The sequence below is a fragment of the Microbulbifer mixtoriginis (SeqCode) genome (assembly GCF_052466695.1).
The window spans coordinates 2,015,436-2,072,601 of the sequence record NZ_CP174285.1; the positions used below are offsets into that span (position 1 = coordinate 2,015,436).

Consider the following 57,166-nt stretch of genomic DNA (forward strand, 5'->3'; position numbering starts at 1 on the left):
TCCCCCTGGAACAGCTTTATCGAGATAATCGCCTGAACGCCATTCACGAGGGCACTGAAGGTATCCACGCCCTCGATCTACTCGCGCGCAAAGTGCCCAGCAAAAATTTCCAGGCCTACCAGCTGCTGCAAACGGAAATCCGCAAAACGGTATTGGAAGCACGGCAGAAAGAGAGTTTGGTTAGCATGGCCGATACCCTGGAGGAATCCCTGCAAAAGCTCGACGAAACGGGCATGGCCCTGTTTACGCAATTACAGGAGGATGTGGATCGCGGGCTCAGTAATGCCACTCTCTACCTAGATGTTTTCGGCTGCATTATGGTGGCCTGGATCTGGCTGCGACAGGCGGTTATCGCCGCGAATGCCCTGGAAGGAACTACCAGCGAGGAAGATGGCAATTTTTACCGTGGCAAGTTGCACACCGCCCTCTTTTATTTTGAATGGGAACTACCCAATATCCAGCCGCAAATAAGCCTGCTGCAAAGTGGCAATAACCTGCCGTTCGATATGCGAGCCGATTGGTTTTAGCGAGTGACGATCAGGAGGGGCCATGTAGTAACTACAACAGTACAGTAATTTCCGTGCCCCCTTCGGGAAGAGATTCAGCGCTGATTTGCCCCTGGTAACTCTCAACAATATCCACCACAACAGCCAGGCCAATACCCTGGCCAGGCTGTTGCTGGTCGGCACGTACTCCGCGCTGGGTTACTTCGCGCCATTTATCGCTATCTAGGCCGGGCCCATTATCAGCGACCCGGATAGAGAGCTTGCGCCCCTCCTCGGGGTTCTCAATAACAACTCGAACCTGGCCGGCACCGTACTTGTAAGCATTATCGAGCAGGTTGCCAAGCAGCTCCATCAAATCGCCCTCATCCCCATAGAATAGGGCGTTCTCAGCACACTCCCTTCGCACTTCACAGGGCCTGCTGCGATAGACTTTTTCCAGGGCATCCAGGATCTTTTCCAGAAGTGGCGCCACGGCAATACCGCGCAGGATAGACTTAGGGGAGCTGGCTACCGCACGCTGAAGTTGGTAGCTAATAATGCTGTCCATACGCTGTACTTGATCCGCAAGGGTTTTTCCGGCGGCATCGGGGTCCTTTTCCAGGCTCAACCCTTTGAGTACCGCCAGTGGCGTTTTCAGACTGTGGGCCAGGTCCGCCAAGGTATGGCGGGTCTTCTCACGCTGACGCCGCTCATTTTCAATCAACAGATTCAGGTTGTCGGTAAGCGGGCGCAACTCCAGCGGGAAGTTTCCCTCCAGGCGATCGCTGCCACCCTGCTGCATATCGCGCAGGGCCTGCGCCAGTGCGCTTAACGGCGCAAATCCCCAGCGCAATACCAGCCATTGAGCCAAGACCAGCAACAGCGCCGCCACCCCCAGCCACTGCCAGATGGTCGAACGGAACTGCCCGACCTGTGCCTGTAGCGGCGCCGCATCCTCCAGCACTACAAAGGTGAAAGGGTGCTCATTTTCCAGACCCCAAGCCACTCCCTGGCGGAAGCTGCTGTAATTGGCATCGCCACCTGGCAGGGAAATACGCATAAAAGACTGCTGCCCTTGCGGCAGCGGGGAAAATTCCACCTCTGGCATTGCCAGGGCCGATTCAGAACGCCAAATTACCCGCCCTTGCCCATCCAAAACTGCGCCAATCAGGCCGGAATCTGGCTGGTTGAAGCGCTGTTCGGGCAGTTCGGGCGGCAGCACCAGACTCTCGCCCTCAGGTTCCGCCAGTGCCAACAGGGTGTAGATATAAAGCTGCAGCTCGCGCTGTTTAGCCTCATTCAAAGAGGTGCGATAAGCGTGCTCCAGCACCCCGGAAATCAACAGCACAAATGCCACCAGCACCAGGCTGGTAACTAGTGCCAGGCGGCCTTTTAGAGAATTCAGCCAAAAGGAAAACAGTTGCATTACAAATCAGGGTCAACTGGGAGCCATAAAGCGGTATCCGCGGCCACGCAAGGTTTCGATGGGCTTAAGCTGTGCCGCCGCATCAAATTTCTTGCGCAGGCGCCCGATAAACACTTCGATCACATTGCTATCCCGGTCGCAGTCCTGTTCATAGATATGTTCGGTGAGGGTGGTCTTGGAGACTACTTCATCCGGGTGCAGCATCAGGTATTCGAGCACCTTGTATTCAAAAGAGGTCAACTCCAGTTCGGTGTCGTTGACTGTGACTCGCTGAGAGCTGGTATCCAGCAGTATCGGGCCCGCTTTGATCGTGGGTGAAGAAAACCCGGCGGAGCGCCGCACCAGCGCATTCAATCTCGCCAGTAACTCCTCGGTGTGGAAGGGCTTTACCAGATAGTCGTCACCACCAGCTTCCAAGCCGGCCACACGCTCCTGCCAGTGGCCGCGAGCAGTGAGAATCAGGATAGGGAAATGCTTGTCTTCGCCACGCAGTGTCTGAATCACCTGAATGCCATCCATTTTTGGCAGCCCCAGATCCATAACCGCGACATCGTAAGGATATTCACGCCCCAGGTAGAGCGCCTCTTCTCCATCCGGCGCCTCATCTACGGTATAGCCAGCGCCGCGCAGTGATTCTGCCAGCTGCTGGCGCAGTAAAACTTCATCTTCGACTAATAGTGCGCGCATATTCTTTCCCTTGTACTGCGAGTCTGTGGTAGCAGGTGATTAACGGGAGATCCTGCCGCTCTTCTTGTCCACAAAAACTACATAGACCTGACTCTTATCGGACAGCCCCTTTACCCGGTAGACCACCTGGCCCTGTTTGCGGGTTTCAGAGACCGATAATATTTTGCCGCCAAAACGCCGTTTCACAATCGAAGCGGCCTTTTCCCGGGAAACACCCCCGTCCTGTACCCAGCGGAACTCATGCCGGAAGTTTTCCCTCTGCGGAGCCGGCCCACCCTGCCAGGAGGCAGCACATAGACCGGGAAACAAAACGATAAGGAAAAGAAAATGCCGAATAAAAGTGCGGCTCGATTTCACTGTGCGGCTCCTGTGGATGTCCTGGTTTTCCACCTTTTACTATTTCGACCGCCTTCCGCCGGCTCAAGGCGCCGGCGAGACTGCGACACGAACCCGGATTCTCTCGCCCGGGTGGTAATCTGTACGAGTCAGATAAACCTGACCATTATACCGATAGCGCACATCGTATCCGACTAATTCCCGCTGTGTACTGAACTCGTCGACAACCTGGCAACGAGATTCCGTGGCGTAATAAGTTGGGGCGTTGGCCCGACTGATCTGGTTACCCACCAGCGCTCCCACCAGTGCGCCCGCAACAGTGGCTCCAGCCCGTTGGCCGTGATGGTGGTGATAGCGACCGTGATGACCGCCACGTCCCAAGCTGTTGCCAACAGCGGCACCGATCAGCCCGCCAACCACAGTACCCGCCGGAGAAGCGGGCTCCCGGTAGGCCACCTGCTCATCCCGGCAGTAAGTGCGCGGGTTACGGACCTGAATATCGGTGTAAACGGGAGTAACCTCGGTGACGCGGGCAAAGTCGTAGCTATCCGCACCGTAGGGGGCTGTGTAGCCATTGGGGCCCGCTTTGGCGGTAGCACTCAAGGCCACCAGCGCGGCGACTGCCGCGCCAGCGATAAACTGCTTGAAGAGTTGCACAATCGATCTCCCGTTATTCATCAACGGGAGCCAGAGTAGTCAAATTCATCTGAATAGACGCTGAATTACACCTGAGGGGGTAAGAAACATCAGGTTCTCTCCGTTTCCTCTCGCCTCTGCTGCCGCCGCTCCTGTCTCTCCCTGCGGCGCCGTTCCCGCTGGTTCCGCCTTTCCCGATTCTCCGCACGGCCGCTTTTATCCTTCTCCCATTGTTCCCGCAACTGTTTGCGCTGCTGGGGAGGCATCTGACGGAAGCGCTTGCGCGCCTCGCGAATACGCTGACGCTCCTCCTCGGGTAGGTCCATAAAGCGGCGATAAGAGTCCCGCAACTGGGCGCGCCGCTCTCTGGGTATATCCTGCCAGCGCTTATACTGTTGACGCGCTTCTTGGCGCTGCTCGGGGTTCATTTCACTCCAGCGCCTGGCCCCGCGTAACAATTGTTCCCGTCGATCTTCACTCAGTTGTGACCAACGCGTCTCAAAATTCTGTAAAAGTCGGCGCTCACTGTCACTGAGACTCTGCCAATCCTGTGCCTGGGAAACATTCACAAAGAGCGATAAATACACGGCAGCCAACCAACCAATCAATATGGTTCTTCGCTCACTCATCGCTCAGCTCCTCGTGGGTCTCCCCTCCCCCGGTATTTGGTCTGCCTGTTATCGCTGGCTTTTCCGGCTTGGGTAACAACATCTCCAGCGCTTCCGGCGTTTGTATATCTCCCTGCTCATCGGCCCACTCCCCGACAAACATCAGGAAGTCCTCATCCAGTGGCTGCAGATCCTGCGCCAGTAGCGGGGCTGTAAAAAAGAGCACCGTATAGAAAAGGCCTTTAGCGATACTTTTCTTAGTAAAAAGCACTTTTTCATCACTAGGAGGATTGCCCATTCAACTCTTCCGCCAACCACTGGTAGAACTCCATATCCTCAACCATTTCGACATCCATTTCCTCATATAAATACCAGTCAGTGGCACTCAGCAATTCGGTAGCGGCCTGCTCGCTGGATACAGGCCAAAACAGCAATAACAACAATGATGCACAAGCGCCAGTGAAAACTAGCCAGCCGGGAGAGTCGCGATAATACGATTTCTTTGCCGCCACTGCGCGTTGTCTGGCTGCAGCAAGCCGCGATAGAGTCTCTGTATCAATATCACGCTCCCGCCGGACAACTGCATGCTGCGCAGCTTTCTTTAATGAATCACTCTGCACGACTGGATTTTCTTGCCGACTATTCATTGCGTTGCCTCTAGTTGGAATGCCTCTAGATGGTTGCGCAAACTGCGCATAGCTCTTGATAAATGGGTCTTAACACTCCCCTGACTGCAGGACATTGCCCGCGCAGTCTCGGCAACATCGAATTCCTCGACACAGCGCAGCAGGAAGGCCTGCTGTTGGCGCAGGGGCAACTTGGCCACAGCACTATCGATGGCTTCCAATAGGCGTTCGCCAGCAAGGACCTTATCCGGGGTGGGATTATGGCTATCGACCCATTCCAGCGGCGCTGGATCTAGCTCATCGCTGTTTGCCGGTAGCTTTTCCCGAAATAGTTGCCAGCGGGATAGCTTATTGTTACGCCGGTGCCAATCGGTAATCCGGTTGTTGAGAATAGTGAAAAACAGCGGCCGCCACTCGGCCCGATCGCGGCCACTATATTTCCTCACCAACGCCAACATGGAATCCTGCACGATATCCAGTGCATCATCCCGATTGCCAACAGCGTAATTCGCCATGGTGAATGCCCGTTTCTCCACCTGGGCGAGGAACTGATTCATAGAAACCGGCTGAAGTCCTTGCGCACAGAATACTCTTCCAGATTCTTTTTATTGATTTTGAAGTCGTCATACAAAGACTTCGCCCGCACTTTTTTATTTAAGCCACCCCAGTTCTCGGGATCATCCCTCTTCACGCTTACGGGCCTTGGCACGTCGATCCATACGGCGATCTGTGCGCTCTCCTTTTTTGTCTAGCCGATTATTGATTTTTGTACCCTTGTTATCCAAGCGTTCGTTAATTCGCTCGCCTTTCTGGTCAAGCCGGTTGTCGATACGATCCCCTTTGCGGTCTAGTCGCTCAGCCAATTTATCATTGCCATTAGCAGCAGCCTGCTCAGCTCTTTGATCCAAGCGTTCATTGATGCGATCACCCTTGTTATCGAGGCGCTCTTCAATATGATCTCCCTTTTGATCCAATCTCGCCTCTATGCGATCGCCTTTTTGATCGAGACGATCTTCAACATGGTCACCGTGGTCATGCGGTTCGCTCTCATCACTCTGTGCATAAAGGGAGTAAGGAAAAGCCAGGCCAATAGTCAACAGCGAGAGTCCAATCAGTTTTTTCATAAATCACTCCATTTCCATTTGAGGAAAACCAATAAGGTTTAAACTGCACTGATTAGAACGCTCTACTGGATCAGAGGTTGACAAGAAGTTTTATTTTTTTCAGGTGCTTATTCCATAGGCCTGCGACTCTTACTTATCCTTCTACGACCTCTGGACCGGGCACCTCATCCCCAAGCCAGCGCTGGGTCAAGGTACCCGCCGTCATAGCGCCATTCACGTTGAGAGCAGTGCGCGCCATATCAATCAGCGGCTCCACAGAAATCAATAGCGCCGCGATGGTAACTGGCAAACCCATTGCCGGCAGCACCACCAGTGCGGCAAAAGTTGCCCCACCACCCACTCCGGCAATACCGAAGGAGCTGATTACCACCACTACCAACAGGGTGCCCAACCACATTGGGTCCCACACGTTAATACCCATCGGCACCGCCACCATGGTGGCAAGCATCGCAGGATAAATTCCCGCGCAACCATTTTGACCAATAGTGGCACCGAAGGATGCAGAGAAGTTGGCAATAGCCGGTGAATTGCGCAGTTCATCTACCTGGGTTTCCACATTCAGAGGAATGGTGGCGGCACTGGAACGGGAGCTAAAGGCAAACACCAGCACCGGCCAGACCTTGGTGAAGTAGTGCAGTGGATTCACTCCATTTACTAACAGCAATAGACCATGCACCAAAAACATTAGGCCTATCGCACAGAAAGAAGCCACGACAAAACCAAACAGATTGGCAATATCCGCCCAGCTGGATTTGGCAATCAGTCCAGCAACCAGCGCCATAACTCCGTAGGGCGTGAATGCCATAACCAAACGCACCAACTTCATAATCCAGACTTGCGCGACATGCACAAAGCGCTCGATAGCGGCACCTTCCTGCGGAAACTCACGGCGTACAGCCAGGGCCGCAAGCCCCAATAGCACAGCAAAAATAACCACTGAAATTACAGAGGTAGAGCGGGCTCCGGTCAAATCCAGGAAAATATTGCGCGGAATAAAAGAGGTGATAATTTCGGGAATCGAGAGATCGCTGACCCGCCCAATTCGCTCATTGAGCACTTCTACTCTTGCCGCCTCACGGGTTCCTTCGACAAGACCCGCAGCAGAGAGCCCAAACAAATCGGCCATGGCCACACCTATCAGGGCGGCAATTGCAGTAGTGCCGAGTAAAACCCCCAGCACCGACACACTAATTTTACCCAGCGCCTGAGTGTGACTCACTTTTACCACTGCAACCAGAATAGAAGTGAGTACGAGTGGCATAACTAACATATACAATAGGTTTACATAGCTATCGCCCAACATCTCAATCCAGGGCAGAACCTCACCCGGAGCAACACCCCAGTTACGCGATAGCTGTAGAAGCGCCCCAAAAGCCACACCCAGTAACAGCCCAGCAAACACACCAGGGGCAAGGGTGTCCCTGCCACGCTGCCAGCGGTACAAGCCAAACATTAAAACCACAAAACCGAGAAGCAGAACAAAAGCGCCGATGTGCATGGTATGAGAATCCCACCCTGGGCAAACTAAAAAAGTGGCGGCATGCTATCAGCGATATGCCAATGCCCTATAGTTACCTTGGTTATAGATACTTTGGTTATAGTTATATTGATTAATTTTTTTTAATTAACTTAGAGAGACAACTTTACTGAAGAGCCACCTTTAAGTCCTCAGCAGTCTGAGGGCCAACCAGTGTTTTTATCCAGCGACCATCTTCACCAATCACTAAAGTTGTAGGCAGTACTTCAGGCCAGGGTTGCCCCCAGCGGCCATCTGGCTCTTGGGCCAACAGCGGAAATTCTATGCCCAGTTTCTGCGCCTGCTCAATTGCTGCAGGTGTGGGCAAACCATCAAAATTAACCCCCACCACTACCACATCACTATTGGTTTGCGCCAACTCATTAAGTACCGGCACTTCTTCCCGACAGGGTTTGCACCACTCCGCCCAATAGTTGACCAGGACTATTTTCCCCTCGGTAACAACCGGCGCACCACTCACGGAGTGCAAACGCCTGTCACTCTCACAAGCGCTGATTACGCTTACCAAGAATAGAGAGGTTACTACCAGAGTTTTCTTCATTTTTTTTATTATCAGCAACATCATCCTGACCCTCCGCTTCCATAATTTCATTTTCTAAGTATTTTGGTATTTCCCTTTCACTGGCTTCGGCCTGCTCCTTTTCCAAGGCTGCGGTAAAAAGAGATCCAATTGTGATTCCCAGCTGTTCCCCGGCAGTTCCGCGCGCCTTGGCAAAACGACTCTCCACTTCGCTGTACCACTCGAACCCTTGTAAATCGCTTGGATTACCACTGGGAATCCACTGAGGATTTAACCAACTGGAAAGCTCCATAAGCGATACGGCATTAAGATCGCGCAGTAGGACATAATCACTCCCATCGGTCTGGGCAATCACCCGATGTGCCTGTAAGACATCCCGCAAGCGACGCCACTGGCCAAATTTAATTCCCAGCAAAGAAATATCACGCTCGCGCAACGGTTTGCCATGCCATCCACCTTTAAACATTTGCCAGAGGACAATCAAAGTGGCGACCAGGTCTGAATGCTGACGGCCTTGGGTTGCAGCGCGATACACAGAAAGGGTTCGCACCAGTACACAGCCTGCCAGCACCAACATCCACATCATATAAATCCACAACAGGAACAAAGGCACAAAGGCAAAGGCCCCATAAATAGCCTGTACAGAACTGCGCGCAACGATGGCACCAAACAGGTATTTCATGATTTCAAAGGCAATTGAAGTGACCACCCCTCCCTCAATACCATGGCGCAGGGACACATAGCAGTTAGGCACAGCGACAAAAAGCAAGGTGAAAACAATCGTGGTGAAAATAAAAGGCAGCACCCGCAGCACCACAGCCATCATGCCGATACCCTCTTCCCCACCTAAAAACAGCTTCTGTGAGAGCAAGAAAGTACTGGCAGCAAGCCCTGCCCCTAATAAGATGGGCCCAAGACTGAGAATGGCCCAGTACAATAGAAAGCTCGAAACCCCACTGCGCCCACGGGATACATCCCAGATAGAATTAAAGGTGCCCTCAATGCTGCGCAGTGTAAGTCCCGAAGTTACCACCAGCATGGCAATACCCAACCCGGTAAGCCGCTGCGCCTGGGCGGAAAAACTGCTGATATATTCCTGAACCTCACGCCCACTTTGCGGCACAAAGTGGGAAAAAAGCTGTTCCTGCAAGCGAGTCTGCAGGCCGGCAAAGTCCGGGAACAGCGACAGCATCGCAAAACTCACTGTCACCAGCGGCACTATGGCGAACAGAGTCATATAAGTGAGAGCCGCCGCACTTTTTTGGCAGTTTTTCTCCACAAATAAAGACCATAGCGAGGTCGCAAAGCGCCGCCATTGAACGAGCCAGTCTTTCACGCTTGATTTCAATTTCATTCCCTGTGTGCGACCTCCGCCAAATGCAGCGGGAACTCGACTTGCGCCTTAGAATTCCGCTACGGTATTCGGTTAGAATACGCCAAACAGTAACAGGATACCGACATAATGTGGACGATCTACCACAACCCGCGCTGCTCAAAATCCCGTCAAACCCTGCAATTGCTGCAGGACAACGGTGTGGAACCGGAAGTGATTCTCTACCTGCAAAACCCTCCTTCTGCTGAAGAGCTAAACCAGGTACTGCAAAAACTCGGCATCCCTGCACGCGACCTGTTGCGCACCGGAGAGGAACCCTATAAGCAACTCAACCTGAAAGACGGGGACCTTGACGAAGCTCAGCTAATCAAGGCCATGGTAGAAAATCCCATCCTGATCCAGCGCCCGATCGTAGTAAGAGACGACAAAGCCACGATCGGCCGCCCGCCAGAAAATGCGCTGGAGCTACTCTAAATGTCGCCCGAAAGCGAAGCCTATGTGCTGATTCTCTATTACAGCCGTAGCGGCGCCACTGCGCGCATGGCTGCTGAGCTAGCGCGGGGGGTGGAAGCCAGCGGTATCGCCGCACGCCTGCGCACCGTACCCGCAGTGTCTCCCGACACCGAGGCCAGTCTGGCCCCTGTGCCAAGTGAGGGCGCGCCCTACTGCACCCTCGACGACCTGCGTCAGTGTGCGGGCCTGTTGATGGGCAGCCCCACCCGCTTTGGCAATATGGCATCACCGCTGCGCTATTTTCTCGACCAGACCAGCGACATTTGGCTGGATGGCAGCCTCACTGGCAAACCGGCTGCGGTATTTACCGCCACCGGCAGCCTACACGGTGGGCAAGAGACCACACTTACCTCAATGATGCTGCCACTTCTGCATCACGGCATGTTGATTGCTGGCATTCCCTACTCTGAAGCGGCCCTCATGCGGACCAGTACCGGCGGTACACCCTACGGCGCTTCTCACTGGAATAAAGGGCATACCAGTGACCTGAGCGAAGATGAAATCACCCTGTGCAGGGCGCTCGGTACTCGTGTCGGCCAACTGGCCCAGACCCTAGCGGTTCCAGCTGCCAAATAAAGGATTCAACGTGAACGACACTATTCAGCGCAAACTACACATTGCGCTCCGTATCAATTGGTTTTGCTATATCGGCCTGTTGGTGCTGTTTGCAGTGCGTAACCTGTTTGTCGAGGGGGGCTCTCTCTCCCTTTGGCTGATTCAGACGGTACCGTTACTACTGGTGCTGCCGGGCCTGGTCAAGCAACGTTATCGCAGTTATCTCTGGCTCTGTTTTATTCTGCTTTTGTACATTACCACCAGCATTGTCGACGTAATGATGCCTACACGAGGCTGGGAGGATGGCGTAATGATGGTTTTGAGCCTTATCCTATTCTTTTCTGCAATGATGAGCAGTCGCTGGCATCGCATGCAGTAACCCCATGACGGAATTTCCGCCAATGGTTCCAGACACAAAGGCGTGGAAACATGCGCTTTCCACGCACTGAGGAGTTTTGAGGTTTGACTGATTCACCCCAGAAAAAAGGGTTTGCCCGAGGCTTTTTAGCTGCGATTGGCGGCTCCATCACTTGGTTACGACGAGTATTCACCAATATCGTCTTCCTGCTGATTTTGCTGTTTCTAGGTATCGCCATTTTCAGCAAGGACGAGCGTTTAGTGGTTCCACAGGGCGCTGCCCTGCGCGTAGCACCCCATGGCTTTCTTGTGGATGAACTGGCCCAGCCCGCCACTTTACCGATTTTCCTGGGCGGCAACCGCGGCCCCGCAGAGGTGCGCGTCAAAGATCTGGTAGACGCTATCGACAATGCCGCCACGGATAAACGTATCTCCTCACTGGTGCTAGAACTGGACCACATGGTGGGTGGCAGTCTCAGCAAGCTCGATGAAATAGGCGCGGCTCTGCAACGCTTTAAAGCTGCGGACAAACCTATTTACGCTGTGGGTGACAACTTCACCCAACCCCAGTACTTCCTCGCCAGCCACGCAGATAAGGTCTACCTCAATCCTATGGGCTCAGTGATGCTCACCGGCTTCGGTGTTTATCGCAACTATTACAAGAGCGCCCTGGAGAAACTCAAAGTCAACTTCCATGTGTTCCGCGTGGGCGATTACAAAGACTTTATCGAGCCCTACACCCGTGACGATATGTCCCCCGCCTCGCGTGAAAACAACCAGCGCTGGCTGAATGAACTCTGGGGAGAATACAGCGAGCAGGTAACCGGCCTGCGCAACCTGCCCGCCGAGAGCATCGACCTGTTTATCAATGAATTGCCGCAAAAACTGCAACAGCATCAGGGCAGTTGGGCCGAAGCCGCACTGGCCAATAAACTCGTGGACCAGCTCGCCAGCCGCATTGAGGCAATGGAGGAGCTGAAAAAGACCATCGGCGAAGATGATAGTAAAAAGCGCGAGTACAAGTTTATTGACGCCCTCGCCTACTTGCGCAGCCATAAACTTGCCGAGGCAGCCAAGCCTATCCGGGAGTCCAAGAAAATTGGTCTGATTACCGCCAGTGGTTCTATTGTCGACGGCCAGGCACCTGCCGGTCGCATCGGCAGTGAAAGTCTCGGCAAATTAATCCAACGCGCCCGAGAAAAAGAAGTGGATGCCCTGGTACTGCGTATCGACAGCGGCGGCGGCTCCGCCTTTGCCTCCGAGGCCATTCGCCAGGAGTTGCTGGCTACCCGTGAAGCAAAAATTCCAGTGGTGATTTCCATGGGCAGTCTCGCCGCTTCCGGTGGCTACTGGATCGCTACTGGCGGCGATCGCATCTGGGCCTCCCCGGCCACACTCACCGGTTCTATCGGTGTATTTGGCGCCTTCCCGACGTTTGAGAACTCCCTCGAGCATATCGGTGTTTACACCGATGGCGTAGGCACCTCGGACCTGGCCGGCAGTATGCGCCTGGATCGCGCCCTGTCGCCAGCAGCAGCCAGCATTCTGCAGCAAGGGGTGGATAACACCTATGCACGCTTCCTGCGTATTGTCGCCGAAGCCCGCGGCAGCACTCCCAAAGAGGTGCACAAGATTGCCCAGGGGCAGGTATGGACCGGCCGCGCCGCCAAGAAATTAGGATTGGTAGACGATCTCGGCAATCTCAGCGACGCCATCGCCGACGCCGCGCAGCTTGCTGAAATCGAAGAATACGACGTAGTAGAGATCCAGCGTGAACTGAGCCCCGGCGAAAAATTCCTGCGCGCTTTGAGCGACAATGTAGACGCGAAAATTGCCGCGAGCCTTGAAGCCAATCTGCCACTCGGCGCCTGGCTAAACAGCGTGCAGCCGGTATTGGCGCCAATCGCCGAGCTGCAGAGTTATCGCGACCCGCGCGCCCTCTATGTGCGCTGCCTGCCCTGCCAAGCGCCCTAAAGTTTTTCATCTCAACACCACATTCCGCCGCCGGCTCAATGCCGGCGCGGACGCCCGTAAAGCCCGCGCAATTCTTCCTTGGCCTGTTCCAGTAGTCGCCGCCTTTTCGCCGGCAGCCTCTGTCCCGCCCGGTTGATATAGAACGCCAGCATAGACATAGCGGAGCGATAGGGGTCAGACTTGCGCCGCTGGCTGGATTCCGCAGCCGCTTTCAATCCCTGTGCAATCGCTTTCGGGTCCTCCAGGCTAAAGAGGCCCTCACTCAAATCCAGGGCATGGCTGTGACGCGTGACCTCTTTCGACCAATTGGCCTTTTTGGCGGGACTCACCAACACCTCCACTCATTGGCTGACCCACCTAACTATATGGTGGCGGCGTCTATGTTGGTCGCACGAAGCAACTCAGACCTCGCTGTCAGTGATTTTGACCCGGCGCAGGGCACCACTTAAAGCCACCAGGGCAAAGGCGAGCAGACTTAAAATCCCCGCCCACAGCAAGGTGGTCAGGGGGGCAGCGTATTCACTCAAGACTCCAGCGGCCAGTGCCCCAAGAGCGGCGGAGCCAAACAGTGCAAACTGATAAATGGAGATGATGCGGCTGCGGTATTCCGCTGGGGCGAGCAACTGTACTATGCCGCGACCGAGGCCAGCGGAAGCCGCCGCCACCGCTCCCCAACACAGACACAGCAGGATTAGGCCAAACTTCGTAGGACCGAGGCTGATGGCAATCAACAGCGCTGCACTATAGAGCAGGCACATAAGAATACCGCGCCCAGGTTCAGCCCCCTGGCCACGGCGCAACATAGTCACCGTAGCAATTACGGTACCAGCTACGAAGGCCAGTTGCAGCGTGGCGTAATAACCGGCGCCGCGACCGTAATCCTCCGCCAACAGCGGCAGTACCACCAGAAAAACACCGATATGCACAAACCCATTAAAGGCCATCAACGCGGTCAACTCACGCAGTACTGGGTGCCGCCAGGCCTGGGATAAGCCATCGAGAATCAGGCTGTGGGTGATTTTTTCCTTAGTCATACGGCTGGCCCCACTCGCGCGCAGACTAATCAAGGCTGTGGCCGCCAACAGCAATACCCCTATCTGTACTAACATCAGGGCTTGCAGCCCCCAGTGTTCGAAGCGGCTCGCCAGCAACATCCCCACAGCCTGACCACCGTATTGGGCCAACATCATCCAGGTCACAGTTTTCTGCACCCGTCGCTCGGAGGTTTGCCCACCGCCTTGGCGTGCACTGCGCTGTACCAGATTGTCCCGCGCTGGTTGCAGGAAAGCGCTACAAATCCCAAGGCAAATACCGTAGAGCATCAATATCGGCAGGGAGATCATGGACAGGAGGTAAACCAGCAGCAGAATTGTGTGGCAGAGGACCAGACCAATGCAAGCCAGTGCGGAGACAGTGGCCGGATCACGGCGGTCGGCCAGGGCACCGCCGAACAGCAGGAACACCAGATTGGGCAAAAGCACCGAAGCCTGCACCCAGCCCAGTTGCAGAGCCGGCAAATCCACCACGGTGAGCGCAATCCAGGGCAGGAGAATCACCTGCAGTCCGGTAGCCAGGGAAGTGCCGCTGTAGCCCAGCAGAAATTTTTGCAGCCTATGAGGCATCTTACGCGATAGACTTTCCAAGAGTTAATGACCCATCAGCCGGTTTTTACGTGCCGACACCCTAAAAGAGAGCCCCAAGCGCCAGCGCAGTAGTCGGCGCAGCTCATTCAATGCTTCTTTATCCCCGCCATATGCGGCGCGCTCAAAGGCATCTGTCGCACGCCCGGAAAACTCTGCCAATGGGGGACTCTCCAGTGCGATACGTTCGGCGAAGTCCCGCGGCGCCTCACCGGGTCGCCGTGTGATACCTGCCCGAGCCATGCGCTTACAGAAAACCTCATAGAGGCGCTCTACCACAGGCTGTTTTCGTCCACGCCCAGTAAAACGGGTCCACAGAAGAATGCCAAATAGTACAACCGCCACCGGTGCGGCAAAAAAAAGGGCCATCCGCAGGGGGGAGAGCTCTCCCACCAGGCGCTGCAAGGTGTCCCGCTGCTTCTCACTATCAAAACTAATCACGGTCTGATACCAGCGGTAATTGATCATGTCCCACTGCAGGCGCAGCTTCACCAGAATATCGAAGCGGTGCACCGGCAGTAGCGAATCCCGCATAAACTCCTCCCCGGCAGCGCTCTCCAGACCATCCCGGACCCGCTCCGGGGCAACCGCAGCAGTGGGGTCCACCCTCTGCCAGCCGCGTCCATCGAGCCAGATCTCGGCCCACGCATGGGCGTCGTACTCCCGCACCAGCAGGTACTCCTCACCACTCACCCACTCGCCACCCTGGTAACCCGCCACCACCCGTGCCGGCACTCCGGCGGCGCGCATGGCAAAAACATAGCTGCCGGCAAAGTGCTCACAGAATCCCTTTTGGCTGTCAAACAGGAATTCATCCACACTGTCTCTGCCGAGTGCCGGTGGGCTCAAGGTATAAGTGAATTCGCGATTGTAGAGGGCCAGTAACTGTGACGAGATCTCCTCACCGCTCAACCCCCGGCGGCGCAGGCGCTCCACCCAGTCTCGGATGCGCAAGTTTCCATCTGCCGGTAGCTGCAAATTGCGACGGCGCTCGGCACCGCTGAGTGTGGACTGAATAACCTGGGAATCCCGGGGCCAAGAACGCACCTCATAGGCAAAGCGACTATATACCGGGGAACGTTTTACCAACCGGTCGTCCGTGGTTTCTCCCACTCCCGCACTGTCCGAGGCGGGTCTTGCCAGGGCGAACAACCAAGGGCTGCGGCTCGCCTCCTGGATCACCTGGTAGCGGTAGCGTGGACCGACTTGTGGCAGTGGACGCTCGCCACTATTCCAGTACACCCGGCCACCATTGCGCGGGTCCACACTAAAACCCTGCCGCCAGGTACGCCCATCGAATTCGGAGTACACCAGCCCTCGCCAATAACGTTGCTCCGGCGGCGGTATGGGCCCATCGAAAGAGATACGCAGTGCCGGCTTGGCGGATTTGGATAAACGGGTGAAATCACCCGGTGCCATAGAGTCACTCACACCAGTGCGGCCGGCAGAAGTATCCTGGGGCACATTCCACAGAGGGCCCAGGCGCGGCATAACCACAAACAGCAGCAGCATCAAGGGTGTAGCCTGCGCCAACAATCTTAAGGAGAGCCCCAAGGCCCGACGCGGCCGCGCGCTGAAGCTTCCCAGCTGTGCTGCCAGCGCAGCGGTAATCACCAGGGTCGCGATCAATCCGTAGAGGGCATAGGGAATGGATTGCTCACGCACAAACAGGGTCGCGGCAACAAAATAGGCCAGCAACAAACTGACAAAGGCATCGCGACGGCTGACTAATTCCAGGTTTTTCAGGGTAAAGGACAGAGCCAGCAGCGCCACCATCGGCTCCAGTGCAAACCAACGCTGGTAGGATTGCGCCAAACCCGCCACTGTAAGCGCAATCACCAATAGTTTGAGGGCGCGCCCTGGCAAATCACGGCGCCCGCGAAAGACCTCCAAGCGCCAATAGACCGCAAAAGCCCAGGCAAAACCAATCCACAGTGGCAACTGGCTCAGCTGTGGCAGTAAGGCGACAAACTGCGCAGCGAAAATCCACAGTAGGCTTTCGCGCGGCAATAGATCCCGGTTGCTCGCCATCAGCCACCCCACTTGGGAAACAGGGCCAGCGCTGACAACACTCGCTGCTGGTGCTCGGTGCCGAGAAAGGGCGGCAAAGTAGTGCCGGGGATGCGCAGGCCATAGGCAATTCCCTGCTTCTCCGCCTGCAAGACCCAATCACACAGGTTGCTCAGGCGGGTCTCTACATCGCGCCCATCCAACAACTCCCAGTCGAGCCAGAGACGGGTATCAGTGCGGCTCTCATACTCCTTGCTATAGAGATCGCGACCGGCGGCATATTGCTTCCAAGCCAAATGGCGCAAGGAATCACCGGGCTGGTAGGGTTTGAGAGAGGCATAATCATCCCCGCCGCGACGTACCTGGCCGGATGTACCCTCTGCCTGGGCCTCTCCCAACGGCAGGGGGCCAGCGGCGAGCGGTCGCGGATACACCAGGAATTCAACATCCAGGTCGATGCGGCTCCAGCAGCGAAACAGCCCCAGTGGAAAGCGGCTCTCGATTCTTAAGCGCGGCGCCTGAATTCGCCCCCGCTGCAGGGCTGGCAGCGCAATACGGAAGTCCGCCGAGGGCTCCTCACAGAGATCCACATATGCGCCCTCTTCCGGTGGCCAACAAATTTGTATCCACTCCCGTTGGCGTTTGTCCGCTCGGCTCAGATTAATATGTGCCTCGGCGAAATCGCCGGCAAAGGCCGCTTCAGTGCCCAGCAATTGCAGGCGCAGTCCACTCAAATTGGCGAAGGTATGCACAGGCAAGATAACGAAGACACTGATCAGCAAAAAGGTCAGGGCAAAAACCAGATTGTTCTCGTAATTGGTGGCCAGCAGCCAAAGCAAAGCGGTTATCAATAAATAACCAAGCCCCGCGCGGGTGGGCAGGATAAATAGGCGGCTGTGATTTAGGGTGATGTCCCGTGAGCGAGGCGCTCGTCGGCTGAGCCAGCGCTCACCCAGCCTGCGAAAAAAATTGCGCGAGCTTGTACTGGAAGCCTGTCGGGGAAGGTCGCGGATCACACTCATCTGTTTAGGCCGCGATAATATCCACCTGGCGCATAAGGCGCTCTACCAGCTGATCGCCATTGCCGCCATCACTCTGCAAACGGTGCCCAGCCACCGAGGGCAGCACCGCCTGGATATCTTCCGGCAGGACATGGCCGCGATTATGAATCAGCGCCCAGGCCTTGGCAGCACGCAGCAGCGCCAGTGCCCCTCGGGGCGATAAACCCACCGCACAATCTGGGCTCTGGCGGGTATGCAGCACCAAACGCTCTAAATAATCGAGCAGACTGTCAGAAGCCTTCACCTGCCCCACCAGACTTTGCATTTTTTTCAGAGTAGCGAGGTCGATACGCGGCTTTAGCTTGGCCAGCTGTTGGCGGGGATCAGCGCCTAAATACAGGGCCCGCTCAGCTTCGCGGTTGGGGTAACCGAGGCTGATGCGCATCAGGAATCGGTCCAGTTGTGACTCCGGCAGGGCAAAAGTACCGGACTGCTGCAGTGGGTTCTGGGTGGCAATCACAAAGAAAGGCTGTGGCAACGCGCGGGTTTCGCCGTCGACACTAACCTGGCGCTCCTCCATTGCCTCAAGCAAAGCACTCTGAGTTTTAGGAGAGGAACGATTGATCTCATCGGCCAGCAGTAGCTGGCTGAAAACCGGCCCCTCATGAAAATGAAACTGCCCGGATTCCCGCTCAAAAATTGATACACCGAGAATATCCGCCGGCAGCATGTCGCTGGTAAATTGCACGCGTTTATAGGAGAGACCGAACACCTGCGCCAGAGCATGGGCCAGGGTGGTCTTGCCCATACCTGGCAGGTCTTCAATCAACAGGTGACCTTTTGACAAAAGGCAGGCCAAGGCCAACTTCACCTGACGCTCTTTTCCCAGTAAAACACTGCCAATATCGGAAACGATGGCGGAAACTATTTTTTGCACGGCAAATCCATTACTGCTCATTTTTTTCTCAGGCCAAGGAGCGGCCCGGTGTAAGCACCCGCCAACGCTGAAGGGCGAGTACTATGGTGCCAAACTCGCAAAAAAGCGAATTTGGCACCCGCTATTAATCATAGGAAGACAGGGAGTGCCCTGGTTTAAGCAAAGGCCCTGCAAAGCGCCTACAACAAAGACAGCCCCCGCATCAGATCGCGCTTCAGGTCTTCTGCATTCTCCAATCCGACGGAAATACGAATCAGGTTTTCGGTGATGCCCGCGCGAGCCTTGTCCTCATCACTGAGACGCCCGTGGGTGGTAGTGGCCGGGTGTACGATAGTGCTCTTGGCATCGCCGAGGTTAGCGGTGCAAGACAGGATTTTACAGTTGTCGATCACCTTCCAGGCTTCCTCGCGACCACCGCGCACGGAAAAGCTCAACACCGCACCAAAGGCATCCTGTTGTTCGCGGGCCAAGCGGTGCTGGGGGTGTTTGGGCAGGCCGGTGTAGTTGACCTTTTCCACCATCTCCTGTTCATCAAGCCACCAGGCCAAGTCCAGGGCGTTGGTGCAGTGGGCCTGCATACGCAGCTTGAGCGTTTCCAAGCCCTTGAGGAAAACCCAGGCGTTAAACGGGCTCATACTGGGGCCGGCAGTGCGCAGGAATACCACCAGCTCATCCATAACCTCTTTGCGTCCCACGGCGACACCGCCCAGGGCGCGCCCCTGGCCATCGAGGAATTTGGTTGCGGAGTGCACCACGATATCGGCGCCAAGCGCCAGTGGGCGCTGCAGGGCCGGAGTACAGAAACAGTTATCCACCACCAATAGAGCGCCGGCGCTGTGGGCCACCTCCGCCAGCGCGCGGATATCCGCCACTTCACACAGGGGGTTGGACGGGGTTTCCATAAACAGCAGCTTGGTGGAGCCATCCACCGCCTGCTTCCAGGCATCCATATCGGTGAGATCCACATAGCTCACACGCACGCCGAATTTTTCCATATAGCGGCCAAACAGCGCGGTGGTGGTACCAAACACACTGCGGGAGCAAATCACCCGGTCGCCACTTTTCAGCAGTGCCATACAAATACTGAGGATCGCGGCCATACCACTGGCCGTGGCTACCGCAGCCTCGCCACCTTCAAGCGCGGCAATGCGCTGCTCGAACATACGAACAGTGGGGTTGGTGTAGCGAGAGTAAACGTTGCCGACACTCTCGCCGGTAAAGCGCGCAGCGGCTTCTGCAGCAGAGGGGAATACGTAACTGGAGGTGAGATAGAGGGCTTCGGAGTGCTCGCCCTCTTCCGAGCGGACCTGCCCGGCGCGAACGGCCAGAGTTTCCAGAGCGTAACCGTCGTCTTCAAACATATACCGCTTCCTAGTCAGTATTTTTTGGAAGCGGTCATATTAACCGAAACAGTCGTGCATGGCGCCCTCTTCTGCCGTGAACAGAGCGCCGCCGGAGATAACTTACAGAGTGCTGGTGTCGGCCTTCTTGTGCTTGGCCTCGTCGTTGCGCGCCGCGTGAAGGCTATCGAGGTAATCTTCGTCCACATCGCCGGTAATATAGTTACCGTCGAAAACGGAGCAGTCGAACTGATCGATTTTCTGCTTACCTCCGCTGGAACTTACGACCAGGTCTTCCAAGTCTTGGTAAATCAACCAGTCTGCACCGATTTCTTCACAGATCTCTTCAGTCGTGCGGTCGTGCGCAACCAGCTCACTGGCAGACGGCATATCAATACCATACACGTTGGGGTACTTCACAGCTGGCGCCGCACTGGCGAAATAGACTTTCGCGGCACCCGCATCGCGAGCCATCTGAATGATCTGCTTACAAGTGGTACCGCGCACAATAGAGTCATCCACTAACAGCACATTCTTACCGCGGAATTCCAGCTCGATGGCATTCAGCTTTTGGCGCACCGATTTCTTACGCTGTTTCTGCCCAGGCATGATAAAGGTACGGCCAATATAGCGGTTCTTCACCATCCCTTCACGGAATTTCACCCCCAGCCGGTGTGCCACAGTCTGGCCGGCGGTGCGGGCGGAATCGGGAATGGGGATCACTACGTCGATATCGTGGTCGGGGCGCAGGCGCAGAATCTTATCTGCCAGGTGCTCACCCTGACGCAAACGCGCCTTGTGTACGGAAACGCCATCCATAATGGAATCCGGGCGGGCGAAGTACACATGTTCAAAAATGCAGGGGGTCAGGGTCGGGTTTTCCGCGCACTGCTCAGAGTGCACAGTACCGTCCAGCTCGATATACAGCGCTTCACCAGGGGCCACATCACGCACCAGGGTGTAACCCAGTACATCCAGGGCAACAGACTCAGAGGCCACCATATACTCGGTGCCTTTCTCGGTCTCACGCTTGCCGTAAACCAGTGGGCGAATACCGTTGGGATCGCGGAAGGCGACGATACCGTAACCCACAATCAGGGCCACACAGGCATAGGCGCCGCGCACACGTTTGTGCACACCGCGCATGGCGGTAAAGATATCTTCAGCCTTAGGCTGCAGCTTATGTAGCTTATGCAGCTCATGAGCGAATACATTGAGCAGCACTTCGGAGTCGGAATCCGTATTAATGTGGCGCAGATCCTGCTGGAAGATCTCTTCAACCACATCCCGCACATTGGTGAGATTGCCATTGTGTGCCATGGCAATGCCATAGGGGGAGTTCACATAGAAAGGCTGCGCCAGGGCGGGACCGGAACTGCCCGCAGTGGGGTAGCGCACATGGCCGATACCAAAGTTACCTTTCAGACGCTCCATATGGCGCGCGCGGAACACATCGCGCACCAGGCCGTTGGCTTTTTGCTGGTTCAGGCGATCATCGTCACAGGTCACGATGCCCGCAGCATCCTGCCCCCTGTGCTGCAACAGAGTGAGCCCATCATAGAGCTGCAGATTGACATCACTCTTACCGACGATACCGACGATACCACACATATATTTGACCCTATTGATCGAAAAAGCGGCGCTAGCGCCCGATTAAAATAACTCTACGAAATAGTCCTTCACAGACTTGGCCAGCTCCCGCGCACTGCCCTCAAATTCGAGGAAATGGGGGATTAACACCGACTCACTCCACCAACTATCCTGCTCCACTGGCACCAGTGCCGGGGCCAGAATCAGTAGTGCCATCACCACAATGGCCCCACGCGCCAGGCCAAACACCATACCCAGTACCCTGTCGGTACCCGATAAGCCAGTGGCCTCAACAAAAGCGGAGAGCATCATATTCAAAAGCGCCCCAGCCAGGAGCGTTCCGAAGAACAGAATGGCGAAGGCGGCAATCGCCTGGAGGGATGGGGTGTCGACAAGGTTTGAAAGCAGTGGCGCCAGCTGTTCGCGAAACATCATCGCGACCACAAAAGCGGCAATCCAGGTAAGCAGTGACAGGGTTTCGCGCACGAAACCTCGACTAAGGCCGATAAGTGTGGAGATACCCACAATAGCCAGAATGGTCCAGTCAGCCCAATTCATTCAACCCTACCTGCGTGGCGGCTGCTGCCGCGAAGAGCGCGCATTCTAACTTAAGGGACTAAGCGCGTGAAGCCGTAGACGAATCGATTGGAATTTCCTTTCCAAACTGCAAAACTCCGTAGATTAATCACCTTACGGCAGTGGATTTATGCCAAAAAAAGCGCAGATGAATTGCCCTTTAGACGTGCCTCTGCGTGAGGACAGCCACAGGGCAAACAACCAGAGCAAGAAGTGAAAGAAGCCCGGCCAATATCCCAGCCATCCGCGAAATACTGGCACAAGCTGGATAGGTTGCCGTTACTTTGGTGACCAGACCGGCACACCCTCTTTACCAAAGTGCCAGCCCGCCGCAAGCCACAGAAACCTCAAGCTTTGAAGCGAAGCACCAGGGTTTGCGCCTGCAGTAGTGCGTCCAGCTCCCGCTTAATAGTCTGTGCGTCGGCTTTATTCACTTTCGGCCCTACAAAGACCCGCACAAAGCGCCCCTTATCCGTTTCCACAGCGCGGGTGTACGCGCGATACCCCTCATCCATCAAACGCATGCGCAGCTGCTGTGCACGGGAATCATCTTTGTAGGAAGCCACCTGAACCACCCAGGCCATCGGCTGCCCCTGATCATCAACCAATGGCGATGCCGCCTGCTTGGCAGTATCAACTTCCACTGATGAAGTGGAATCATTTGTATCTTTTCCCTTCTCCGGCTGTGTATCGGAGACAGCAAATTTTGCCGCACCCTCTGCGGGGTTAGAGAATTTCTCGGGTACTTCCGGCTGAAAAATTTCCCCAGCCTTCGGTGCTGGCGCCACACCGGCAACAGGCTCCGGCTGAGCAATCTCAATAGGGCTGATATCCGGCTCAGCCGGGATCTGGCTTACCTCGCTGATATGCCCCTTTGACTCCCGGTCCAGCAGACTTGGCAGGAAAATCACGGCGAGCGCAATCAGCACCAGCGCACCGACAATACGCTGTTTAAAGCCGTCGTTCAGCCGCCCTCTGCGGGAGGCCTTATCCTCGCAATTCTCCATTACCCTCGTCTCGCATCTGCTGCAGAACTTCCGCCACAGTAAAGAAGGATCCATATACAAGCAACCTATCCTGTGGATTGAGGGTTGGCAGCAGTTGCCGCAACCCTTCAGCCACTGTTGGACAGCGCCGATCCACATTCGTCTCATCTACCCCAGCTTCCAGGAGGCCAGTGCAGAGTGCCTCACCCTCTGCGGCACGACCATTTTCCGGCAGCAAAGCCGGGTGCCAACGATCTACCAACTTACGCAGAGGAGCAAATAGACCGACGAGATCTTTATCTTCCATCGCCGCAACCAAGGCGTGGGTCTTCCCCTCCACCGGATTGGCCTTCAACCAAGCAGCCAAGTGTTCAGCCGCCGCCGGATTATGCCCCACATCCAACAGCAGATTTCGCTCACGCCAGTAGACTTGCTGGCAGCGCCCAGGCAGGGCTATTTGGGCCAAGGCAGCCTCTACTCCCTCCTGGGGTAGCGCATCCAGAAGCGTCAGCGCGGTAAGCGCAGCAGCAATACTGGGGCGCGGCAAAGTGATATCCGGTATTGACAGAACCAAATCGCCAAAGTGATAAATCTCACTCTCACCACTTGAAGAGATATTAAAATCCTGGCCGATAAAATAACTGGAACTGGCCTGCTTTTCTGACGCAGACAGCACAGATTGGGGTGGAGAGCTATCTGCACAGACAAAAGGAGCCCCGGGACGCAGGATGCCCGCTTTCTCGCGGCCGATGACTTCCCGATCGCTACCAAGCCAATCCTCGTGATCTACTGCCACGCTGGTAATAACCGCCAAGTCGGCATCCACCAAGTTTACTGCATCCAACCGACCACCGAGACCGACTTCCAGCAAAGCATATTGCACCCCCGCGCGCTGGTATAACCACAGTGCAGCCAGGGTCGTGAACTCAAAATAGGTAAGGCTGGTCGCCCCGCGAGCAGCCTCCACCGCGACAAAGGACTCCACCAACTGCTGATCGGATACCTCCTCGCCATTGATGCGTATCCGCTCATTGAAACGCAATAAGTGTGGAGAACTGTAAGCGCCGACGGAGTAGCCGGCGCGGCACAAGAGTGCCTCCATAGTCGCTACGCAGGAGCCCTTGCCATTGGTTCCAGCCACGGTAATCACCGTAGGGGCGGGTTTTTGTACCCCCAGGGCAGCTGCAACCGAAGAGACACGCTCGAGACCGAGTTCGATTTCAGAGGGGTGCAACCGCTCCAGGCGGGTGAGCCAATCTTGTAGTGAGGACATAATTGGATAGATCGCTGGTAGGAGGCAGCAGCCAGGCTTTTACTGACTGCTCTTAAGAACCTCCGGGGAATTGGGAAATAATTAATTACCGCTCAGTTTACCCAATAAGCGCGAGACGGTGGTACGCATATCCTTGCGTGGAATAATCATATCGATGGCGCCATGTTCCAGTAGGAATTCACTGCGCTGGAAGCCCTTGGGCAACTTCTGGCGGATGGTCTGCTCGATAATATTGGGGCCGGCAAATCCGGCACGCGCACCCGGCTCGGCCGCATTGATATCGCCCAGCAGGGCCAAAGAGGCTGAAACGCCGCCGTACACTGGATCGGTCATGATGGAGATATAGGGTACTCCCGCCATCTTCATTTTTTCCAATACCGCCGAGGTCTTGGCCATCTGCATCAAAGAGATCAGGGCCTCCTGCATACGCGCCCCACCGGTGGCAGAAAAGCACACCAGCGGAATACGCTGTTCCAAAGCGCGTTGGGCCGCGCGGGTAAAGCGTTCACCCACCACATAGCCCATGGAACCGCCGTGGAAGGCAAATTCGAAGGCCACCGCTACCAAGGGCTCTCCATTCAGGGTGCCTTGCATGGCGATCAGTGCATCTTTTTCGCCAGTGGATTTTTGTGCTTGCAAAAGACGGTCTTTGTACTTTTTGACGTCTTTAAACTTCAGGCGGTCCACTGGCAACACATCGGTAGCCAGCTCTTCGCGCCCATCTTCATCGAGGAATATATCCAGGCGACGGCGGGCGCCGATGCGCAAATGGTGGTCGCACTTGGGGCACACATCCAGGTTGCGCTCCAGCTCCGGGCGGTAAAGCATGGCGTCACACTTGACACACTTCTTCCATACCCCCTCTGGGACCTTACTGCTGCCGGCACGTCGCTCGGTGCGAATTACCGCGGGAACAATTTTTTCTAACCAGCTCATCTCGTTTCCAAATCCGGATGCTTTCTGTAGGCCGGTGCATTTTACCGACCGGTGAGTTTCAGGCTACGAATTAAAACACTAAGCTGAACATCAAACCGAGCCAGATCAGCCGCTATTTTTGGTGATCTGGCCAGTTTTTCGCTTAAACTTGGGTGAAAGCCTAACGGTCCAGTGCCTGGCGCATCTCGCTGACGATTTCCCCCAGCCTCGCCTTGGCTGCGACTAGGTCCGCAGCTTCATCCACCGCGGACACCAGTACACTGCCCACTACCGCCCCATCGCCATGGGCACTGACTGAGCGCGCCGAGCTGCCATCTTTGATACCGAAACCCACACACAAGGGCAGATCGGTGAAACGGCGAATATGTTCGAGGTTATCGCGCACAGAATCCAGGTCCAAATGGCCAGCACCGGTGACCCCTTTCAGGGAGACGTAATACACAAAACCGCTGGCCAGGCCGATAATCTCGCGAATACGCTCCTCGGTGGTGGTCGGCGTCAGCAAGAAGATATTGCGCAAATTGCGATCGGCCAATAGCTTGTTGAGCGGACCCGACTCTTCCGCAGGTAAATCCACCGTAAGGGCACCATCAACACCGGCCTCTAGCGCCGCATCGGCAAAATCGCGCTCGCCCATACGCTGGATCGGATTGGCATATCCCATCAGGATAACCGGGGTTTCCGCATCCACCTGGCGGAACTCTTTCACCAACGCCAAGCACTTGCGCAGCGAGGCGCCATTGGCCAGGGCGCGTTCATGCCCCTTTTGGATTACCGGCCCTTCAGCCATGGGATCGGAGAAAGGCACCCCCAGTTCAATAATATCCGCACCACTGGCCACCAACTGATGCATCAAGGGTACGGTATTTTCCAAGCCGCCATCGCCGGCGACGATATAAGTTACCAGGGCCTTGCGGCCCTCACCGCGCAGTCTCGCAAAGCGGCGATCAATTCTATTTTGTTCTGTCACTGTGTATTCCCTGAGCTACCTCTGGCCTAGTGCCAGCTCACTTGGTCACGATTATTTCGATACGCCCACCCGGGCAGGTGGGCAGAACGCCGCTAAACCTCAATGCCATCGATAGCGGCAACGGTGAAAATATCTTTGTCCCCCCGGCCGGAGAGGTTCACCACGATATTTTGCTCAGGCGCCATTTCAGCTGCGAGCTTCATCGCATAGGCGACCGCGTGGCTGGACTCCAACGCCGGCAGAATACCCTCGGTGCGGGTTAGGCGGCGGAAGGCATCGAGCGCCTCTTTATCATCGGCGGTAACATACTCCACACGGCCGATATCTTTGAGCCAGGCGTGCTCGGGGCCAACACCGGGGTAATCGAGGCCCGCAGAAACGGAGTGGGTTTCGATAATCTGGCCGTCCTCATCTTCCATCAGGTAAGTGCGGTTGCCGTGCAGAACACCGGGAATACCATCGTTGAGTGGCGCCGCGTGCTTACCGGAAGCCAGGCCTTCACCGCCAGCTTCAACGCCAAACATCTTCACCTCTGAATCATTGAGGAATGGGTGGAACAGACCAATCGCATTGGAACCACCGCCGACACAGGCCACCAGGGCGTCGGGCAACTGACCAAAGCGCTCCAGACTCTGACGGCGCGCTTCGCGACCGATAATAGAGTTGAAATCCCGCACCAATTGCGGATAGGGGTGAGGGCCAGCCACTGTACCAATAATGTAAAAAGTATTATCGACATTCGTTACCCAGTCACGCATGGCCTCATTCATGGCGTCTTTGAGGGTCTTGGAACCGGACTCCACCGGTACGACTTCGGCACCCAACAACTTCATGCGGTAGACATTGGGGGACTGGCGTTTGACGTCTTCAGCGCCCATATAAACGGTGCACTGCAACCCCAAACGCGCAGCTACGGTAGCGGTGGCCACACCGTGCTGGCCTGCGCCGGTTTCGGCAATAACACGACTCTTACCACTGTGCTTTGCCAGCAACGCCTGGCCCACGGTGTTATTTACTTTGTGTGCACCGGTGTGATTGAGATCTTCGCGCTTAAGCCAGATTCGCGCACCGCCCGCCTGCTCAGTCAGTCGCTCAGCAAGATACAGCGGCGATGGCCTGCCTACGTAGTGCGCCAGATCGTGATCAAAGGCAGCGACAAAATCCGGATCATCTTTCAGGCGGCTATACATTGCCTGAAGCTCATCCAGTGCGCTGATCAGCGTCTCCGATACAAAGCGACCGCCGTAGGGACCAAAATGTCCGCTCGCATCCGGGAAGGTGGAAAAATCGATAGCACCTGGCTTACTCACACTCATACTCCGTGGGTCACGTGGTTTTTAAACTATTTGCCTATTTATTAATGCTTGAATAGTTCCTCCTGAACTATTCAAGCATCGCCAGTAAATACTGGCGCAGATGCGTGGATCTGCTGGTATTTACTGGCTCACGCCGGCACTGCCGGCGGCGGCACTTCCCTGTGCCGCTTTCATCCTATGTAGCAATAGCTCCTCCTGAACTATTCAAACACCGCCAGAAATACTGTCGCAGATGCGTGGATCTACTGGTATTTACTGGCTCGCGCCGGCATTGCCGGCGGCGGCACTTCCCTATGCCGCTTTTATCTTATGTAGAGATAGCCCTTCCAGAGCTATTCAAGCATTGCCAGAAAATACCGGCGCAAATGCGTGGATCTGCTGGTATTTACTGGCTCGCGCCGACATTGCCGGCAGCGACACATTCTTGTGGCGCTAAAATATTCTGTCTCGCCAGCTAGTTGCTCTTAGCTGCACGAATAAAAGCACTCACTTTTTGCCGATCCTTGATACCCGGCGCCTGCTCTACGCCGCCGCTGACATCCACGCCCAGAGGCCGTGCTGCCGATATTGCTGCAGCAACATTATCCGCTGTCAGTCCACCGGCAAGTACTATGGACCGGCCGCTTTCCTGAGGAACCCTATCCCAGTCAAAAGTCTCACCGGTACCACCGGGAACACCTGGGCGATAGGCATCCAGTAAGAACCCGCGTGCTTTGGGATGCTCCTGCATTGCGGCGACCACATCCAAGCCCTCCTTCATGCGTAGAGCCTTGATATAAGGCCGGCGAAACTGTTCACAGTAACGGGCAGTTTCCTCACCGTGGAATTGCAATAGATTGAGAGGAACCCACTCCAAAGCTTGGTCCACTTCACTCTGGGCAGCATCCACAAACAGGCCGGTCAGGGTGACGAAGGGAGGAACCACGTCGGCAATCGCTGCCGCAGCCTGCGGATCGATATAGCGGGGGCTCGCCTTATAGAAAACCAATCCCAGCGCATCCGCACCGGCATCAACGGCCATCAGGGCATCTTCTACGCGAGTGATGCCGCAAATTTTCACTTGCATCGCTTAACCTGGAGCCAGCCGAGCGGCCAACAAAAATGAGGGAACTCTGGATACTAGCAGATTGACAGCAGGCGCGAAACGCGTGCTATTCAAGTGGCGCAGCAGCCTCACGGCTGCATGGTAAGAAAAAGCTAGTTTTTAACGCTGTGCAAGTGAGCCGAGCGCCAGTGGCACCAACAGAGGGCCCGGTTCACAGCTAGGCAATTGAAACTCTTGCGGGTACTGCACATCCACCAGGTACAAACCAAATGGCGGCGCGGTTACTCCACCGGCGGAACGATCGCGCTTATCCAGCACTTCTCCCACCCAACTCGAGCTGCGCTCCCCCCGGCCCACCGCCATCAGCACACCGGTAATATTGCGCACCATATGATGCAAGAACGCATTGGCGCTCACTTCCAGCACAATCAGCTGGCCAACACGGGCAATATCCAAGCGGGTAATTTCCCGCACCGGACTCTTGGCCTGGCACTGAGAGGCACGGAAACTGGTGAAATCCTGGCGGCCAATCAAATGCACCGCGCCCTCGCGCATGGCATCCAGGTCCAGTGGATGCTGGGTCCAGGTCACCTCTGACGAACTGTGCGCTGAGCGGGTCGGGGCGCTGTGAATCAGATAGCGATAAGTCCGCGCATGGGCGGAAAAACGCGCATGAAATTGCGCCGGCATCTCACGAACCCAGCGTACACGCACAGAATCCGGTAACTTGGTATTCACCCCTTGAACCCAGGCGCGCTCCGGGCGCTGGGCACGGGTATCAAAATGAATCACCTGATTGGTGGCATGCACACCGGCATCAGTTCGCCCAGCACAGACCAGGGTGACCGGCTCTGCCGCAATATTTGACAGGGCACGCTCCAGGTGGGCCTGCACAGTTTCCGCCGCTGACTTCTGCTTCTGAAAGCCGTGTAACCGCGCACCGCAGTACTCAACGCCCAGCGCAATACGACGCAACCCCTCGGGCAGTTGCTCGCCAGGAGGAACTTCGCCATTGGCCTTGTAAATATATTCGCGTTCAATTGCCTGCGTCATAACGGCAAAATTACTCTATTGATGCCACCTCAAAGTCGAGGAGAGCGTAAAAAAGCAAAATCCAACAATCTGGATACAAACTGGGGGAAACCGGGAATTCTCCGACAAAATAAAAAAACCTCGCAGCCAGTGCGAGGTTTTTTCAGGCGTAGTTGAGAAGCGCTTAAACCATGCGCTCCAACAACTCCTCAGCGCGACTCTTATGCTCGCCACCGCCATCTTGGGCCACTTCTTTAAGAATATCCTTGGCGCCCTCTTTGTCACCCATATCCATATAGGCCTGGGCCAGCTCCAGCTTGGTGCCCATCTCATCGCCGCCTTCGAGCAGGCTCAGTTCGGAGTTGAGATCATTTTCCAAGTTGAAATCCAAGCCGGCAAACTCAGACTCGGTCTCTTGCTGCTGAGTGGCAACAGCCTCACCCGCTTGCTGCTGGGACTCTTGCTCAGAGAGTCCCTGCGCTTGGTCTGCCGTAGCCTCCAACCCCAAATCACTTTCGAGGTCCAGACCAGTAGACAGATCCCCATCGGTGGACTCATCAATCAGGGCCAGCTCCTCTTCGAGAGAAAACTCTTCTTCTACTGAAGCCTCATCGAGGGACAGCTCCTCTCCAGTCGCTTCCAGAGAGGCCATATCAAAATCGAGATCCTCTTCCTGGGGCAGGCTATTGGGCACAGTAGTATCCGCTACAGCGGCGCCATCTTCACTCTGCAGAGATTCAGTAGAGGCAAGGTCCCCGGCAATATCATCAAGATTAATACTATCGAGGTCCAATTCACCATCGAGCTCTGAACCAATCATATCCAGGTCACTCTCGGAGAAAGTCTCCAGTGAGAGCTCATCTTCGCTACCCGCGCTGGACGTAATATCGAGATCAGCCTCCAGAGAATCCAGTTCCTGGGTCTCAAGGCTCTCCTCAATTGCCAGGGCCTCATCGGCTTGCGGCTCTTGCGCGGCCTCTTCCATCATGGAGAGATCCAACTCGAAGTCCAGACCACCAATGGAACCACCGGACTTCGCCTTGTCAGCCGCCACTGCAACCTCTTCAGGCTCCGCTACCAGCTCGTCGGCACCCACCTCATGGCTCTCAGCGCTATCCAGCGCCAGGGAATCAAGATCCAATTCTGAGGTATCGAAATCAATTGGCGCCAAGTCTGACGCATTCTCGGCGGCAACTTCCTCTACTGGCGAGTCTTGCAATGCCAATTCCGAAGTTTCACCTGTATTCAGATCGCCGAGATCCAACTCACCAAGATCGAGGTCGTCGAGGTTTAGTTCTTCATTATTGTTGGACGCCAGTTGGGAACCATCCTGCTCGCTGTCAAAGGCACCATCGAGATCCAAGTCATCAAGGTTGAACTCATTGTCCAGATCGAGGGATTCACCCGCCTCCAGCGCAGATTCTGTAAAACTATCCTCCAAATCGAGAGACAGTTCTTCAGAGGCTAATTCGCCATCTGCTTTCTCACTATCCAGCTTCTCACCATCCTGGGAGAGATCCATGGTGAGGTCGTCAAGCAGTGAATTGTCGCCATTAAAATCGTCTATAGAGGACTGGGCCGGTTCTGCTGCGGAGAAATCCTGATCCAGTGCAGCACCGATATCATCCAGTTGCGCCGCTTCCAGAGATTCGCTGGAAAAATCCATCGCCGGGGCTTCAAAGTCTGGAGCATCAGCAATAGTTTCACGCAAGCGCGCGGCGCGGTCGGCCGCAGGGCCATCGCTGATAGCCAGCAATTGGATGTAGTGATCGTCGAACTTCTCAACGTCCTGATTGTGGGCGTAAACTTCCATCAACATCAGGCGTGCATCTACCACCTGGGGATCTTTTTCCAGGCCCAGCAGCAATTTACTTTCTGCCTCTTCGTACTGCCCAAGGGACAGGTGAATCTCGGCCTCGGAGATGGGGTCATCGGTGCCCACATCACCCAGATCGCCGAGGTCGAAAGCGTTATCGGCTTCCATGCTCTCTACGGCAGCCAATGTCTCATCAGCTTCAGCGGTCTCTTCCGGCATCACCTGCAGAGATTCCTCTGCGGCCAACTGTTGCTCCAGTTGCTGCTCTGCTTCCTGCTCAGCCTGGCGACGACGCCAAGTAAAGAAGCCAAACAGGCCCACTAGCAAACCCGCGGCACCGATGCCGACCAGTTGCATATTGTCGCCAAGCTTCTCCATCAGGCTGGGCTCGGGCTGGGTCTGAACAGACACTACGCGATTGCGCGACTGCGGTTCAGTTTCAGCGACCTGCGTATCATTCTGTTCTGTTGCGTCATCCAGAGACTCAGCGGCGAGGGACTCGTCCAGCTGCATCTCATCACTCCCCAGCGTATTATCTGCCAGCTCAGCGCTGTCAATATCACTGGTATCAAGGAGCGGATCAGACAATTCGGCTGCGGCTTGCACCGCAAGCATCTCCTCATTGGAAACCTCTACCAAGGCCTCCATGGTATCGATCTGCTCATCGAGTTCGGCGATACGCTCGCGCAGCTCGGTATTTTCCAGCTGCGATTTATCCAGCTCTTCCTCGGCCACCGTCAGGTCGCCTTCCAGCGCCTCGCTGTCTTCTGCACCGCTTCCGGAACCCGAAATTACAGACTCATTGTCGCCGGGCGCAGTCAGGCTGACACGCCCCTCAACCTCATTGCTGACAATGCGTTCTTCCTCTACCGGGCGCGCATCCAGCGGCGCACCCGTGGCGACTTCCTCAACACCGCTGCGTTGGCGCCAGGAATCATTCTGTTGGGCGACCTCTGAGATTGCCTCAGTGAGGCTCAGGCTGCGCAGATCCTCACTGTTTGGCAGACGCAGCACAGCACCTTTTTTCAACAGGTTAATGTTGCCGTTGATAAAAGCTTCCGGGTTCAGGCGCTGAATCGCCAACATAGTTTGCTGAACGGAAAAATCACGACTCACACGATTTTCCAGGGCGATCTCCCACAGGGTATCGGCAGAGGAAACCGGACCGTAAACTTGGCTGCTGTCGCCGCTATCTGTGGCAGCGCGCTGCGGCTGACGGCGCACAGGCTCGGGCTGTTGCGCCGCCGGCGTTTCTGCGGGCTGCTCCACTTCAGGCTGGGCAACCGGTTGCTGGGCAGGCTGTACCGGGCGCGGCGCGGGCCTCTGCACCTGGGTGTCGCGGCGTACCTGCTGACGCTCGCGCTCAGCGGCGCGCACCGGCTGTTGGGCGCTGTTTGGTGAAAACGCCGGCAGGTCCATTAAAAGGGTGTATTCACGCAATAAGCGGCCACTGGGCCAGCGGGTTTCCACCAGGAAATTCAGGAAAGGCTCGCGGATTGGCTCGCGGCTGGTAATACGGACCACCGGCTTGCCACCAGAGTAATCCACATCAAAACGCAGTGAAGTGAGTAGGTAAGAGCGTTCCACACCTGCGCGGTCAAATTCATCCGGCCCCGCGAGGCGCACTTTGATCTCAGCATCATCCAGGCCTCGGGTTTGCAGCAGGCCAATTTCCGCATCGAGTGGCTGATTAAGGGTGGAGTTGAGTTTGATCTCCCCCAGTCCGAGCGCCAGAGCCGCATTGCTTCCCAGTGCACCGACTAGACCAACTGCAAGTGCCAACTTACGCACACGCATATCCGATTCCCTTTATTGTTAGAATCTTCCCAGGGCATCTGAAAAGCGCGCCTTCAGAAAATCCCCATTACTGAACAGTAATCGTTCGACTATTTGACCGCCGTGCAGGCGGCCACCAACCTTGGCGATTATTTCGCCATTTGCAGCCGGACCAAAGTTAAGATAACACCTTCACTATGGCGGCTAAGTATTAAGTATCAGTAGTTTTTTAGCAACAAGTGAGCAATTTGTGCACAGTTCATTGCAACGTCTTTGCGCAGATTATCCGACACCGCACAAAGATTTATCTGACGCTTGCCCAAAAGGCTTTGGCGCAGGCGACCGATGATTGTCACGTCACTGCCCACAGCGTTTTCCGCCGAGGGTTGCTCTGCCAACTGAAGGCGCACACCATTGGCTAACAATGCGCGTATTTTTTCCAGGTCCACGTCTTCGCGTAAAACGATACCCAAATTGGCCAGCTGCCCGTGAAACACAGAAACGGTGTTAATGCTGGCATCCACCGCAACGTTATCGCCGAGCAAACGGCGCAAATCGTGTATCAACGTCAGTTCGCCGAGCGTGTGGCCACTGGCGAGCAGGGCTTCACTAGCACTGAGCTGATTAAACGCGAGGCGGTGCCCAATGGCAGGGTCGACTTCCGCTTCCTGACCACTGAACATACGCGCTGTCTGCGCCGCTGTGGCATCGATGGCGGCTTTACCCAGTGCGGAAACAGGCTGATTGAGTTGCACCTGTACACCCTGCAGTTGTTCTGCCAGTGGAAATAGCGCTTCGGCTACCATGGCCGCACCGGCGCTGGGCAATGCCACCAGACGGCGCTCTGCGTTAGCCAGTTCCGCCGCATTAAATGCCGGATGGATCAGGGCAACGCTCTCATCGCCGCGGGTATTGTTCGCCGCATCCACCACCCAGGCACCACTGTTTTCAGCGCTGGTCATCGCCGCGTTAATGGCATCGCTGGAGTCCAGCAAAATCACCACCTGCCCCTCAGCAAAAGCGAATTTTTCCAGGGCTTGTACAGAGATACTGCGATTGGCGAACACCTGGGGGTCCACTTCGCGCTCCTCGCTCTCCAGCAAACACAGCTGCTCGGCGGTAATAATTTCCCGCTCCTCCAGGATTTCAAGCAGAGGGGCAAAGGCGGCGTTATTAACACCGACGATGACCAATTCGCGGGCGGCTTCGGACATGGCTATTCACTTCGTTGAGTTGGAAAGGAAAAATGAGGGGGCGATTATACCCGTGGGGAAAAATCGAAAAAGCCGCTATGACAACCAGTAGCGGCTTTTTACTTGATGGGGTTCACAGCTTGGCAAAATGTCCTCTATTAACAAGTGCTGCAATAAGCGCCTCCAGATAACTTATACCAAACTGTACCAGTTACAGCTTACCCAGCAAAATCAGCAATATACGGCGCAGCGGTTCTGCCGCCCCCCAGAGTAATTGATCGCCCACAGTAAAGGCATTCAGGTACTCTGGGCCCATGCTTAACTTGCGCAAGCGCCCCACCGGAATATCCAGCTTGCCGGTAACCGCCGTAGGCGTCAGCTGTTGCAAAGTGGCTTCACGCTCATTGGGTACTACATTGACCCAATCGTTAGCACTGTCCAGCAACTGCTCGATTTCTACCAGCGGCAAATCCTTTTTCAGCTTCAGGGTAAAGGCCTGGCTATGGCAGCGCATTGCGCCGATACGCACACAGGTGCCATCTACTGGAATTGGGCTCTGGGTTTGCAGAATCTTGTTGGCTTCCACCTGGGCCTTCCACTCCTCACGGCTCTGGCCATTCTCCAACTGAGTATCAATCCAGGGCAACAGGCTACCGGCCAGAGGCGCGCCAAATTGCGCAGTGGGGAAATCTGCCGAACGCATGTCCGCAACCACCTTGCGATCGATATCCAAAATGGCGCTGGCAGGGTTTTCCAGCTCTGTTGCCACGCCGTCGCGGATCGCACCCATCTGTGTAATCAGCTCACGCATATTCTTGGCGCCGGCACCGCTGGCGGCCTGGTAGGTCATGGCACTCACCCACTCCACCAGACCGGCCTTGAACAGTCCGCCCAGAGCCATCAGCATCAGACTGACAGTGCAGTTGCCGCCGATAAAATTCTTCTGCCCGACAGCAATTGCGCGGTCGATCACATCGCGGTTGACCGGGTCCAGTACGATTACCGCGTCTTCCTGCATACGCAAGCTGGATGCCGCATCGATCCAATAGCCCTGCCAGCCGGCCTCGCGCAGGCGAGGGAAAACCTCTTTGGTGTAATCACCGCCCTGGCAACTGACAATGACATCCAGCCCTGCCAGCGCATCAATATCGTAGGCATCTCCAAGTGGCGGCAGATCGCGGCCAATATCCGGCGCCTTGCCGCCAGCATTAGAGGTGGAGAAGAAAATCGGTTCAGCGATATGCGCAAAGTCATCCTCGGCGCTCATGCGTTCCAGTAATACCGAGCCGACCATTCCACGCCAGCCGATAAAACCTATTTTCTGCATTGCTTTGTCCTGTTAGTGATGTGATCAGCGTGCGCCACCGAGAAAGCGGCGCGATAGTAAAAAAGGTAAATGTGTGACGCAGCGCGCTTACAGCGCGGCGACAACAGCGGCACCCATCTCCGCTGTGGAAACTTTACGGCAACCTTCTGTGTAAATATCAGCGGTACGCAGCCCCTGTTCCAGTACCTTACTTACCGCAGCCTCAATGGCATCCGCCGCCTCACCCATATTCAGGGAGTAACGCAACATCATCGCCGCAGACAGGATAGTGGCGAGGGGGTTGGCAATGCCCTGCCCGGCAATATCCGGGGCGGAACCATGACAGGGCTCATACAGACCAAAACCATTCTCGTTCAGAGAGGCAGACGGCAGCATTCCGATAGAACCGGTGAGCATGGCAGCGGCATCGGAGAGGATATCGCCGAACATATTGCCGGTTACCATCACATCGAACTGCTTGGGAGCACGCACCAACTGCATCGCGGCGTTGTCAACGTACATATGCGACAGCTCCACATCCGGATACTCCGGCGCCAGGCGGTCCAGCACTTCGCGCCAGAGCACGGTGACTTCCAGTACATTCGCTTTATCGACGGAGCAGAGCTTGCCATTGCGCTTTTGCGCCGCTTCAAATGCGGAGCGCGCGATACGCTCGATTTCCGATTCGCTGTACACGTAGGTGTTGTAACCCTGGCGCTCACCATTTTCCAGGGTGCGAATTCCGCGGGGTTCTCCAAAATAAATTCCACCGGTGAGTTCGCGCACAATCAGAATATCCAGCCCAGCCACCACTTCGGGCTTGAGCGAAGAGGCGTCGGCCAGTTGCGGATAGAGAATGGCCGGGCGCAGATTGGCATAGAGACCGAGCCCGCTGCGAATTTTCAGCAACCCCTTTTCCGGACGAATTTCACGCGCCAGGGTATCCCACTGGGGCCCACCGACAGCGCCGAGCAATACCGCATCACATTCGCCTGCGGCCTTGAGCGTTTCGTCGGTTAGGGGCTCGCCATGCGCATCGATGGAGGCACCACCAATCAGACCCTGCTCAAAACTAAGGCCCAAATGGTATTTACCGGATACGACCTCCAGCACTGCCATGGCCTGTTCAACAATTTCCGGGCCAATGCCGTCACCCGGCAAGATCATCACTTTCTTTGTCACAGGAGTTTCCTTTAATTATTGAACCGCATCGAAAAGCCACGGGGCTTTTTCTCGTCGAGCCGCCTCATAGGAGCGGATATCACCAGCGTGCTCCAGGGTCAGGCCGATATGATCGAGGCCATTGATCAAACAGTGCTTGTGGAAGGCATCCACCTCAAAGGCAATCGCCTCACCACAGGGCTTATGTATATGCTGCTGCTCAAGATCGACCGTAAGCGTGTAACCTTCCTGTGCGTGAGTTTCCTCGAACAGGCGGTGCACGATTTCTTCTGGCAAGACGATTGGCAGCAACCCATTTTTAAAGCAGTTGTTAAAGAAAATATCGGCAAAGCTGGGTGCAATGATTGCGCGAAAACCGTGATCTTCCAGCGCCCAGGGGGCGTGCTCACGGCTGGAACCACAGCCAAAATTTTCCCGCGCCAGCAGCACCGAGCCACCCACATAACGGGGGAAGTTCAGGGGGAAATCCGGGTTGATCGGGCGGTTCGAGCAGTCCTGGCCGGGAAAACCTTCATCCAGATAGCGCAATTCATCAAACAGATTGGGGCCGAAGCCAGTGCGCTTGATGGACTTCAGAAACTGCTTGGGAATAATCAGATCTGTATCGACATTGGCGCGATCCATAGGCACCACGATGCCCTGGTGCTGGGTAAATGCTCTCATCAGGCCATCTCCTCTTGCGCTTGCACTGGTGCCATCTCACGCACATCAACAAAGTGTCCGGCAATCGCCGCCGCAGCTGCCATCGCTGGGCTAACCAGATGCGTGCGACCGCCGTAACCCTGACGCCCTTCAAAGTTGCGATTGGAAGTGGAGGCGCAGTGCTCTCCAGCTCCTAATTTGTCCGCATTCATTGCCAGACACATAGAACAGGAGGGCTCGCGCCACTCGAAACCGGCTTCGACAAAAATTTCGTGCAGCCCCTCGCGCTCCGCCTGGGCCTTGACCGCCTGGGAGCCCGGTACAATCAATACCTGCTTAACACTATCGGCCTTGCTGCGGCCCTTGGCTACAGCGGCTGCTGCGCGCAGGTCTTCAATACGGGAATTGGTACAGGAGCCGATAAAGACGCGGTCGAGGCGAATATCACTGATCTTCTGCCCGGCACTCAGACCCATATACTCTAAAGCTCTCAGCATGCCGGTACTCTTGGTGGCATCGGTTTCGGCGGCGGGGTCCGGCACACTGGCGCTGATGGGCACAACCATTTCCGGCGAAGTCCCCCAGCTCACCTGGGGCTCAATTTCCTCACCTTGTAGTACTACAACCTGATCAAAATCCGCATCGTCATCGGAGTGCAGATGACGCCAGGCCTCAACTGCCCGATTCCACTGTTCGCCTTTTGGCGCGTAGGGCTTGCCTTTCACGTAATCGAGGGTGATCTGGTCTACCGCCACCATGCCCGCGCGGGCACCGGCTTCGATGGCCATATTGCACACGGTCATGCGACCTTCCATGGACATCTTGCGGATGACTTCGCCACCGAACTCGATGGCATAGCCGGTACCACCGGCAGTACCGATCTTGCCGATAATCGCCAGTACCACATCTTTGGCAGTAACACCGGGAAGCAGAGTCCCATCCACACGCACCAGCATATTCTTCATCTTGCGCTGGATCAGGCACTGAGTGGCCATTACATGCTCCACCTCTGAGGTGCCAATACCGTGGGCCAAAGCCCCCAGAGCACCATGAGTAGAGGTGTGGGAATCACCGCATACTACCGTCATCCCCGGTAGAGTGGCGCCGGTTTCCGGGCCAATCACATGCACAATACCCTGCCCCGGCTCGTTGATACCGAACTGCACCACATCGAAATCCCGGCAGTTCTCATCCAGGGTCTGCACCTGAATACGGGAGATATCATCGCGGATACCACTGACACCGGCGGCGCGTTCAGCGCTTTCGGATGGCACATTGTGATCGGGAGTAGCGACCAGGGAGTCCCTGCGCCAGGGTTTGCGGCCAGCCAGGCGCAGCCCTTCAAAGGCCTGGGGGGAAGTCACCTCATGAATCAGATGACGGTCGATATATATCAGTGCGGAGCCATCGTCACGGGTCTTGATCAGGTGGTCCTGCCAGAGTTTGTCGTAGAGTGTTTGCCCTGCCACAGCCGTTCCTCTCAATAATTGTAACCCCGAGTCTAACTAGGCCTGGAAAATAACACCAATTTATATTTATTATTCAATCTATTCCTTTATGGAATTTGAACTTTACTCTGAGGCGCTACCGTGGCCAGAGTTCCCTTATTAGGAGGTATACCGATTGGAAATTCAGTGGTTGAGGGCATTCCTGGCAATTGCCGAGCAGGGCTCGGTATCCGGGGCTGCAGAACAGCTGCACCTGACCCAGCCCGCGGCTAGTAAGCGCCTCGCAGCCCTGGAGCAGCAGTTGCAGGCCCCGCTGTTTGACCGCATCGGCCGGCGCCTGCAACTAACCGATGCCGGGCGCGCCCTACTGCCCCGCGCTCGCCATATCCTCAACGAAATCAGCGATACCGAGCAGGAGTTGCGCGCCCTTGGCAATAATGTCAGCGGCAGCCTGCGTATCGCCACCAGCCACCATGTGGGCCTGCACCATCTGCCGCCAGTGCTGAAGGAATTCAGCAATCGCTACCCACAGGTTGCCCTGGATATCGACTTTGTAGATTCTGAGCAGGCCTACGAAGCCCTAATGGCCGCCAAGTACGAACTGGCCGTAGTTACCCTGGCCCTCAAGGATTACCCCCACCTAAACGCACAAGTCATCTGGCCAGACCCTTGTGTGGTAGTGGCTGCACCCGGCCACCCACTCACCAGAATCCCTGAGCTGGAACTGGCTGACCTAGCCAACTACCCCGCGATCTTGCCGGATCTCAACACCTATACCGGGCGGCTGATCAAGCGGGAGTTCGACGCCTTGGGCTTAAAGCTCACCGCCAAGCTCGCCACCAATTTTTTGGAGACGATCAAAATGATGGCCTGTGTCGGACTGGGCTGGAGCGTTTTACCCCAAACCTTGGTGGATGAGAGTTTGGCGGTATTACCGGTAAAAAAATTGCAGGTCCTGCGTAACCTCGGCGTAATCAGCCATCGTGGCCGTACGCTCAGCAATGCTGCCAGCGCACTGCAGCAGATGCTTTTTGAAGCAAACCCGTGAATTTCTATTTGGCAATTGGTTGATCGAGATTCCTTCTAAATTCATGCCACTTTTCTGACATGACTTCACACTTTTTCAAGGAAACAGAAACATCTTATAAACGTCAGCTCGCTCTATTGGCCGACAAATTTGTAAAAATGTGCAACTTACAGCAACAGAAAAAAAATAACCCTGTACACTCCGCGACAAATTTATCACGGAGAGAAGCTCATGAAGAAATCTGCTATTGCACTGTGCGCCCTTCTCGGCAGCGCTACCGCCAACGCGGATACAGTTCTCGGTTTTGATGCCAGCATCGGTGCCTGGCTGCCAAATTACAACGGGGATATTGGTAAAGATGATTTCAATGTAGATGAGCTTTCCCTCAGCGAGGACCACATCACCTTTATCCAGGCCGCACTGGAGCACCCGATCCCCTTAGTACCCAATATCATGCTTGCACACAGCAATATTGATACCGATGGCAGCGCTGAACTGCAAAGCACTGTGACTTTCGACGATGAAACCTTCCAGATCGGCGCAACCATCAACACCGATCTCGACCTCACCCATACCGACGCCACCTTCTACTACGAAATTCTGGATAACTGGGTAAATCTGGACTTGGGAATTACCGCGCGTAAGTATGACGGTGAGTTTACCGCCATTAGTGAAGACCGCGCCGAAAATATCCAGCTAACTGGCTACCTGCCAATGGCTTACGGAATGGCCCGGTTTGACTTGCCATTTAGCGGCTGGTCCATTATTGCTCAGGGCAATGGCACAGCTTATCGCGGCGATACTCTCACAGATTTCACTGCAAAAGTTCGCTGGGATTTCGTACCTGCTGTGGACCTGGCGATTGAGGCCGGCTACCGCGTAATGACCTTAAACCTCGATGAGCTGGATGACCTGCAAAGCGATATTGAAATCAAAGGGGCCTATATTGGCCTCAACCTGCACCTGTAAGCCCAAGCCCTGAATCATTCCCATCGATTCGCAAATTACTTCCGGCACGCTATAGCTAGCGCGCCGGAATTCCCCTAAGGTGGGTTCATAATTTCGCCCCTTGAGATACCGCAATGCGAAGCACGAACCTCTCTCAACATCACCGCTTAATATCCCGCTAGGTATTCCTGAGGGCCGCAGAAACACAGTAAACTCTCCAGAGTTTCCTTTGAGCATGAACAGCGAGGCGAGCGGGCAGTGCAACCTTTTCTGCAAACACTAGGAATTTCCCACCCCATTCTTCAAGCACCAATGGCCGGTGTATCTACCCCTGAATTGGCTGCGGCCGTCTCCAATGCGGGCGGACTCGGCGCCATCGGGCTCGGCCCCTACTCCCCGCAAAAAGCCGCCGAAAAAATCCAACAAACCCGTGCACTTACTCAGCACCCTTTCAACGTCAATGTCTTTTGTCATCAACCTGCAGTTGCAGATGCTCAACGTGAGGACACCTGGCTCAATTTCCTGGCTCCATATTTCTCAGAATTAGGGGCAACACCTCCACAAACATTACACGAACCCTACCCAAGCTTTCTTGGTAACCGCGAGATGCTTGAGATGCTCCTGCAGGAAAAGCCCGCAGTGGTAAGCTTTCATTTCGGATTGCCCAATCAAGCCACAATCAATGCTTTAAAAAATGCTGGTATCACCCTGATTGCCACCGCTACAACCCCAGAGGAAGCAAAATCCGCAGAAGAAGCGGGAATGGATGCCTTAATTGCTCAAGGTATAGAAGCCGGTGGCCATAGAGGGGTGTTTGTACCTGAGGAAGACCGGGAAATAGGTACACTCGCTTTGGTTCGCCTGCTTTGCTGCCAAAGCAACCTGCCTATTATTGCTGCAGGAGGCATTATGGATGGAGCCGGAATACATGCGGCTCTTTCCCTCGGCGCCAGTGCTGTGCAAATGGGAACCGCATTTATACTTTGCCCAGAGTCCGCCGCTGACGAAAACTACCGAAAAGCACTTAAAAGTGAGCACGCCCATAACACTGCTGTTACTGCGAATATCTCTGGGCGCCCTGCTCGCGGTATCTCCAACCGCTTTTACACTGATCTAAACCACAACGCCCCGACAAGACCTGACTACCCAATCTGCTACAGTGCTGGCAAAGCGCTCGCCAACGCTTCAAGTACAGCAGACAGTGATAGCTTTGCCGTGCAATGGGCCGGCCAGGGAGCCCCTCTATGCCGGGCACTACCCGCAGCAGAGCTGATTACTACCCTGGTGGCCGAACTGGAGGCCACAAAATAAGCTGAAGGGCATCAGCGGGAAAAGATCGCTATCTTATTTCCATCCAGATCGTGGAAATAAGCCCCTCAAAAGGCTCCAGGGTCTCTATGGCCAAGTTCACCTTCGCTCACAGCACCCAAGCTAAGAGCCATAAAATACGATCAACCTCCTTTTTATTTTCGGCTTTAAGAGCAACCATAGTGCCATCACCAAAGTTGGCAGACTCATTATTGAAAGGCACAGTGAGCGCGAGTTTCGTAGAGGCGTTGAGAAATTCCCAAAAGACCACTCTACCAGACGCATAAATTTCCTTACCCCCAAGTAAGCTAATTAACCGACCATAAAAACTGCGAGCCTGCTCCAGGTTATTGGCACCAAGTGAAATATGTGAAATCACTACAATCACTCCTGTTTAGGGTAATTGACGTAAGATATTGTTTTTAGGAGCAGCGAATCAAAATATAGCCGGGCTATTACCCGGCAACATTTGGTTTATTGTTGGTCATCTGAGGCTATCGCCCGAAAGTTACATAACAATCGAGGTCAGCGGGAGAGAATTGCCCCAACCGCAGTTTGAACCTCATTATCACTGGCATTGATACCGAGGCAGAAAGACCGATATTCATCACCGCTCCCGCCAAATCTACGGTCAATCTCGGCCAGGCAATGCACCATTTCACCATCCAAAATAAATGAAAGTTCTATTTCCTTCGCCCCGAAGAAGCCACCGCCCTTAAATTCAATTTCTTGGTAGCACCCAGATTTAGAAGAAAAAGCGCCCCCATTCAAATAGCCCTTTTCAACATCTGTCTTCACCAAATCAAAGCCTTCGCTCTCAATCATTGCAATAATAGACTGCACCACCGGCAAGGGCTTTATTTCCAGATAATCTCGATCCTTAGGATCAATGGCAAAATCAATATCCAGTGCCGTTTCCAACCAAACCCGACACTGATTCTTTCGAGCCACCAATGCAGTGATGGGTGTCTCATCGTTTAGCTTGAATTCAAAGGGAATCTCTCTACCCTCACCAGCACCAATGGTAAATGGCTCCATAATTCTTACAGCGCTCAAAATCATGTTGACATGGCTAGTACCATTGTCATTTTCAACTTTCACTTCGGTACAAAGCTTTAAGTTAATAGCTTCAATCGCCTGTTCAATATCACCCCCCTGAACATGGACATTCCCCGTGATTAGCCCTCCCTGAAATACACTCGCGCTTTCCAGTACCGTATCAACCTTAGCCGCACCAATTCCCAGAGAGGCCTTTAACTTCTGCAACATAATTTCTACCAACAATTAAAACTCATCGACCAATACCAAACACAGCACCTACGATAAAACAAGTAGGATCACACAGGTGGAGCACAGCGACAGAAAAAATCTTCCTAAGCCTAATAATGATTACTCTGCATATTCACTTAAATAAATAATCTATCTGCCAAGAATAGAAACCAATGGAAAACTATCATCTACTAATAAAACCGATCATCAGGTAAAACAAACTATCAACAACTATCACAACCAAGAAAACGAAAAAGCTATATAAAAATGACCGACCCCAAGATAAATCAAATTGCAGACGCAGCATAAACAAAGGCACGATAAAATACAAAAGCGCTAGCGGAACCAAAAAACGCTTATCAACTCCAACTATCCTAGCTCCAATATTGGCCAATAAGATCAGCAGTGCCGGCACAAGAACAAAAGCTATAGATGCAAACCCATCCAACCCTCGATTTTTACCCCGTTCAAGGAACTTTAACAAGATAAAACCACACCTGCCGATATCAATGCTTGAAGCATAAATTTCTCCACCTATGTATTTAAAAGCAGCAAATTGACTGGCTCTTAGCGCACCACAAAAAACCCCAATATACATTCGAAAAAATCACTACGGACAATAAAAAAGCAGGTAAACCTTTCACATTTATGGACAGCGTATTGAGTTCATATTAACCTCACAAAAAGTAGCATTTAGTCCGCAGAAGATACACGGATAACATGACCATCAGGATCCTTAACCAAGAAGGTCTCGCCAAAGACATCTGTATATAAGTCTTTATATATATTTATCCCAGCATCAGCCTTCCACTCTTTATAAAGCTCTTTCACTTCGGTATCAGTCTCAAGATTAATACCAATCTCTGCAAATCTTGGTGACTCATGCTCTGGAGACTCGCCACCTGACCAAATAGCAAAATCCGCAACCCCATCAACCTTAAAAACTACATATCTAGGGCTTACAAAGTAGGGTTCAAAATTAAATAAATTCTGATAGTATTCAGCAGAGTGCTGTATATCCGAAACATAAATTAACTGTAAATTGGGCTTCCTGATCTTTATCATGAATACATACCTTTAGTTGTGATTCCAAAACATCCGAAATAAACATGTAACAGACAATTCTGCATTAAGCGTACTATAAATACAATGTATACTCTATCTGGAATTATATAGAAATCACATGAAAAAAGGGCTAGTTAAATCAACATTTATAAAACATAAGTTAAGACTCAGAAAATCCAAGCAAACGTTTTATTAATTTTATAAGTTTCATCACTTTAAAATTCGAAAACTTATAAATAAATATTCCTACTGACCACCTCAGACTTACCCACAGATGTCGATTCAAACTCAACCAGAAGCTTACTGAAGGAATAACTTTTCGATACTTTCAGCATGACCGGATATAGAAATTTTTGTACCACATTACTAGATTATTTATTACACATTTTTCTCAACAAAGCTATTCAATTCAGAAATCGATCGAATAACATACAAATTTTTATTTACCGATAGCTTTTCCAATCTTTGTAAAAATCTATCATTCCAAAATTTTGGGCAGAACTTTAATATTTTGTAGCTCTCAAGCGTTCCCTTTAAAATGGAACTCCCATTAGGCCAGCCTTCTGGTTTCTTAAACAATCCTGTAAAGAGCCGCTTCGTCACCAACCAATAGGTAACAAAGTAAGGTAAATCTATATAGATAAGCGTATCAGCTTCGCTTAAGCGTCTATTAAAAGAATCCAATGAGCTTATTGACCCAAAGCCTTCAATAATCCACTCTTCTGAAGCGAGAATATTCCCGTGAGTCTCTTCATAGCTATGAAGATCTACCTCTTGACCACTCTGCTGATATAAAATGGAATCCAAAGCATACAATTTTATACCGGTTACTGACGCTAGCTTTTTACCTAAAGTAGATTTCCCATTAGCTGGCTTACCAAAGATTGCTATTTTTTTCATTCTAGTTCCTTCACCTAGTGCAACCCCCAGAGGCAGAGACAAAAAACCCGCCTCTTTGGCGGGTTTGATAAATTAGTAACACATCAACAATCCCACCATTCTTATGGAATGATAAGAATAATTCGAGCAGTTGGTTGAGTTGAAATTGTATTCATTTACTCATCTTGATTTAAGCATCACTCAATGTCAACCACTTGCCTGATAAAAACACCTCACCGGACTGCGCTTTGGCCACCTTCCCTCTAGGCATTGGAGATACCAGCCCAGAAACTAAGAAAAAACAACTACTAAAAACGGTGTCAGTAATTTCTTAGTTTGTGGCGCAATTTTGGCGACTTTATTGTACCTTTTACAATAAAGTCGCCGAGCTTGGAATCACGATTGATGCTGTTAAGAATTTTCTTATTGCGAGAAAGCTATTGTTTTGTCAACCAAGCAGCCATTAACAGATTTGGGCTCATTAAGTTTGTCAATAAGCCAACACTCTTCATAGATTGAACAATAACAGAGCTCTATACCTATAAATTTATCGGCTTCGTCAAATTTATCCAATTCTTTCCCTGTATAGGATAATGGCTTAACCGTATTTTGTGGTGACAGTATTCTATTGCTAATGTGGGATTGAGTAATACTAGGTAAATTTGGAATGTCATTCCAAAATTTGATAGGCTCAGTTTTGTATTGAACTATCCCATACTTAATTACAGCAGGACCATTCCCACTATTCGTTACACTATATTCAAAATGTGTGGTGTTTAAATTACGATGTATTTCCAACCTTGGCCAAACAGAAGCTCGAGCATAAGCACGATCTACATAAGCAGAATACATGCTAACTATAGCCGTAACGAAACTAATTAATAGAGCTGAGAAAGCAACAACCATCTCAGGTTTTTTGTACCATTTCACATTATCCATGCATTCATATTCCTAAACTTTGGCTCTATCAGCCACATAGCCAATTAACATTGCCAACAGGAGCAGCCAGACCATTTACGGTCAAAGCGGGCTGATCAACCAACTGGCTCCCTGCCAACCATTTTTAACTGGCTACAGCCTGATAAATTTGCTGGGTAAAATAGCATATATTCCTTACCAGTTAACTATCTGATTAGCACTCCACAATGGAGCATCAGGCTTGTAGGACTTGTTGACTTAAAAGAAAGGCACTTGAATGAAACTGCACTAGCAGTTTGAAGGAAAACTCTCTGGGAAAATGTACTCAGGTAGAGATTGAAGCTTGCAGCAACTACAATCCTTCCAAAAATTGACCGCCACTATAACCGGCATTCTAAATACGCGCTATAGCGCAGCGGAAGCATACTTCAAAATATCTGATTCATTGCCTTGTTATACGGTGAGCTCTCTCTCCATTACAAGGACTTCTAAGCCGCAATAAGTAACTTTTTCTATTGGATTCCAACCCAAACAACTATAAAGACCGCCGTTTAGATGCTCCGTTTGGAGATAGAGCTTCGACACACCAAGCTGTTCTGCTAGTGAGATAATTCTGTCAATGATTGCTTCTGCGATTTTCTTTCCGCGATGGGACTTGGAAACATACACACCACCGAGCCAATGTTCCTTTTCTGGGTAAATAGTCATTTCACAATATTTCAACTGTGCCGCACCCAAGATTTCTCCTGAATCAACTGCTATAACGAGAAGTGGTATTTTATCGGTGTTTAGGTAGTCAGAAAGCGATTATCGAGTTTTAGCCAGGCTATTGCTTTCCCTTAGGTAACCCCATTCCGTAAAATACCACTCCGCAACAATTGGTAACGCTTGTTTATTCTCGGCTAACAGTTGTAATTCCATCTCTCAACCTTTCGTTTGCAGCTTGCCACATAACATTCACATGCGGTGGGTGAAGCGTAGCATAAGCCGTTCGCCTGCGATAGCGGCGAACAACATGCCCTCGTTAGCTGATTTAACACCCACCATCACCACCCCCTCCATCTCCAAAACCTCCAGAATCACCACTGCTAAAGTGACCATCCGAGCTAGAGCCCTGAGTTACTCCAAACTTCACTATAAACCACAGTACACTAGAAATTAGGAAGCCCGTAAATACTAACGGAGCGAAGACTAAATTATGCAAATTTTCGGAAGTTAGATCTATCATGTGCCAAGCTCCAACTAGACCAAAAAATTTATTGTGAATGATTTCATTTACTCTCCTTGTATCACTTAACGCCCCGCAAAGGGACGAACAAATAAACGCAGTGTTTTGGCTGTCCCAGCGACCAAAGGGAGCGATTGCTGCGGATTGCTATGTGTTATATTTTACCCACGAAAGATACCTTCTGAGAATTTCCATTTGCCGAGCCATAAACCTTGAAAAATTAACTGCACTCCATAATATGAATGCGAGAAGCACAAGTAGTTAATAAATATGGAAGACTCAGGCAATAAAATTCCCCACAATATATACCAAAATCACAGCCGCAAATACAATCCCTGACGAATGGCTTCTTCGACAAAAGCTAAAGAACTGGCTTTCCTTATTTTCCATCAATAATGAGCCTTAATCCTTGAGCTGAATTAAAAGATCTCACATAAAGCTCATAATAAAGCCTGCGAGGCATCTCTAAGAACTAATCCACACCCGAATGTTCAATTTTAATCCAATGTAACACTCTTAATTTCCCTTAATTTTAATGTGACACCAAACGACGGCAAAAAACAAACACCACGCTTTATGGCTAGTTTAGAGTGGAACAGAAAACTAGTCCGACAACATGCATTGTTAAGTGGTTCACTCAAGTGCAAGGTCATTTGATTTACCGTAAGCACCACACAGGCAACACATTTCTGGATACTAAAACACTTGTAAGAATGGAATATGCCCTTCAATCTTTTTTAGATCGAAAGTAAAACATACTCAGTGCCTCTTTCTTTTAAATGAACTCTTTTTGAATATTCACCGAACCTATACTCAGAATTTTCAGGATAGTATTCTATAGTTGCTTCAGCTCCGTAATTTAAGCCCTCAGCATTCATAGGAATAGTCGCCTGGAATGTATTCGATGCAATCTTTTCTACTTTAATGAGCTTGTCAAACTCAGACCCCATTTTAGGAGCGGTACAAGCAAACGCCAAACTAGAAGCAACCAGACATACAAGAGTGATTAGAAATCGATTCATAGCTATTCACTTAACGTAAAGCCAACTTGCGCGGGTGTTCTGGTACGAAGCCGGTTAGCACAATAAAGTTATTACTTTAGCACTTAAATCAAAAAACCCCTCAAACCCCTTACGCCTGGTTCAACGCCTCGTTATGCGCCTTTCCACTACCGCACACAATACCATTGCCACTAGCGATCAGGGATATCACCAAAAAAACCTATTACACAAGATACTTTTCCTTGCCCATCTATTTCTGTTACATCAAACCCAGCCATAAGTAACTTGCCTTCCTGATGTATAGCCCAATGGTAGCGATGAAACCCATGCTGAGAATCTACTCCGCTAGTTCGAGAGTAAACCGCACCTGGAAGCTTTGATTTCACTTCATGGACATTTTTTTCAAATCCATCAATACCAGAGACATCAATGGACGGATCAACAAACCGGACATTGTTACTTAGGGCATTTTCAAGGTGATCGCGCACTTTGGTAGAGTCAGGCTCGTTCCATGCCGCCAGCATATAGTCGAGCGCTTCTGGGTAGTCTGCCATATTTTCTTTCTCAAATATCTAGAAAAATTCAGGGTTCAAAAAACGTGATCGCATAACGTTTTGCTCAGCAGGTACCGGAAAGTGCTACCGTAGCGTACAGCACAAAACGCCCAGGGTGTAGGTGATCGGATACGGTAACTTGTTATGTACTGTGGATAGCCAATAATAAATCAAAAGCATTGCTTTCTTAGCTCCTTAAATAGTTCTTTGCCTTTTTCATTTAGTTTACCTTCATCCCGGCCACAAACTTCGATATAAGGTGAATTTATGTGTATTGCTTTAATAGCTCGCTGCCGAATTACTTCTAATTTTGGGTTAGCAATCTCACAGGCCTCAAAGTAATCCCAGCTTTTGTAGTCAACATCATCCTTGATCCATGACTCAAGGAGATTTGCAACCTCCTCAGGCTTCCACTCAACCGAACGCACCTTCCACTTCTTAAATAAGTAGAAGGCAATAACAGCCAAGCCACCTAAACCCAGCCAATATAAAATGCTCATAGTGATTTACACATAACGCCTGGCGCAACGGCGAAGCACGTAGTGCTGAGTCCGGCACGCGCAGCGTGCGAATTGCCGCCATTTGTTAAATGCTTTACTGCGATTCATTTGGACTAATTTCTGCTTTAAACTGCCGAAACATTTCTTCCGGTGTTTTTCCATACACAGACAAGAATGCATTACCAAATTTCTCTCCATTTTCTATAGCCCGAAGTAACTTTATACCCCCTCGTGGGTGAATAAACTCATAGAATAGCGATGCTTGGCGATAGTCCATATGCTGCTGCGTCCAAGCATCTTCGGAGGGCGGATAATTCAGTGGCCAGCGTGTGCTAAAAAGTGCCCCTTTGTCTGCCGCAACGATATGGCTCCCTGAACGAATAGAAGCTAGTGCCTGCTCTTTACTGACACGAGTAGCACCGCCACCTTTAGACGCAAAGGTTGCTAAACCGTCGTGATACCACTGAGGTATAAATGTGGCTTTGAATATTGAAACCTGCTGGAATAGGTGTAGGTGCGACAACTCATGCGCCAGCCAAATGGGATAGTCCTCGTTTGAAGTCACGTAGGATGAGAGGAATAGGCCGTTTGAAGTTACAGCAGCAAGAATACCCCCTTTTAAACCAGTGTATGAGTTAAAGCATTCTCGGGTATCACAAATATGGACGATTACCTTTTTCGAGAAAGGCTTGTCATGCACACCCTCAATTAGTTTTATTTGATCATCTAGGATTTTTTGAACGAGTAGGGCATTTTCCTCCATGCCTGGCTTGAACAAAATGCGCTCATCAGCAGCTAACTTGCTAAATTCGTCCTCTACGGGTGAATGACCCTCTAGCGGAGAAAAATTATCGCAACCCGTAGATAGGACAAAAACTAGTATGGCGAAACAGGTATAACAGCATTTCCTCCATAAACTTTGTAACAGAGGCATTTTCTCAATCCTGTTTGCTTGGCAGAAAAAGAGCGAACGGTATTGCAATGGGGCCAAAAAGCCCTCCCAAGATAACCCATAAAACTCGATTTAGATTCCTTTTCCGTGCGATTGCTAGGCAAACGACCATGCACACAAGGCTCAATACAAATAGGATGCTAACCATTTCATAATCTCTACGTGGTTGGTTCAGACATTTAACATTTAACGTTGCCGGCAGGGGTAGCTTACCTTGTACGCATTTTGCGCAAAAATGGGAGTACAGCGACCTGCGCAAAAGGTGCGCAAGGTAAGCTGTCCCGCGGAGGGCCGAAGGCCCGTAGCAAATTGTCCGGCCTTGTATGGGAATTTTTCACCGTGCTCATCATATGTATACTTTGCCCAGTCTGTGAAGCTGCTGCCATGACATGTAACTACGAACTCGGTGCACGGCCACCACCTGTATATAAAAGCCAAAATCTGGTTTTGACGATACTGAAGAATTAAATGGTTTTAACCCCTCAAGAGGCAATTGATTCTTTTTTAAATATGTCTCGATTGTTTCTCTAGCCTGACCTTCCATTTCTGGAGTAAGTTCTCTAGCTTGTTTGCTACAGTCTACCAATAAAAGGATACTGGTTAGAAAAATCATTCTCATTATTTATTTCAGACCTCAAGCCTCATAACGCCGCTAGCAGGGGCAGCCGAAACAGAGCGAAGCGGCGTGTAGGCTGTCCCAGCCGCGCGCCTTCTGCGCGGCGAACAACACCACCTTGTTAGAAGTGAAGTTATTTTCTACGAAGCTCAATAGTACGCTCCTCAGCTATAACGGTTATGGTGTCTTTCTCTTGATCGTAAGTAAGTGGTAAATAATCACCTTCCTCTGTATTTCCGACTTCATCCAGGAACCACAATTCGTAAGAATTCGCCCCTATTTTTTGATACTTACACTCAGAAGCCATTCCATCGACAGACCCACCCACAAAGATGAAACAGTCATCTCCATTTTCAAACCTTATCAGAGTGTGGCTTTGATCACTTGCATGGTGCCATTCACCTTTGATCATATTCCCTGTGCAGGCAACTAAAAGAAACAAAGCTAGAATAGAGATTACAGTCTTCATACCTATGCACTTCTAACGCCCGTAACAGGGACAACCAATGCTGTGCACCTTTTGTGCAAAACTGGGAGCCCAGCGACTTGCACAAAAGATGCATAGCGTTGGGTATCCCGTGGAGGCCCGAAGGGCCGGAGGGGACTTAACCCGCTTTTGCACACACCTAGTTGTTAGCATTTGATTTTATACTCAAATTCTTGAGGTGAAACATACCCAATTGACGAGTGCGATCTCTGATTGTTGTAGTAGCGCATATATTCAGTCACTGTCGTTCTTAGTTGTTGTGCAGAATCGAATACCTGGCGCTTAATACGCTCCGTTTTAAATTGGTGAAAGAATGACTCAATGAATGCATTGTCATTCATATTCTTCACGCGATTCATACTCTGACAGATCCCATATCGACGCAATCGCTCGCGATATTGGCCCGATAAGTACTCGCTGCCACGGTCAGAGTGAAAAATCAGCTCCGGATGATGTCCACGGTTTCGTACCGCCCTATCGATACTAGCCAGTGTCAAAGAGACATCCCTTCTATCACTCAGGGACCAAGAGACAACCCTCCTGCTGAAGCGATCCATGACTACTGACAAGTACTGCCAGCTGCCATCTCGGAGCTTTATATAAGTAACATCACCCACCCACAGCTGGTTCGGGCGAGTTAGCTTGATTCCCTCTATCTTACATGTGATCCCGTAAACATGTCTGTAAGTACCCGGCCTCGCCGTGTAGAGCCTCGATTTTACAGCCCTAAGACCATGATTTCGCATGATCCTTGCCACCCGTTTTTGACCAACTTTTATACCCCTCTTTTTCAGCTCCTGGGTGATCTTGGGACTACCATAGCAGCCATCATGTCGGTTGAAAATTGATCTTATATGTGCAAACAGCTCACTATCTTCTTGTCGACGTTCACACACGCCACGGCGGCGCCAAGAATTGTATCCATCACGGGTGACGTCATAGATCCGGCACATCATTGCGATACTGTGCTTCTCCCGGTTTTGATCTATGAACTCGAAGATTTCCCTTTTTGTTGTAAAGAGAATCGGATGGCTTTTTTTAAAAGGGCGTGCTCTTCCTGAAGCAGATTATGCTCCCGCTCCAGTTTCCTGAGACGCTTCAGCTCGGACTTTACCTCAGGATCTATGTTGATGCTTTTCTTCTTTGCCATGATCTGCCCCCGTCGCATTTCCATGCGCCAACGATAAAGCATCACTTCATGGATATCGAGAGCATCAGCCACGTGTTTTGCTAGTACACCGGGGATATCGGTTAGCGAAACCGCTGTTGCTTTAAAATCGTCATCGTAACGATTGTAGTGCTTTCTTCGTGCCATAAGACACCTCCTTACCAGTTAGGTGGAGGTGTGTGCAAAAGCGGGTTAGGTTCCGAGCAACCTGCTTGAGTTTGTTATGCACGGGTAGCCCTAAACTCCAAAATAGTTTTCGGCATGCTATAGCGATCTATAGTCTTTTCCACAAAGAACGAGATATCCCATTTTTTGTTGAAGAGCCTACGTAAGTCAGCTTTGTCGAAGAAACGCTTAGCTTGATTATTTACAATGAAGAGGTTCGATTCAACTTCAGAGTAACCAGTTGCTCCGTAGTTGGTATCATTTTTCGAATTTACTCGGCCTATTAACATACCACCAGGCGTTAATACCCTGTAAAGTTCGGATACTATCTCTTCAGTTTTATTCCAATCGAAGTAATGTAAGCAGAGACTTGCTACGACCACTTCAAAACTATTTGATTCATATGGCAATGGCTCGCTATGATCTAGCTCTTCAATATCCAACGGATCATTTCGCACCAAGTCAGTCGCTATCAGTTTACTCGCAATAGATCTAAGAATCTGCGTATCTATACCCGTACCTGCACCAAGCTCTAGAACTGACTTCCCCTTTATCTCTTTTACCCAGCTGTCTAGCCACTTGTAATCAGATTTCATATTAGATTCAGTGCATAACGCCGACCGCAGCGGCTTGCAAAATGGGCGGTTGTTTTGCGGTTTTTTGCAAAACAAGTGACCGTTTTGCAAGTCCGTTGCCGGCCCTTGTTAAGTGCATAATTTAAACAGTTATTCATAATATGAAATGTCTAGCAATGAACTCGGTGCCTTTAGTTTGATATAGTCCGCTTCCATAGCCAATAGATGAATTTCTTTCTTGGAGAGTATTCTCTCATATAGGGCTTGCGCAGCGATTTTTTTGTGCTCAATAGGCAACTCAATACCATCGTCCATTTCAGTAAAAATCCTAAGCATTGACTCTTTTTCTGCTTCTACTTTTTCTGCATCAAAGGTCACAATTACTGATCGTTCATCTTCCATAAATTGACTTACTCAAGCACTTAACGCAGTAAGCACCGGAGAGCGAAGCGAGTCCGGTACCTTGCTTTGTTATACCTGCTTTGTGAAAGTTTCTAACAAGCGATTGAAAATTTGGTACTCTCTGTTTTTTACAGTTTCTTCGGATGGGTTATACATACCATCAAAGGACCTAGAAATATCGGCCTCGACCACATAGTACCCTTGGTTAAGGTATACCACCCCACACAAAAGCCACTGAGATGGCCCCATTTTGAAGGCTACGTAAAAACCTTTATTGCCATTAATCTCGATTTCAGTGTTCACGAGCTGCTCCGCCGTGTGAACCTCCCGATAGGGCTGCATTTTGGTTAATTGATTAAACAGACCTTCCGAATGTTTAGATATATCGTCAATAGAAGGAGCATTAACTAATGTGACATGATAATAATTAATATCAAACGCAGCTGGCCCAAACACTACCTTTGTGTACTTTTCTTCCTGGTGTTCGTGAACCTTTGTGTACGTCCACTCGTATCCATCAATGCTTGGAGGATGCGGCAAGCCCACCTGAAACACACGACCCTCGGCAATATACATATCGCCTTCGACCTCTCCTTCTAGAAACTTTGGCGCTGGTACAAGGCCTCCAATAATTCCTCCCGTTCCAGAACACGCTGTTACAAACACGCACAAGAAAAAAAGAACGACTTTTTTCAATTTAGTTCTCCTTTGTTTGAAGAGGTATAACGCCCAAAGCAGCGCGGCGACGCTTGCGGCGTCCGCTGCCTTTACTGGTTATGTGCTGATTGCCGTAATACACTCTTCTCTGGCCTTCCAAATCTCTTCAAATTCAGATTCACCATATTCATTCCGAATGTACTCTTTATGAAATTCCTGCTTTTCCTCACCAATTCCACTTGGTTCGACGACTTTCTCAGAGAAGAAGTCGTTTATCACTTCATCGGCTTCAATTCCGTATCGTGTCAGATCCACTCTAACGCCTTGATAGCTAAGATAGCAATGAGCCTCTGGAATAAACTCAAAGCCATATTCAGTCAAGACATTACCAACACCAGGAGTGTTGGCTTCAGTCATGGGGTAAATACCAACAACTAAATCAATGCTGATTTCCAACTCATCGGCTAGCTCCTTTAATAAAGCGTGCTTTGTACTGCATGCACCCTGGCCTTCGGTTAAAATAAGCCTCCAATTAGCTCTATCGCTCGTTCTACCGTAAGGTAATTTCCATACATACTCGCACGCCTCATGAAAACTCGACAATCCAAGCTTACTAAAAGCTTGAGACAGCTCACCGGCTTCTGATAAATTCCTATTTGGTAGAGATTCGTACATAAAATTTCTCACTACACATAATGCCGTGATATGCGGCGGGCACTGCAAAGCGACAACCGTCCGATGGAGGCCCACAGGGCCGGAACAAACATCATCACCTTGTCATATGGTTTTATATTTCAGCCTTCATGAGCAAACAGCCACCTTTATGAGGAATAAGCTCATGTGACTCCAATTTGATATTTTTTACTACTCTAAATCCTTGGGTTTTATAAAGGCCAATAGCTCGAATATTGTCAGCAAACACAATGAGACTAAGTTCATTGTAACCGTCATTACTTGCTTTTTCTTTTGTATGATTTATCAATGATTTACCAACACCCAATCTTCGATACGATTCTTCAACACACATAGCATCGAGAAAATAGCTTCCTTCAACTCTACTGGTATAAAACTCTCTGAACCTTTCAATTCGATTAGCTGGTAAAAAGTTTGTTAATTCTTCAGTTATACCGTGATAGTGCGCCGGATATGAGAGGGCCATTCCGATAATTTTTTGATCAATTTCAGCCACAATAGCACTGCGAAAAGTATGAGGGTAAACGTCTTGTTCTAATCCATCACAAAGTAGCTGCAAAGCAGAACAACCCGGTATCAAATTGTGAAAAAGATATTCAACTGCACCGTCAGATGCCAAGTAATCAAGTTCAGCTATACGTTGACAGTCTACTTTAGTTCCTTGCTTATAATTTACGTTCATTTTTCATACCCTGAACATTTTTGATTAGTGGCACCGCCATATAATGCCCCATTAAGCGGCGGGCGCAAGCTGTTCTATACTTTTGACTACAGCTTGTGACTGTCTGACTTCAACGGCTTGTTATGTGCTTTACGCCAGATGACCACCAATACTAACTCCTAAGACAAATGCCGTTAATGAAGACGCAGCAAAGATATATAATACCCAATTTGGCCAGATAGAATAAATGTATCGACCAGACCCTGGATCAAATTTAGTGTACCAATTCGTTTTATAACTGCCGCTTCTACAATCACTTACAACACTAAAGAACAACAACATGAAAAGCACCTGAACAAACCACCAATAAAATGACTTAACATCAAAACTAAAAAACTCTAACCCCGAAAAAAGCCCTAAACAAACTAAAACAAATGGGGCCACAAAATCGTAAAATAATGATACAAAATTAACCTATTTCATTGATTATATATTCAGCATTAATATTGCTGGCTATCGATAAAAACACATAACGCCCAAAGCAGCGGCGCGCGTTAGCGCGTCCAGCCCGAAGGGCGATGCTGCCTTTACTTGTTAGCAGTTGATCAGTGCGCCATAACTTGATGAACGATTTCATGAACACGCTCCATTGTGATGCCTGACTGCTGCTCTAGTGATAGTGGGTGCTCTGTGGGCTCAAGCGATATTAGCGGAACTTGGCCAACGGCTTGAGACTGAACGCTAGTTTTTAGGTGCAGAGTATCTGGATAGCATGGTAGAGATGTTGATAGCCAGCCAAAATATGGCTCACAGTTTTCCCTACCCTCGGATTCCCAGTTCTCACTCATGTGTGCAAAGCTTGCCTCACTTAAGGACACCCAAACCGACCAGATAAATACCTCTTCACTATCAGTAACTGGAAGCTCAATATGGCCACGCACAAAATAGTGCTCTCCGTCGACGATACATTGGTCTGCATTCTCAGCCACACGCTCATCAAACTCTTCGGGAGGCACAATAAGTGCGGCCGGTGAACCGCTGCCAAAACACATTGGCACTTCGGCTAGATCACAGTTACATACTTTACATTTACTCATGGCTTAAGACTGCTAACGCCTCAAGAAGAGGCGCGCGCTTTTTGCACGTCCTTCTTGCTTGACTTGTTAAGGCTTTTTACATAAGCCATGATAATTTCCCGCTTATCTTCAATTGACAGCCTTATATATGAAGAGAACTTCTCCTCCATATTGCTAATCACCTGCAGTTCCGAATTGGTTAAATCTCCATCAATATCAGCAACCAGTCGCTTACTTGGTTTGTAACCTAAAGCATCAGTGGTACGACCATCTTTATCTTGGATA

At 51.9% G+C, this 57,166-nt stretch carries 64 protein-coding genes (2 of these 64 only partly in view); 9 read left to right on the forward strand and 55 right to left on the reverse strand.

The window, feature by feature from the left end:
- A protein-coding gene (locus tag ACJJI0_RS08930) for an acyl-CoA dehydrogenase (protein ID WP_444885586.1) crosses the window boundary here: on the forward strand, positions 1-527 show its 3' end. It extends 1,276 nt beyond the left edge of the window; only the last 527 of its 1,803 coding nucleotides appear in the window; its start codon lies off the left edge, out of view; the stop codon is at positions 525-527.
- Between the two features lie 31 nt (positions 528-558).
- Here the strand turns inward: ACJJI0_RS08930 and ACJJI0_RS08935 are convergent, their stop codons facing one another.
- From ACJJI0_RS08935 to ACJJI0_RS08990, 12 genes are all read right to left on the reverse strand, one after another.
- Positions 559-1,911 carry an ATP-binding protein gene (locus ACJJI0_RS08935; RefSeq protein ID WP_444885587.1) on the reverse strand — a complete coding sequence of 451 codons (1,353 nt, stop codon included), beginning with the start codon at positions 1,909-1,911 and terminating at the stop codon, positions 559-561.
- 12 nt (positions 1,912-1,923) lie between these two features.
- Positions 1,924-2,598, reverse strand: coding sequence for a response regulator transcription factor (locus ACJJI0_RS08940; RefSeq protein WP_252085191.1), 675 nt, complete (start codon positions 2,596-2,598; stop codon positions 1,924-1,926).
- A gap of 39 nt (positions 2,599-2,637) precedes the next feature.
- Complete coding sequence (locus tag ACJJI0_RS08945) at positions 2,638-2,955, reverse strand: PepSY domain-containing protein (protein ID WP_252085190.1); 318 nt, start codon at positions 2,953-2,955, stop codon at positions 2,638-2,640.
- 63 nt (positions 2,956-3,018) lie between these two features.
- Positions 3,019-3,591, reverse strand: coding sequence for a glycine zipper 2TM domain-containing protein (locus ACJJI0_RS08950; RefSeq protein ID WP_444885588.1), 573 nt, complete (start codon positions 3,589-3,591; stop codon positions 3,019-3,021).
- An 89-nt stretch (positions 3,592-3,680) separates the two neighbouring features.
- Positions 3,681-4,199 carry a DUF3106 domain-containing protein gene (locus ACJJI0_RS08955; protein WP_444885589.1) on the reverse strand — a complete coding sequence of 173 codons (519 nt, stop codon included), beginning with the start codon at positions 4,197-4,199 and terminating at the stop codon, positions 3,681-3,683.
- Complete coding sequence (locus ACJJI0_RS08960; RefSeq protein WP_444885590.1) at positions 4,192-4,476, reverse strand: hypothetical protein; 285 nt, start codon at positions 4,474-4,476, stop codon at positions 4,192-4,194. The genes ACJJI0_RS08955 and ACJJI0_RS08960 overlap by 8 nt, the downstream gene beginning before the upstream one ends.
- Positions 4,460-4,825, reverse strand: coding sequence for a hypothetical protein (locus tag ACJJI0_RS08965; RefSeq protein ID WP_444885591.1), 366 nt, complete (start codon positions 4,823-4,825; stop codon positions 4,460-4,462). The genes ACJJI0_RS08960 and ACJJI0_RS08965 overlap by 17 nt, the downstream gene beginning before the upstream one ends.
- Positions 4,822-5,361 (reverse strand): RNA polymerase sigma factor, encoded by a 540-nt coding sequence (locus ACJJI0_RS08970; RefSeq protein WP_252085185.1) that lies wholly within the window; start codon positions 5,359-5,361, stop codon positions 4,822-4,824. The genes ACJJI0_RS08965 and ACJJI0_RS08970 overlap by 4 nt, the downstream gene beginning before the upstream one ends.
- A 120-nt stretch (positions 5,362-5,481) precedes the next feature.
- Positions 5,482-5,928, reverse strand: a complete 447-nt coding sequence (locus ACJJI0_RS08975) for a hypothetical protein (RefSeq protein WP_444885592.1) — start codon at positions 5,926-5,928, stop codon at positions 5,482-5,484.
- A 133-nt stretch (positions 5,929-6,061) separates the two neighbouring features.
- Positions 6,062-7,426, reverse strand: coding sequence for an L-cystine transporter (locus tag ACJJI0_RS08980; protein WP_444885593.1), 1,365 nt, complete (start codon positions 7,424-7,426; stop codon positions 6,062-6,064).
- Between the two features lie 145 nt (positions 7,427-7,571).
- Positions 7,572-7,925: a TlpA family protein disulfide reductase gene (locus ACJJI0_RS08985; RefSeq protein ID WP_444885594.1), complete on the reverse strand. Its 354-nt coding sequence runs from the start codon at positions 7,923-7,925 to the stop codon at positions 7,572-7,574.
- Between the two features lie 22 nt (positions 7,926-7,947).
- Positions 7,948-9,339: a YihY family inner membrane protein gene (locus ACJJI0_RS08990; protein ID WP_444885595.1), complete on the reverse strand. Its 1,392-nt coding sequence runs from the start codon at positions 9,337-9,339 to the stop codon at positions 7,948-7,950.
- A 108-nt stretch (positions 9,340-9,447) separates the two neighbouring features.
- Here ACJJI0_RS08990 and arsC point away from each other — a divergent pair, with 108 nt between their 5' ends.
- The 4 genes from arsC to sppA all read left to right on the forward strand — a co-directional run bounded on the left by arsC (position 9,448) and on the right by sppA (position 12,717).
- Positions 9,448-9,792 (forward strand): arsenate reductase (glutaredoxin), encoded by a 345-nt coding sequence (arsC, locus tag ACJJI0_RS08995; RefSeq protein ID WP_252085180.1) that lies wholly within the window; start codon positions 9,448-9,450, stop codon positions 9,790-9,792.
- Positions 9,793-10,407, forward strand: a complete 615-nt coding sequence (gene wrbA, locus ACJJI0_RS09000; RefSeq protein WP_252085179.1) for an NAD(P)H:quinone oxidoreductase — start codon at positions 9,793-9,795, stop codon at positions 10,405-10,407. It abuts the gene before it with no gap.
- A gap of 10 nt (positions 10,408-10,417) precedes the next feature.
- Positions 10,418-10,765 (forward strand): DUF2069 domain-containing protein, encoded by a 348-nt coding sequence (locus ACJJI0_RS09005; protein WP_444885596.1) that lies wholly within the window; start codon positions 10,418-10,420, stop codon positions 10,763-10,765.
- A gap of 83 nt (positions 10,766-10,848) precedes the next feature.
- The gene (sppA, locus tag ACJJI0_RS09010) at positions 10,849-12,717 is read left to right on the forward strand and encodes a signal peptide peptidase SppA (protein ID WP_444885597.1); all 1,869 of its coding nucleotides are present in this window, start codon (positions 10,849-10,851) and stop codon (positions 12,715-12,717) included.
- A gap of 35 nt (positions 12,718-12,752) precedes the next feature.
- On the opposite strand, the gene ACJJI0_RS09015 is transcribed toward sppA, so the two are convergent.
- The 13 genes from ACJJI0_RS09015 to trpB form a co-directional block, all read right to left on the reverse strand.
- Positions 12,753-13,046 carry a DUF3175 domain-containing protein gene (locus ACJJI0_RS09015; protein WP_444885598.1) on the reverse strand — a complete coding sequence of 98 codons (294 nt, stop codon included), beginning with the start codon at positions 13,044-13,046 and terminating at the stop codon, positions 12,753-12,755.
- Positions 13,047-13,118: 72 nt separating this feature from the next.
- Entirely contained in the window at positions 13,119-14,339 is a 1,221-nt protein-coding gene (locus ACJJI0_RS09020; RefSeq protein WP_444885599.1) for an MFS transporter, read from the reverse strand.
- 24 nt (positions 14,340-14,363) lie between these two features.
- A complete protein-coding gene (locus ACJJI0_RS09025) occupies positions 14,364-16,388 on the reverse strand; it encodes a transglutaminase TgpA family protein (protein WP_444885600.1) in 2,025 nt (674 codons plus the stop codon).
- On the reverse strand, positions 16,388-17,389 hold the full coding sequence (locus tag ACJJI0_RS09030) for a DUF58 domain-containing protein (protein WP_444885601.1): 1,002 nt from the start codon (positions 17,387-17,389) through the stop codon (positions 16,388-16,390). Before ACJJI0_RS09030 ends, ACJJI0_RS09025 begins: the two co-directional genes overlap by 1 nt.
- A 4-nt stretch (positions 17,390-17,393) precedes the next feature.
- Positions 17,394-18,305, reverse strand: coding sequence for an AAA family ATPase (locus ACJJI0_RS09035; RefSeq protein WP_444885921.1), 912 nt, complete (start codon positions 18,303-18,305; stop codon positions 17,394-17,396).
- Positions 18,306-18,484: 179 nt separating this feature from the next.
- Positions 18,485-19,666, reverse strand: coding sequence for an O-succinylhomoserine sulfhydrylase (locus tag ACJJI0_RS09040; protein ID WP_444885602.1), 1,182 nt, complete (start codon positions 19,664-19,666; stop codon positions 18,485-18,487).
- 102 nt (positions 19,667-19,768) lie between these two features.
- Positions 19,769-21,256 (reverse strand): amidophosphoribosyltransferase, encoded by a 1,488-nt coding sequence (gene purF, locus ACJJI0_RS09045; RefSeq protein ID WP_444885603.1) that lies wholly within the window; start codon positions 21,254-21,256, stop codon positions 19,769-19,771.
- Positions 21,257-21,298: 42 nt separating this feature from the next.
- Positions 21,299-21,793, reverse strand: coding sequence for a CvpA family protein (locus tag ACJJI0_RS09050; RefSeq protein ID WP_252085170.1), 495 nt, complete (start codon positions 21,791-21,793; stop codon positions 21,299-21,301).
- 365 nt (positions 21,794-22,158) lie between these two features.
- A complete protein-coding gene (locus ACJJI0_RS09055) occupies positions 22,159-22,818 on the reverse strand; it encodes an SPOR domain-containing protein (RefSeq protein ID WP_252085169.1) in 660 nt (219 codons plus the stop codon).
- The gene (gene folC, locus ACJJI0_RS09060; protein WP_444885604.1) at positions 22,799-24,070 is read right to left on the reverse strand and encodes a bifunctional tetrahydrofolate synthase/dihydrofolate synthase; all 1,272 of its coding nucleotides are present in this window, start codon (positions 24,068-24,070) and stop codon (positions 22,799-22,801) included. Before folC ends, ACJJI0_RS09055 begins: the two co-directional genes overlap by 20 nt.
- 81 nt (positions 24,071-24,151) lie before the next feature.
- Entirely contained in the window at positions 24,152-25,006 is an 855-nt protein-coding gene (gene accD, locus ACJJI0_RS09065) for an acetyl-CoA carboxylase, carboxyltransferase subunit beta (protein WP_252085167.1), read from the reverse strand.
- Between the two features lie 160 nt (positions 25,007-25,166).
- Positions 25,167-25,976 (reverse strand): tryptophan synthase subunit alpha, encoded by an 810-nt coding sequence (gene trpA, locus ACJJI0_RS09070; protein ID WP_444885605.1) that lies wholly within the window; start codon positions 25,974-25,976, stop codon positions 25,167-25,169.
- A 92-nt stretch (positions 25,977-26,068) separates the two neighbouring features.
- Positions 26,069-27,292, reverse strand: coding sequence for a tryptophan synthase subunit beta (gene trpB / locus ACJJI0_RS09075; protein ID WP_252085165.1), 1,224 nt, complete (start codon positions 27,290-27,292; stop codon positions 26,069-26,071).
- A 232-nt stretch (positions 27,293-27,524) separates the two neighbouring features.
- On the opposite strand from trpB, the gene ACJJI0_RS09080 reads away from it, so the two are divergent.
- The gene (locus ACJJI0_RS09080; protein WP_444885606.1) at positions 27,525-27,728 is read left to right on the forward strand and encodes a hypothetical protein; all 204 of its coding nucleotides are present in this window, start codon (positions 27,525-27,527) and stop codon (positions 27,726-27,728) included.
- A gap of 18 nt (positions 27,729-27,746) precedes the next feature.
- On the opposite strand, the gene ACJJI0_RS09085 is transcribed toward ACJJI0_RS09080, so the two are convergent.
- The 8 genes from ACJJI0_RS09085 to leuC form a co-directional block, all read right to left on the reverse strand.
- A complete protein-coding gene (locus ACJJI0_RS09085; RefSeq protein ID WP_444885607.1) occupies positions 27,747-28,358 on the reverse strand; it encodes a phosphoribosylanthranilate isomerase in 612 nt (203 codons plus the stop codon).
- A 138-nt stretch (positions 28,359-28,496) separates the two neighbouring features.
- Positions 28,497-29,390, reverse strand: a complete 894-nt coding sequence (gene truA, locus ACJJI0_RS09090) for a tRNA pseudouridine(38-40) synthase TruA (protein WP_444885608.1) — start codon at positions 29,388-29,390, stop codon at positions 28,497-28,499.
- A gap of 163 nt (positions 29,391-29,553) precedes the next feature.
- Positions 29,554-32,982 (reverse strand): motility hub landmark protein FimV, encoded by a 3,429-nt coding sequence (locus ACJJI0_RS09095; protein WP_444885609.1) that lies wholly within the window; start codon positions 32,980-32,982, stop codon positions 29,554-29,556.
- A gap of 197 nt (positions 32,983-33,179) precedes the next feature.
- Positions 33,180-34,175, reverse strand: a complete 996-nt coding sequence (locus tag ACJJI0_RS09100) for an Asd/ArgC dimerization domain-containing protein (RefSeq protein ID WP_444885610.1) — start codon at positions 34,173-34,175, stop codon at positions 33,180-33,182.
- A 190-nt stretch (positions 34,176-34,365) separates the two neighbouring features.
- On the reverse strand, positions 34,366-35,481 hold the full coding sequence (asd, locus tag ACJJI0_RS09105) for an aspartate-semialdehyde dehydrogenase (RefSeq protein WP_444885611.1): 1,116 nt from the start codon (positions 35,479-35,481) through the stop codon (positions 34,366-34,368).
- Between the two features lie 87 nt (positions 35,482-35,568).
- Positions 35,569-36,627: a 3-isopropylmalate dehydrogenase gene (gene leuB, locus ACJJI0_RS09110; protein WP_444885922.1), complete on the reverse strand. Its 1,059-nt coding sequence runs from the start codon at positions 36,625-36,627 to the stop codon at positions 35,569-35,571.
- A gap of 30 nt (positions 36,628-36,657) precedes the next feature.
- A complete protein-coding gene (gene leuD / locus ACJJI0_RS09115; protein ID WP_444885612.1) occupies positions 36,658-37,305 on the reverse strand; it encodes a 3-isopropylmalate dehydratase small subunit in 648 nt (215 codons plus the stop codon).
- Complete coding sequence (gene leuC, locus ACJJI0_RS09120) at positions 37,305-38,753, reverse strand: 3-isopropylmalate dehydratase large subunit (RefSeq protein WP_444885613.1); 1,449 nt, start codon at positions 38,751-38,753, stop codon at positions 37,305-37,307. Before leuC ends, leuD begins: the two co-directional genes overlap by 1 nt.
- A gap of 154 nt (positions 38,754-38,907) precedes the next feature.
- Between leuC and ACJJI0_RS09125 the strand changes: the two genes are divergently transcribed.
- The 3 genes from ACJJI0_RS09125 to ACJJI0_RS09135 all read left to right on the forward strand — a co-directional run bounded on the left by ACJJI0_RS09125 (position 38,908) and on the right by ACJJI0_RS09135 (position 42,018).
- Positions 38,908-39,780, forward strand: a complete 873-nt coding sequence (locus ACJJI0_RS09125; RefSeq protein WP_252085156.1) for a LysR family transcriptional regulator — start codon at positions 38,908-38,910, stop codon at positions 39,778-39,780.
- 210 nt (positions 39,781-39,990) lie between these two features.
- Positions 39,991-40,728 (forward strand): TIGR04219 family outer membrane beta-barrel protein, encoded by a 738-nt coding sequence (locus ACJJI0_RS09130; protein ID WP_444885614.1) that lies wholly within the window; start codon positions 39,991-39,993, stop codon positions 40,726-40,728.
- Between the two features lie 237 nt (positions 40,729-40,965).
- Positions 40,966-42,018, forward strand: coding sequence for an NAD(P)H-dependent flavin oxidoreductase (locus ACJJI0_RS09135; protein ID WP_444885615.1), 1,053 nt, complete (start codon positions 40,966-40,968; stop codon positions 42,016-42,018).
- 106 nt (positions 42,019-42,124) lie between these two features.
- On the opposite strand, the gene ACJJI0_RS09140 is transcribed toward ACJJI0_RS09135, so the two are convergent.
- The 22 genes from ACJJI0_RS09140 to ACJJI0_RS09245 all read right to left on the reverse strand — a co-directional run.
- Positions 42,125-42,394: a VOC family protein gene (locus tag ACJJI0_RS09140; protein WP_444885616.1), complete on the reverse strand. Its 270-nt coding sequence runs from the start codon at positions 42,392-42,394 to the stop codon at positions 42,125-42,127.
- A gap of 146 nt (positions 42,395-42,540) precedes the next feature.
- Positions 42,541-43,284 carry a sporulation protein gene (locus ACJJI0_RS09145; protein WP_444885617.1) on the reverse strand — a complete coding sequence of 248 codons (744 nt, stop codon included), beginning with the start codon at positions 43,282-43,284 and terminating at the stop codon, positions 42,541-42,543.
- Positions 43,285-43,468: 184 nt separating this feature from the next.
- Complete coding sequence (locus ACJJI0_RS09150) at positions 43,469-43,882, reverse strand: hypothetical protein (RefSeq protein ID WP_444885618.1); 414 nt, start codon at positions 43,880-43,882, stop codon at positions 43,469-43,471.
- Positions 43,883-43,977: 95 nt separating this feature from the next.
- Positions 43,978-44,349, reverse strand: a complete 372-nt coding sequence (locus tag ACJJI0_RS09155) for a VOC family protein (RefSeq protein ID WP_252085151.1) — start codon at positions 44,347-44,349, stop codon at positions 43,978-43,980.
- Between the two features lie 378 nt (positions 44,350-44,727).
- Positions 44,728-45,291, reverse strand: coding sequence for a P-loop NTPase family protein (locus ACJJI0_RS09160; protein WP_444885619.1), 564 nt, complete (start codon positions 45,289-45,291; stop codon positions 44,728-44,730).
- A 360-nt stretch (positions 45,292-45,651) separates the two neighbouring features.
- On the reverse strand, positions 45,652-46,167 hold the full coding sequence (locus tag ACJJI0_RS09165; protein WP_444885620.1) for a hypothetical protein: 516 nt from the start codon (positions 46,165-46,167) through the stop codon (positions 45,652-45,654).
- A gap of 432 nt (positions 46,168-46,599) precedes the next feature.
- Complete coding sequence (locus tag ACJJI0_RS09170; protein ID WP_444885923.1) at positions 46,600-46,923, reverse strand: GNAT family N-acetyltransferase; 324 nt, start codon at positions 46,921-46,923, stop codon at positions 46,600-46,602.
- Between the two features lie 180 nt (positions 46,924-47,103).
- Entirely contained in the window at positions 47,104-47,247 is a 144-nt protein-coding gene (locus ACJJI0_RS09175; protein ID WP_444885621.1) for a hypothetical protein, read from the reverse strand.
- An 864-nt stretch (positions 47,248-48,111) separates the two neighbouring features.
- On the reverse strand, positions 48,112-48,396 hold the full coding sequence (locus ACJJI0_RS09180; RefSeq protein ID WP_444885622.1) for a hypothetical protein: 285 nt from the start codon (positions 48,394-48,396) through the stop codon (positions 48,112-48,114).
- 170 nt (positions 48,397-48,566) lie between these two features.
- Positions 48,567-48,929 (reverse strand): hypothetical protein, encoded by a 363-nt coding sequence (locus ACJJI0_RS09185; RefSeq protein ID WP_252085146.1) that lies wholly within the window; start codon positions 48,927-48,929, stop codon positions 48,567-48,569.
- Between the two features lie 170 nt (positions 48,930-49,099).
- On the reverse strand, positions 49,100-49,429 hold the full coding sequence (locus ACJJI0_RS09190) for a hypothetical protein (protein ID WP_444885623.1): 330 nt from the start codon (positions 49,427-49,429) through the stop codon (positions 49,100-49,102).
- Positions 49,430-49,523: 94 nt separating this feature from the next.
- A complete protein-coding gene (locus tag ACJJI0_RS09195; protein ID WP_444885624.1) occupies positions 49,524-50,420 on the reverse strand; it encodes a hypothetical protein in 897 nt (298 codons plus the stop codon).
- 710 nt (positions 50,421-51,130) lie between these two features.
- On the reverse strand, positions 51,131-51,466 hold the full coding sequence (locus ACJJI0_RS09200) for a hypothetical protein (RefSeq protein ID WP_444885625.1): 336 nt from the start codon (positions 51,464-51,466) through the stop codon (positions 51,131-51,133).
- 164 nt (positions 51,467-51,630) lie between these two features.
- Positions 51,631-52,509, reverse strand: coding sequence for an IS3 family transposase (locus tag ACJJI0_RS09205; protein WP_444885917.1), 879 nt, complete (start codon positions 52,507-52,509; stop codon positions 51,631-51,633).
- Entirely contained in the window at positions 52,470-52,799 is a 330-nt protein-coding gene (locus tag ACJJI0_RS09210; protein ID WP_444884643.1) for a transposase, read from the reverse strand. The genes ACJJI0_RS09205 and ACJJI0_RS09210 overlap by 40 nt, the downstream gene beginning before the upstream one ends.
- Before the next feature lie 74 nt (positions 52,800-52,873).
- Positions 52,874-53,413 (reverse strand): class I SAM-dependent methyltransferase, encoded by a 540-nt coding sequence (locus ACJJI0_RS09215; protein WP_444885626.1) that lies wholly within the window; start codon positions 53,411-53,413, stop codon positions 52,874-52,876.
- Between the two features lie 129 nt (positions 53,414-53,542).
- Positions 53,543-53,794: a hypothetical protein gene (locus tag ACJJI0_RS09220; protein WP_444885627.1), complete on the reverse strand. Its 252-nt coding sequence runs from the start codon at positions 53,792-53,794 to the stop codon at positions 53,543-53,545.
- Positions 53,795-53,863: 69 nt separating this feature from the next.
- Positions 53,864-54,490, reverse strand: coding sequence for a hypothetical protein (locus ACJJI0_RS09225; protein ID WP_444885628.1), 627 nt, complete (start codon positions 54,488-54,490; stop codon positions 53,864-53,866).
- Between the two features lie 78 nt (positions 54,491-54,568).
- Positions 54,569-55,126 (reverse strand): hypothetical protein, encoded by a 558-nt coding sequence (locus ACJJI0_RS09230; RefSeq protein WP_444885629.1) that lies wholly within the window; start codon positions 55,124-55,126, stop codon positions 54,569-54,571.
- 112 nt (positions 55,127-55,238) lie between these two features.
- Entirely contained in the window at positions 55,239-55,826 is a 588-nt protein-coding gene (locus ACJJI0_RS09235) for a GNAT family N-acetyltransferase (protein ID WP_444885630.1), read from the reverse strand.
- Positions 55,827-56,410: 584 nt separating this feature from the next.
- Entirely contained in the window at positions 56,411-56,902 is a 492-nt protein-coding gene (locus ACJJI0_RS09240) for a DUF2199 domain-containing protein (RefSeq protein ID WP_444885631.1), read from the reverse strand.
- A gap of 20 nt (positions 56,903-56,922) precedes the next feature.
- Positions 56,923-57,166, reverse strand: partial view of a DUF4062 domain-containing protein gene (locus ACJJI0_RS09245; RefSeq protein WP_444885632.1) — the end only. The gene runs 848 nt beyond the window's last position; the window shows 244 of its 1,092 coding nt (coding positions 849-1,092); its start codon lies beyond the right edge, outside the window; its stop codon occupies positions 56,923-56,925.

What these genes read in the sequence shown, in the direction of transcription:
- ACJJI0_RS09100 (WP_444885610.1), bottom strand. Translation starts at nt 34,175, where the DNA reads ATGTCCGAAGCCGCCCGCGAATTGGTCATCGTCGGTGTTAATAACGCC.
- accD (WP_252085167.1), bottom strand. Translation starts at nt 25,006, where the DNA reads ATGAGCTGGTTAGAAAAAATTGTTCCCGCGGTAATTCGCACCGAGCGA.
- ACJJI0_RS09050 (WP_252085170.1), bottom strand. Translation starts at nt 21,793, where the DNA reads ATGAATTGGGCTGACTGGACCATTCTGGCTATTGTGGGTATCTCCACA.
- ACJJI0_RS09055 (WP_252085169.1), bottom strand. Translation starts at nt 22,818, where the DNA reads ATGGAGAATTGCGAGGATAAGGCCTCCCGCAGAGGGCGGCTGAACGAC.
- truA (WP_444885608.1), bottom strand. Translation starts at nt 29,390, where the DNA reads ATGACGCAGGCAATTGAACGCGAATATATTTACAAGGCCAATGGCGAA.
- ACJJI0_RS09215 (WP_444885626.1), bottom strand. Translation starts at nt 53,413, where the DNA reads ATGAAATCTGATTACAAGTGGCTAGACAGCTGGGTAAAAGAGATAAAG.
- folC (WP_444885604.1), bottom strand. Translation starts at nt 24,070, where the DNA reads ATGTCCTCACTACAAGATTGGCTCACCCGCCTGGAGCGGTTGCACCCC.
- asd (WP_444885611.1), bottom strand. Translation starts at nt 35,481, where the DNA reads ATGCAGAAAATAGGTTTTATCGGCTGGCGTGGAATGGTCGGCTCGGTA.
- ACJJI0_RS09200 (WP_444885625.1), bottom strand. Translation starts at nt 51,466, where the DNA reads ATGAAGACTGTAATCTCTATTCTAGCTTTGTTTCTTTTAGTTGCCTGC.
- ACJJI0_RS08960 (WP_444885590.1), bottom strand. Translation starts at nt 4,476, where the DNA reads ATGGGCAATCCTCCTAGTGATGAAAAAGTGCTTTTTACTAAGAAAAGT.
- ACJJI0_RS08970 (WP_252085185.1), bottom strand. Translation starts at nt 5,361, where the DNA reads ATGAATCAGTTCCTCGCCCAGGTGGAGAAACGGGCATTCACCATGGCG.
- ACJJI0_RS09185 (WP_252085146.1), bottom strand. Translation starts at nt 48,929, where the DNA reads ATGGCAGACTACCCAGAAGCGCTCGACTATATGCTGGCGGCATGGAAC.
- ACJJI0_RS09030 (WP_444885601.1), bottom strand. Translation starts at nt 17,389, where the DNA reads ATGAGTGTGATCCGCGACCTTCCCCGACAGGCTTCCAGTACAAGCTCG.
- ACJJI0_RS08940 (WP_252085191.1), bottom strand. Translation starts at nt 2,598, where the DNA reads ATGCGCGCACTATTAGTCGAAGATGAAGTTTTACTGCGCCAGCAGCTG.
- ACJJI0_RS09040 (WP_444885602.1), bottom strand. Translation starts at nt 19,666, where the DNA reads ATGTTTGAAGACGACGGTTACGCTCTGGAAACTCTGGCCGTTCGCGCC.
- ACJJI0_RS09180 (WP_444885622.1), bottom strand. Translation starts at nt 48,396, where the DNA reads ATGAATCGATTTCTAATCACTCTTGTATGTCTGGTTGCTTCTAGTTTG.
- ACJJI0_RS09155 (WP_252085151.1), bottom strand. Translation starts at nt 44,349, where the DNA reads ATGATAAAGATCAGGAAGCCCAATTTACAGTTAATTTATGTTTCGGAT.
- ACJJI0_RS09240 (WP_444885631.1), bottom strand. Translation starts at nt 56,902, where the DNA reads ATGAGTAAATGTAAAGTATGTAACTGTGATCTAGCCGAAGTGCCAATG.
- ACJJI0_RS09235 (WP_444885630.1), bottom strand. Translation starts at nt 55,826, where the DNA reads ATGAACGTAAATTATAAGCAAGGAACTAAAGTAGACTGTCAACGTATA.
- trpB (WP_252085165.1), bottom strand. Translation starts at nt 27,292, where the DNA reads ATGAGTGTGAGTAAGCCAGGTGCTATCGATTTTTCCACCTTCCCGGAT.
- ACJJI0_RS09020 (WP_444885599.1), bottom strand. Translation starts at nt 14,339, where the DNA reads ATGCCTCATAGGCTGCAAAAATTTCTGCTGGGCTACAGCGGCACTTCC.
- ACJJI0_RS09080 (WP_444885606.1), top strand. Translation starts at nt 27,525, where the DNA reads ATGCGTGGATCTACTGGTATTTACTGGCTCGCGCCGGCATTGCCGGCG.
- ACJJI0_RS08975 (WP_444885592.1), bottom strand. Translation starts at nt 5,928, where the DNA reads ATGAAAAAACTGATTGGACTCTCGCTGTTGACTATTGGCCTGGCTTTT.
- ACJJI0_RS08965 (WP_444885591.1), bottom strand. Translation starts at nt 4,825, where the DNA reads ATGAATAGTCGGCAAGAAAATCCAGTCGTGCAGAGTGATTCATTAAAG.
- arsC (WP_252085180.1), top strand. Translation starts at nt 9,448, where the DNA reads ATGTGGACGATCTACCACAACCCGCGCTGCTCAAAATCCCGTCAAACC.
- ACJJI0_RS08935 (WP_444885587.1), bottom strand. Translation starts at nt 1,911, where the DNA reads ATGCAACTGTTTTCCTTTTGGCTGAATTCTCTAAAAGGCCGCCTGGCA.
- ACJJI0_RS09230 (WP_444885629.1), bottom strand. Translation starts at nt 55,126, where the DNA reads ATGTACGAATCTCTACCAAATAGGAATTTATCAGAAGCCGGTGAGCTG.
- ACJJI0_RS09130 (WP_444885614.1), top strand. Translation starts at nt 39,991, where the DNA reads ATGAAGAAATCTGCTATTGCACTGTGCGCCCTTCTCGGCAGCGCTACC.
- ACJJI0_RS08980 (WP_444885593.1), bottom strand. Translation starts at nt 7,426, where the DNA reads ATGCACATCGGCGCTTTTGTTCTGCTTCTCGGTTTTGTGGTTTTAATG.
- ACJJI0_RS09095 (WP_444885609.1), bottom strand. Translation starts at nt 32,982, where the DNA reads ATGCGTGTGCGTAAGTTGGCACTTGCAGTTGGTCTAGTCGGTGCACTG.
- ACJJI0_RS09145 (WP_444885617.1), bottom strand. Translation starts at nt 43,284, where the DNA reads ATGTTGCAGAAGTTAAAGGCCTCTCTGGGAATTGGTGCGGCTAAGGTT.
- ACJJI0_RS09175 (WP_444885621.1), bottom strand. Translation starts at nt 47,247, where the DNA reads ATGGTCACTTTAGCAGTGGTGATTCTGGAGGTTTTGGAGATGGAGGGG.
- ACJJI0_RS09165 (WP_444885620.1), bottom strand. Translation starts at nt 46,167, where the DNA reads ATGGATAATGTGAAATGGTACAAAAAACCTGAGATGGTTGTTGCTTTC.
- ACJJI0_RS08955 (WP_444885589.1), bottom strand. Translation starts at nt 4,199, where the DNA reads ATGAGTGAGCGAAGAACCATATTGATTGGTTGGTTGGCTGCCGTGTAT.
- ACJJI0_RS09150 (WP_444885618.1), bottom strand. Translation starts at nt 43,882, where the DNA reads ATGTATATTGGGGTTTTTTGTGGTGCGCTAAGAGCCAGTCAATTTGCT.
- wrbA (WP_252085179.1), top strand. Translation starts at nt 9,793, where the DNA reads ATGTCGCCCGAAAGCGAAGCCTATGTGCTGATTCTCTATTACAGCCGT.
- ACJJI0_RS08990 (WP_444885595.1), bottom strand. Translation starts at nt 9,339, where the DNA reads ATGAAATTGAAATCAAGCGTGAAAGACTGGCTCGTTCAATGGCGGCGC.
- leuB (WP_444885922.1), bottom strand. Translation starts at nt 36,627, where the DNA reads ATGATCTTGCCGGGTGACGGCATTGGCCCGGAAATTGTTGAACAGGCC.
- purF (WP_444885603.1), bottom strand. Translation starts at nt 21,256, where the DNA reads ATGTGTGGTATCGTCGGTATCGTCGGTAAGAGTGATGTCAATCTGCAG.
- leuD (WP_444885612.1), bottom strand. Translation starts at nt 37,305, where the DNA reads ATGAGAGCATTTACCCAGCACCAGGGCATCGTGGTGCCTATGGATCGC.
- ACJJI0_RS09190 (WP_444885623.1), bottom strand. Translation starts at nt 49,429, where the DNA reads ATGAGCATTTTATATTGGCTGGGTTTAGGTGGCTTGGCTGTTATTGCC.
- ACJJI0_RS09210 (WP_444884643.1), bottom strand. Translation starts at nt 52,799, where the DNA reads ATGGCACGAAGAAAGCACTACAATCGTTACGATGACGATTTTAAAGCA.
- ACJJI0_RS09220 (WP_444885627.1), bottom strand. Translation starts at nt 53,794, where the DNA reads ATGGAAGATGAACGATCAGTAATTGTGACCTTTGATGCAGAAAAAGTA.
- ACJJI0_RS09085 (WP_444885607.1), bottom strand. Translation starts at nt 28,358, where the DNA reads ATGCAAGTGAAAATTTGCGGCATCACTCGCGTAGAAGATGCCCTGATG.
- ACJJI0_RS09025 (WP_444885600.1), bottom strand. Translation starts at nt 16,388, where the DNA reads ATGGCGAGCAACCGGGATCTATTGCCGCGCGAAAGCCTACTGTGGATT.